This window comes from Brevundimonas sp. GW456-12-10-14-LB3 (assembly GCF_059424365.1).
On record NZ_JBWKZJ010000025.1, the window covers coordinates 1 to 43,712 of the forward strand.

A 43,712-nucleotide genomic window follows, 5' to 3' on the forward strand; every position below is an offset into this window, starting at 1 on the left:
TCTCTCCGCTGCGCTCCGAGCCACCTCCCCCAGAGGGGGAGGATCTCCAACACCCCCATTCCGCGAAGCGGTGGAGGGGGAAGGCCTGCGAATAAGCCCCGCCCCCTTGAGCCTTGCCTCAACCTCGCCCATCTAGCCGCGACAGACGGTCGCTGATGCGCCGAAGGGGACTGACGCATGACCGACAACGCGCCGCTGAGCCGGACCGCCCTGATCGAGGCCATGTCCAAGGGGATCAAGCCCAAGGACCAGTGGCGCATCGGCGCCGAGCACGAAAAGTTCGGCTTCGACAAGACCACCCTGGCCCGCCCCGCCTATGACGGCCCGAACGGCATCAAGGCCATGCTGGAGGGGCTGCAGCGCTTCGGCTGGACGCCGGTCGAGGAGAACGGTTTTCTGATCGGGCTGGAGCGCAAGAACGACGAGGGCTTCGTCGCCTCAGTCAGCCTGGAGCCCGGCGGGCAGTTCGAACTGTCGGGCGCCCCGCTCCTGACCATCCACGACATCTGCAACGAGACCGGCCAGCATCTGATGGAGGTCAAACAGGTGGCCGACCAGCTGGGCGTCGGCTTCCTGGGCGTCGGCTTCGACCCTCTGTGGACGCGCGAGCAGACGCCGGTCATGCCCAAGGGCCGCTATGACATCATGCGCGCCTATATGCCCAAGGTGGGGTCGCTGGGCCTGGACATGATGCTGCGCACCTGCACCATCCAGGCCAATCTGGACTTCGATTCCGAAGCCGACATGGTGCTGAAGTTCCGCACCTCCCTGGCGCTTCAGCCGATCGCCACCGCCCTGTTCGCCAACAGCCCCTTCACCGAAGGCCGGCCCAACGGCTTCCTGTCGGCCCGCGCCAATGTCTGGACCGACACCGACCCGGATCGAACGGGCATGCTGGGCTTCGTCTTCGAAGACGGCTTCGGTTTCGAGCGCTACGCCGACTATGCGCTGGACACCCCGATGTATTTCGCCAAGCGCGACGGTCGATACGTCGACGCCTCGGGCCAGTCGTTCCGCGATTTCCAGGCCGGCAAGCTGCCCGCCCTGCCCGGCGACTATCCGACCATCAAGGACTGGAACGACCACCTGACCACCCTCTTCCCCGAGGTGCGGCTGAAGGCCTATCTGGAGATGCGCGGCGCCGACGGCGGCCCGTGGAGCCGGATCTGCGCCCTGCCCGCCCTCTGGGCCGGCGTCCTGTACGACGCGCCGTCGCTGGCGGCCGCCTGGGACCTGGTCAAGGACTGGGACATCGCCGACCACGAGCGCCTGCGCCGCGACGTGACCCGCCTGGGCCTCAAGGCCGAGGTCGCGGGCCGCAGCGTGCGCGACATCGCCGTGGACCTGGTCAATATCGCCAAACAGGGCCTGAAGAACCGGGCGCGCTTCTCGGGCGGCATGGTGGACGAGCGCGGCTATCTGTCCGAATTGGAAGACATCGCCGACAGCGGGATCACCCCCGCCGAGCGGCTGCTGGACCTGTACCACGGCCCCTGGGGCGGCGATGTGAAGCGGATTTACGCCGATTTCGCCTACTGATGAAAAGGCGTCCTTAACCCGCAAGCTGTACGGCGTGTCCCATACGGGTAAGCCGAACAATGACCAGCCGCTCGATCGCAGACTCGCTCACGCCTGCCGCGCCCTTTGACGCCCCTCGCAGGGCGCCGGAGCTGGATCTCGACACCTTCTTCGACGTCTCGCTGGATCTGCTGGTGGTGCGCGACATCAACGGGCCCGTGCTCAAGGCCAGCGCCTCCTGGTTCACCGTGCTCGGCTATCGTCCCGAGGCGTTGGTGGGCCGCCTCCTGCCCAGCCTGATCCATCCCGACGACCAGGAGGCGACGCGCGAGGCCATGGCCGAGGTCGTCAGCCGTCGGCCGGGTGATCCCGTTCTGGGCCAGATCAACCGGTATCGCCACCGGGACGGCCGCTACGTCACCCTGGAATGGCGCGCCCAGCGGTTGGGGAACCGGATCTTCGGCGTCGCGCGCGACGTCACCCAGAAGGTCGCGGCTGAGCGCGCCCTGATGGAGGCCAAGGCCGCAGCGGAAGCCGCAAACCAGGCCAAATCCGACTTCCTGGCCAATATGAGCCATGAAATCCGCACGCCGCTGAACGGCGTCATCGGAATCGTCGACGCCCTGTCGAAGACCGACCTCAGCCCAGAACAGGCCGAGATGGTCGCCTTGATCGCGAGTTCGGGCGTGACGCTGGAGCGCCTGGTCTCGGACATTCTGGACGTATCCAAGATCGAGGCCGGCCAGCTGAACCTGGAGACCCGCCCCTTCGACCTGGACGAGGCGCTGGAGGCCGGCCTGGACGTGGCGCGGCTGCGGGCCGAGGCCAAGGGCCTGACCCTGGAGGTGCGGCGCGACGCCGACGCCCGCGGCGTCTTCGTCGGCGACAGTCTGCGAATCCGCCAGATTCTGGACAATCTCCTGTCCAATGCGGTCAAGTTCACTCAGCACGGCGGCGTCCAAGTCGACGTCCGGGTGTGCGAAGACTCCGACGGCCTGACCGTGCTGAGCCTGACGGTGCAGGATACGGGGGTGGGCTTTTCCTGCGACCACGCCGCGCGCCTGTTCGAGCGGTTCACTCAGGCCGACAGCACCGTCACCCGGCGCTTCGGCGGGACCGGTCTCGGTCTGTCGATCTGCCACGCCCTGACGGAGATGATGGGCGGCCGCATCAGAGCCGCCTCGACACCGGGCGTCGGCAGCCGGTTCACGGTCGAAATTCCGTTGCCGCGCGTCAGCAGCCTGGGTGATTACGATGTCCAGACACGCGGCCGGGCGACGCAGATCGCCGCGCCCCTGCCCGCGCTCCGCGTGCTTCTGGCCGAAGATCACCCCGTCAACCAGCGGGTCGTCCAGTTGATCCTGGGCGCGCACGACATGCAGATCGTCACGGTCGACAACGGGCTCCAGGCCCTTGAGGCCTTCCAGAGCCAGGACTTCGACCTGGTGCTGATGGACATGCAGATGCCGGAAATGGACGGCCTGACGGCGACACGCGCCATTCGCCGGGTGGAGGCGAGCCGCCGCAGGCGCACTCCCGTCATCATACTCAGCGCCAACGCCATGGACGACCACCGCCGTCAGGCCCTGGCGGCCGGCGCCGATCTGCACGTCTCCAAGCCCGTCACCGCCGCCGCCCTGCTGGGCGGCATTCAGGCCCTGACGGCCGCCCCTGCGACCGCCTCTGACGTCCGGGCGGGCTAAGGAGACAGATCGGACACATCGGACAGTTCGGACACCCTTTTTCGGCCGATCGTCCCTTTGGGGGGTGAGAATTGACAAAGTTTGCCAAAGGTCCATCCTCCAACGCGATAGGGAAGGATCGCCCATGGCCACGATGAACATCTCCCTGCCCGACCCGATGAAGGCCTGGGTCGAGGAACAGGCCCAATCGGGCCGCTACGCCAACGCCTCCGACGTCATCCGCGACCTTATCCGCCGAGAGCAGGTCAAAGCCGAAAAAATCGCGCACTGGCAAAGATTGATCGCAGAGGCCGACGCCTCTGGCGTTTCCGATCAGTCTCCGCGTGAAGTGATCGAGGAACTGCGCGCCCAGTTGCGCCGCGCCTCCTAATGCTTCGCCTGAGCCGCGAGGCGCGGGCGGATTTGCAGCAGGTCTATTTGCAAGGTCTGGAACTGTTTGGGAGCCGTCAGGCCGATGACTGTATCGAGGGCCTGTTCGCGAAACTGGATTTGCTTACGGACTTCCCCCGGCTCGGAGCCGCTCGGCCCGAGTTGAGCGCGGACGCTCACGTGATGCTCTACAAGAGCCATGCCGTCCCCTATCGGATCGACGATGCGGACGTATTTATCCGACGCATTCGGCACGCGCTTGAGGATTGGCAATCCGATGGCTCTGAGGTCGGATCGAACGACGAAGGCAGCGAACCATGACCCACCCCATCCACATCGGCGTCGGCGGCTGGACCTATGAGCCGTGGCGCGGCGTCTTCTATCCGGACGGGTTGGTTCAGAAGCGCGAGCTGGAATACGCCGCCTCGAAACTGACCTCGATCGAGATCAACGGCACCTACTATTCCACCTTCAAGCCCGACTCCTGGCGCAAGTGGCGCGACGAGACGCCCGAAGGCTTCGTCTTCTCGGTCAAGGCCAGCCGCTATTGCACCAATCGCAAGATCCTGTCCGACGGCGGCGAGAGCTTCGACCGGTTCCTGTCCCAGGGCCTGACCGAACTGGGCGACAGGCTGGGGCCGATCAACTGGCAGTTCATGGGGACCAAGAAGTTCGATCCTGAAGACTTCGAGGGTTTCTTGAAGCTGCTGCCGCCCGAGAAGGACGGGGTCCGCCTGCGCCACGCCCTGGAGGTGCGCAATCCGACCTTCGCCACCGAACAGTTCTATGACCTGGCCCGCAAATACGGCGTCGCCATCGTCTACGCCGTCGATGACGAAGAGCCGACCTGGCCCCAGATCGACGAGCCCACCGCCGACTTCTCCTATGCCCGGCTGATGTCCAGCCGCGAAGACGAACCGACCGGCATGACCGCCGACGAACTGTCCGCCGTCGCCGACCAGGTCCGCGCCTGGGCCGAGCGCGGCGAGGTCTTCGCCTATTTCATCTCGGGGGCCAAGGTGCGCAATCCGGCGGCGGCCATGGCTCTGATCGCCCAGCTCAAATAGGGCCGGCCTTGCGGGCGGCGCCGGCGGTGCGCATCTGTCAGCCACGCCCTAAAGCCTGAAGGACTCTCCATGCCGATCGCCACCCGCGCCTTCGCCGCGACCGCCGCCGACAAGCCCCTGGTCCCCTACAGCTTCGAGCGGCGCGATCCCGGGCCGGACGATGTGCTGATCGAGATCAAATACTGCGGCATCTGCCATTCGGACCTGCACATGGCCCGCAGCGAGACCGGACCCGCCTCCTATCCCCTGGTGCCGGGCCACGAGATCGCCGGCGTGGTCAAGGCCGTCGGCTCCAGCGTCGTCCGTTTCAAGGAAGGCGACCGCGTCGGCGTCGGCTGCATGGTCGACAGCTGCCGCGAATGTTCATCCTGCCGGGAGGGGCTTGAGCAATATTGCGTGCCCGGCTTCACCGGCACCTATGGGGCCAAGGACAGGAAGGGCGGCACGGCCGAGACCATCACCCAGGGCGGCTATTCCGACCATATCACGGTCGATCAGCACTTCGTCGTCACCATTCCCGACAGCCTGCCGCTGGACGTCGCCGCCCCCCTGCTGTGCGCCGGGGTGACGACCTATTCGCCGCTGAAGGAATGGAAGGTCGGACCGGGCTCCAAGGTGGCGGTCATCGGCCTGGGCGGACTGGGCCATATGGCGGTCAAGCTGGCCGCCGCCATGGGCGCCGAGGTCACCGTCCTGTCCACCTCCGACCGCAAGAAGGCCGATGCGGAGCGGATGGGCGCCAAACATTTCCTGATCAGCAGCGACAAGGCGGCGATGAAGGCGGCGGCCGAAAGCTTCGACCTGATCATCAACACCGTCTCGGCCACCCACGAGATCGCCGCCCACACCCAGCTTCTGGCCCGCGACGGCACCATGGTCATGCTGGGCCTGACCACCGAGGGCCTGCCGGTGTTCGCCGTGCCCCTGCTGTGGCGTCGGCGGCGGATCGCCGGCTCTCTGATCGGCGGCATGGCCGAGACCCAGGAGATGCTGAACTTCTGCGCCGAACACGGCATCGCCTGCGACATCGAGACCATCGCCCCGGACCAGATCAATGACGCCTATGAGCGGATGCTGAAGTCCGACGTCCGCTATCGGTTCGTCATCGACATGGAGAAGATGGCGGCCTGACGCGCCTGAACAGGCGCAAAGGCGCCGCAAGGGAAATGGGGCTTTGATCCGCAACCCCTGCGCGGCTACACCTTGAGCGACAGTCCGCAGCAGACGGACGCGAGGAAACAAGGACGGACGGATGGCGCGCGTAGCATTGGTGACCGGCGGAACCCGGGGCATAGGCAAGGCGATCGTTCAACGCCTCAGCGAGGACGGCATAAGGGTGGCCGCCGGCTATTCCGGCAATGACGAGGCGGCCCAGGCCACCGCCCGCGCCCTGGGCGTCATGGTGGTCAAGGGCAATGTCGGCAGTTTCGAGGACTGCGCCCGCGCCGTCAGCGAGGTCGAGGCCGAACTGGGTCCGATCGACATCCTGGTCAACAATGCCGGCATTACCCGCGACGGCTTCTTCCACAAGATGAGCCACGACCAGTGGTCCGACGTGATCCGGGTGAATATGGACAGCGTCTTCAACATGACGCGCCAGGTCATCAACGGCATGCGCGACCGGGGCCACGGCCGGATCGTCAACATCTCCTCGATCAACGGTCAGAAAGGTCAGATCGGCCAGACCAACTATTCCGCCGCCAAGGCCGGAATGATCGGCTTCACCAAGGCCCTGGCGCTGGAAAACGCCAGGAAGGGCGTGACCGTCAACTGCATCGCCCCCGGCTATATCGACACCGAAATGGTCGGCGCCATGGACCCCAAGGTTCTGGAATCGATCGTGTCGCAGATTCCCGTTGGCCGCCTGGGCAAGGGCGAGGAGATCGCCGACATGGTCTCCTGGCTGGTGGGCGAGCGTGCTGGATATGTCACAGGCTGCACCCTGTCGCTGAACGGCGGCCAATACCTGGTCGGGTGAACGGGCTTCGCCCAAAATCCGCCGCGTGACGGTTTCATCCATAGTCTCATGATGTTGACGGGATCGGCCTGGGCGAAAAAATCGCCGCGCGGGACTGCGACGGCGCTTGCCGCCGTCGTCGCCCTTGGCCTGTCCGTCGCCGCCCCGGCCGTCCTGCCGGCCGACTGCCACGCCCAGTCGCGCCGCAACCTGCCCCCGTCGGCCCGCTACGTCTCCGGCACGGGTCAAGCCTTCGTGCTGGATGTGACGGGCGCCCGGCCCCTGATGCGGTTCGAGCAGTCGACCGAGATCTGGGTGCTGCGTCCAACCGCCGCGCCGCGCGGCGACATCATCTATCGCAACGACAACGGCGATCAGATCCTGCGGGTCACGCCCGACGGCGGCATGACCCTCTACACCACCGCCGCGCCGCAAGGATCGCCGGTGTCGCGCAACGGCGAGGCCGCGCCCCTTCTGGCGCCCGGCCTGACCGCCGTTCAGCTGTGGAACTACATCGTCCGCCAGAGCGACCGCGCCAGCCGGGCTCTGGGGCGCCTGGTCGTGGTCGATGTCGATATCCAGCCGGGGTCCGAGGCGGTGGCCGCCGACGCCCTGTCCACCGCCGTGGACGCCATCGTCCGCATGGCCCGCTCGCCCAATCTACGGTCCGAAGCCAACCGCATCCGGCGGATCGAAATCGTCGATCAGGGCCGCACCAGCCAGACGGCCTTCAGCCGCGGCACCCTGCGGATCGTGATCGAGCCGCGCGCCGGCGTCGCGGGCCGCCCGTCCTCGGCGCGGATCGTGCGCCTGGTGGCGGACGACGTCCTCAGCCGCTGAAGCCGTCCTTGGCCGCCCGACGCGCGGCGAACTGCTCTGCGTCACCCGCCCGCAGGAAGGGGTTGAACCGCAGTTCCGTCTCGAGGGTCGTGGGCACGGTCGCCTCGCCCCGCGCCCGCGCCTCAAAGATCGCCTCGGCGTGGGCGGCCGTCTCGGGCCGGGGGTCCAGGCTCAGGGTGAAGCGCGCATTGGCGGCCGTATATTCATGGGCGCACAAGATCACCGTCTCCGGCGGCCAGGCCGCCAGGGTCTGAAGGCTGGCCCACATCTGTTCGGGCGTCCCCTCGAACAGGCGGCCGCAACCCAGGGCGAACAGGGTGTCGCCGACGAAGGCCGCCCCCGCCTCCACCGACCGATAGACGACGTGGCCCAGGGTGTGGCCCGGCGTACCCGTGACCTCGAACCGTGTCTCGCCCACCGCGATCGTGTCCCCATCGCCGACGACGCGGTCCAGCGGCGCCACGCGCGCCACCTCCTGCGGCCCCACGATCTCGCAGCCCGTCTCGGCCTTCAGCCTTTCGTTGCCTTCTGTGTGATCGGGATGCCAGTGGGTGTTCAGGATCAGGTCCAGCCGCCCCCAGCCCAGGCCGTCCAGCTCTTGCAGGATGCGCGCCGCGTCCGGCGTATCGACCGCCGCGACGGTTCCCGTCGCCCGATCGCGGATCAGAAAGCCGTAGTTGTCGCTGCGGCACGGGAACAGATGAACGTCCAGGGTCATGGCGACGTTCTAGCAGGACGGACCCCGGCGGCCTATGGTGGCGACATGCGGCGCAGCATCGACGAGCTTCGAACCTTCTACGGCGAGCCGACCGGCGCCCTGGCTCGTCGACTGCTGGCGCGTCGGCTGGAGGACGCCTGGGGCGAGGCGACAGGCTGCGACGTTCTGGGCCTGGGCTACGCCACCCCCTGGCTGGACGCCTTCATCGGGGCGCGACGGGTCGTGGCGGCCATGCCCGGCGGCCAGGGGGTCGAACACTGGCCCAGCGTCGGCCGCAACCGCAGCCTGCTGGTCGATGACCGCCGCCTGCCTTTCGCCGCCGGCGCCTTTGACCGCATCCTGCTGGTCCACGCCCTGGAAGAGGCCGACGACCCGACGGCCCTGCTGCTGGAGGCGGTGCGCGCCCTGGCCCCAACCGGCCGCATCATCCTGGCCGCCGCCGCGCGGGGCGGGCTCTGGTCCCGCGCTGAAAACACCCCCTTCGGCCACGGCCGGCCGTTCACGCGGGGCCAGCTGGAACGGCTGGTGCGCGAGGCGGGGCTGGAGCCGACGGCCTGGTCCCAGACCCTCTATGTCCCACCCTGGTCGCCCCTGCTGCCCCTGGCCGACGGTTTCGAACAGGTCGGCCGTCGGATCGCGCCGGGCGCGGCCGGTCTGATCCTGCTGGAGGCGTCGCGTCAGGCCTACGCCCGCATCCGCCCCAGCGGCAAGGCCCAGCGCGTCCCGGCCAAGGCGGCGCTTGCCCCCCAGCCCGCCGCCTCCGTCTCCCACGACGGGCCGCTCGGCTGATCGCTTCTGACGGGGAGTTGACGTCGTCCCATCTGGTCGCCGCCTGCGAACGGCCTTATGGCGAAGCCCCATGCATCGACTGATCCTCATGCGGCACGCCCAGGCCGAGCCGAACAGCCCGTCCGGCGGCGATGAAGCCCGCCCCCTGTCCGCCGTCGGACGCAACGAAGCCCTGCTGATGGGGCGGGCCCTGGCTGAGCGCGGGCTGAAGCCCGATCTGGCCCTGGTGTCCTCGGCGGTCCGCACCCGCCAGACCTGGGAGCAGATGCATGACGCCTTCGGCGATGTGGAGGTGCGCGACGAGCCGCGCCTGTACAACGCCCCTGCCGACGTCCTGCGCGGCTTCGTCGAGGCCAGCGAGGAAGAGGCCGGCTGTCTGCTGGTTCTGGCCCACAATCCGGGGGTCCATGCGCTGGCCGGCGACTATCTGTCGGAAAGCGCGGCCTCGCCCGCCATTCTCGATCGCCTGGCCGGGGGTTTTCCGACCGGGGCGGCGGCCCTGTTCACCGTCGATGCGGCCGGGCGCTGCACCTACGAAGGCTTTCTGACCCCGCGCACCCTGGGCGGGGCGGCATGACGTCCGTCGCCTACAAGATCCTGTCGTCGAACGACTGGCGCCGCATGGTGGCGGAAGGTCGCTACGAAGGCTCCGTCGTCGATCTGGCCGACGGCTACATCCATATGTCGACGGCCGATCAACTGGTCGAGACCGCGCGCCGCCACTACGCCGGTCAGGCCGATCTGATGCTGCTGACGATCGATCTGGCGCTGCTCGACGAAGCCCTGGTGTGGGAGCCGTCGCGCGGCGGCGCCCTGTTTCCCCATCTCTACGCCCCCCTGCCCGTCGCCGCCGTCACCGCCAGCCGCCCCTTCGCCGTAGCCGAGGACGGGGCCATGCGGTTCGAGGATGCGGCATGAACCTGTTCGACGGCTTGGCGGCCGGCCTGCGCCGTCTGGACCCGGAAACCGCGCACCGGCTGGCGATCCAGGGTCTGGCCCTGGCGCCCCTGCCCGCCGCCCCGGTCGATGATCCCATCCTGCACACGACAATCGCCGGCCTCGACCTGCCCAATCCGATCGGCCTGGCGGCGGGATTGGACAAGAACGGGGAGGCGCTGCGCGGCCTGTCGCGGCTTGGCTTCGGCTTTGTGGAATGCGGCTCGGTCACGCCCCGGCCCCAGGCCGGCAATCCCCGGCCGCGGCTGTTCCGACTGCAGGAAGACCAGGCGATCATCAATCGCATGGGCTTCAACAACGCCGGGCTCGACGCCTTCGCCGCCCGGCTTGAGCGACGCCCCCAGGGCGTCGTCGTCGGCGCCAATCTGGGCGCCAACAAGGATACGGAGGACAAGGCGGCCGACTATGTCGCCGGGCTTCAGCGCCTCGCGGGCCGGGCCGCCTATTTCACGGTCAATATCTCCTCGCCCAATACGCCCGGCCTGCGCGCCTTGCAGGGGCGGGACCAGCTGGACGATCTGCTGGGTCGGATCGAGGCGGCCCGGCCGACGGCCCGACCCGACCGCGCGCCGGTCTTCCTGAAGATCGCGCCGGACCTGGTCGCAGGCGAGATCGGCATGATCGTCGAGGCCGCCCTGGCCCATCGGATCGACGGGCTGATCGTCTCCAACACCACCCTGGAACGCCCCGAAACCCTAAGCTCGCCCCAGGCCGGAGAGAGCGGCGGCCTGTCGGGTCTTCCCTTGCGTCCCTTCGCCGAAAGGGCGCTGCGGGCGGCGGCCGAGGCGGCGCAAGGCCGTCTGCCGCTGATCGCCGTCGGCGGGATCGACAGCGGGGCCGAAGCCTATGCTCGCCTTCGCCTGGGGGCCTCGGCGGTGCAGATCTATTCCGCCCTGATCTATCAGGGACCGGGATTGGTCGGCGCGATCAAACGCGACCTGGCCGCCCGCCTGCGCGCCGACGGGTTTTCCACCGTTTCCGCCGCCGTGGGATCGGGCCGTTGACGGAGCGTTAGTTTCGATCTGCGCATCCTGTGGCCCGACGAACGAAGACCGTTCGCGCCGATGGGAAGCGGAATGCAACAGACGAACATGGTCCCAACGGCTGTGAGTGGCTGGACTGTGGCGTCTCGCTTCCGCGCCAAGCAGGCGGCGCAACGGCTGGCGACGGCGGCGGCGACCGCCCTGGTCGTGACGCCGATGCTGGGTTGGCGGCTCTCGCTGCTCTGGCTGCTGATCTACGGCCTGGCCCAGACGGTGGAATGGGCGGTCCTGCGCATGGCTTCACGCGCGCCCGACGCTCGCCTACGGAAAATCCCGACCTGCGCCGCGATCCTGATCAGCGCCGCGACCTTCGGCGGCCTGTCCATTCCCATGTGGCTGATGGGCGGCGCAATGGGCGGCCTGTGCGCGGCCCTGATGCTGCCGGCGCAGATGCTGTTTTCGATGATCAACGCGCCCCGATCCAAGATGCTTCTGGCTGCGACCCTTTCGCCGCCGATGCTGTATCTGCTGTCCACGCCGTTCTTCGCCGCCCATTTCGGGGCCGGCGTCTCGGTCATCATGACCGCCTCTGCGGCCGTGGTGATGTTCGTCATCTTCACCGTGCTCAGTTGGCAAATCATCAGCGAGACGGCCGAAAAGCGCCAGCGGGCGCGCGACGAGGCGGATCGGCTGCGGCGGCAGGCCGAACAGAATCTGGCGGCCCATACCGCCTTCCTGGCGGCGATCGGCCATGATCTGCGCACCCCGATCGGCGCCATCCTGACCGGCGCGGCCGAGCTTCAGGCGGCCGACGCCGCTTCTCGCGCCAACACCGCCCTGATCACCGACGCGGGCCTCATGATGAAGGCCCTGCTGGACGATCTTTTGGACCACACCCGCATCGGCGCCGGCCGGATGAAGGTCGAGGTGGTGGATTTCGATCTGCGCGCCATGCTGGCCCAGACCCTGCGTCTGTGGCGCGGACCGATCGAGGCCAAGGGCCTGACCTTGCGGGTCGAGGGCGCCGCCCAGATGCCGCGCGACGTCAAGGGCGATCCCATGCGGATCCGTCAGGTGCTGAACAATCTGATGTCCAATGCGGTCAAGTTCACCGCCGAGGGACAGATCACCCTGCGCCTTGAGGCCTGGCCGGAAGAGCCGTCCGGCTATGCCCTTCTGTTCGAAGTCGCCGATACGGGTCCGGGCCTGACCGCCGAGCAGATGGAGCGCCTCTTCAACCCCTTCGATCAGACGGCCGAAGGCGTCGGCGCACAGTTCGGCGGCTCGGGCCTGGGCCTGTCCATCAGCCGGGATCTGACCGAGTTGATGGGGGGACGGCTGACGGCGCGCAGCGCCCCCGGCCAGGGCGCGCGCTTCACCGTGTCTCTGTTCCTGCCGGCCGGCCGGGCGACGGAGCGAACGGCTCCAGCGGCCCGGGGGCTGACGGCCCGCCCCGACGCGCTGGCCCTGCCCCTTGCCGCTCCGCCTATTGCGCCCCCTGCCGAAGACGTCCCAGCGCCGGCCGCCGAGACGCCGCCCGTCGAGACGCCGGCCGCGCCGCCTCCGCCCGAAGAGGCCGACCGTCCGTTGAAGCTGCTGGTGGTCGATGACCACGACATCAACCGTCGCGCGGTTCAGCTGATCCTCGAGCCCCTGGGCTGCGACATCGTCACCGCCTCCGACGGGGTGATCGCCTTGCAACGCTGCGCCGAAGTCGTCTTCGACGTCATCTTCATGGACGTGCGCATGCCCGAGCTTGATGGGCGCGAGACCACCCGCCGGCTGCGCGCCGGCGACGGTCCGAACGCCCGAACACCCGTTGTGGCCGTGACGGCGGATTCCGCGCCGGAAGACATCGCCGCCTGCCAGGCCGCCGGCATGGCCTATTTCGTCTCCAAGCCCCTGACGCCGCCGGCCCTGTTCGCAGCGCTACAGCATGTGTTGGACGACGCGGCCCAGGACGCAGGCGCTGCAACGCCTCAGCCTTCGACCTCAGACGTCGACGCGGCCTGACCCTTGATCTCGGCGACCAGCCGAGCGGCGAAATCGGGTGTGCGCAGGTCACACTCCCATACGATCACCACCCGCCAGCCGTCGGCCGTCAGGGTCTCGGCCGATCGCGCGTCTCTGGCGCGGTTGCGGGCGATCTTGCCGCCCCAGTAGTCGGCGTTGGCCTTGGGCTTGCGCGATCCTCGCGGACAGTCATGGCCGTGCCAGAAGCAGCCGTGGACGAAGACGGCGACCCGCCGCCCCTTCATTGTCAGATCCGGCCGTCCCGCCAGCCGCTGGCCGCCTAGCCGATAGCCGATCCCGGCCGCGCGCAGCACCCTGCGCACGGCCAGTTCGGGCGAGGTGTCCCGCCCCTTGACGCGGCGCATCACCGCGCTGCGCTTCTCGGGGCTGAAGACGTCCGTCGTCATGCGTGTTGGGCCGCGCTCAAAATGCGAAGCGTCGGCGCGGCCCGATCCCGATCAGAGTTGGGCCAGCAGATGCTCGGCCGAGGAGACCTTGAACTCGCCGCCCTGTTCGACGTTCAGCTCGGTCACGACGCCGTCCTTGACCAGCATCGAATAGCGTTGCGACCGCTCGCCCAGGCCGAAGCCCGAGCCGTCGAGCACCAGGCCGAGCGCGCGGGTCAGTTCGCCGTTGCCGTCCGCCAGCATGACGATCGAGCCGTCTTCCACGCCCTGGCTCTCGGCCCAGGCCTTCATCACAAAGGCGTCGTTGACGGAGAGGCAGGCGACGACGTCGACGCCCTTGCCCTTGAAGGCGTCCAGATTGTCCTTGAAGCCCGGCAGGTGACGGGCCGAGCAGGTGGGGGTGAAGGCGCCGGGGACGGCGAACAGCGCCACGGTCTTGCCGGCGAAGACGTCGGCGGTGTTGACGGGCTTGGGGCCTTCCGCCGTGGCCTGGGCGAAGGTCGCCTCGGGAATGCGGTCGCCGATCTGGATGGTCATGGAATCTCTCCGCGCGGGTTGGCTTGGGTGCGCCTGCGACAGATAGCGGCCGACGCCGCCAAGACAAGCGCAGCGCGCTTGCGCCGGGCCCATTCAGCCCCGATTATGGAAACCATGACCGACGCCTCCTCCCTGACGGGCCGTCTTCTGGTCGCCATGCCCGGCATCGGCGATCCCCGGTTCGAACACGCCGTAATTCTGATCTGCGCCCATGGGCCGGACCACGCCATGGGTCTGAGGCTCGACCGGCCCGCCCAGGGAATCGATCTGAAGGCGGTGCTGGACAAGCTGGACGCGCCCGCGCCGGAACAGTCCGTAGGCCGTCCGGTTCTGATGGGCGGGCCGGTCGAGCGCGAACGCGGCTTCGTCCTGCACACCGACGACTGGAGCGTGGGGGACGACACCCTGCCCTTCGGCGACGGCCTGGCCATGACGGGGACGCGCGAGGCCCTGGCGGCGATGACGGATACGGTCATGGGACCGCGCCACGCCACCTTGCTGCTCGGCTACGCCGGCTGGGGCGAGGGGCAGTTGGAAGACGAACTGGCCGATAACGTCTGGCTGACCACGGAAGCGGACCTGGACCTGATCTTCGATAGCGATCACCAGACCAAATGGACCCGCGCCCTGGCGCGCATGGGCGTGGACGCCGGCCGGCTGTCAGCCCAGGGCGGGCGGGCCTGATCGCCGATCAGGCGTCCCCGTCCGCGTCCTCCTCCTCGTCCGGTTGCGCATCCTCGTTCAGCGCGCCGTTCAGAGGTGCGGCGATGCGCGCGGCCAGCAGGCTCAAGACCTTCAAGGCGATGTCCAGCTCTTCCTGAGAGAGGCCCTGGAACAGGATGTCGCGATCCCGCGCCGCCATGGCTTCGGACTGTTCAAGCGCCTGATAGCCCCGGGGCTCCAGCTTGATCGTATTGGCCCGGCCGTCGCCGGGTCGACGCTGTTTGGAAATCAGCCCGTCGGCCAGCAGACGCGCGACGCGACGTGACAGGGTCGGTTCCGAGATTTGAAGACTGGCGGCGAGCTCCGCCTGGGTCATGCCGTCGGGCGCGGTCTTCAGGACGCGAAGAGGAGCTCTTTGGGCGTTCGTATAGCCGGCGGATTTGAAGAGACGGGCGGCGCGCGCTGTAAAACGGCGCGCCACTAAAGCGGTCTTTTGGCTGATCAGAAGCTGCGTCAAGGACCTTTGGCTCACATTCTCTTCTTCTGACGCCCCGATACTCAACTGATCGAATTTACTTTCTACAACGGCATCTTGCATACGTAAGGACCACGCTGAACAGGCTGACGGAAAGGCCGCCGTCAATCACTAAGCATTTTCCAATGCCCTAGTCTGGAGAGCGGATACACGCAAGACTTTGTCTCCTTCGAGTTGAAAATTGAGATATAATCTCGCCAACACGCCTTAGCCATGCAACCGTTCTGCTCCACATTAAGGCGACAGCGTTTACATCTCCACCACAGTTACCTAAGTAAGAATGCATATTTTGCGACGCTGAATACTTGCGCGCACCACAATGACACCGGGCGCATTCTCCCCTAGCGTGTCGCCAGCGAAATCAGCAGCAGCAGAACCAAAACCAGACAAGCCCCCTGCCAGAACCGCACCGGATCGCGCTCAATCAGCGACAGGGGGCGGGGGGCCGGGGCGGCCGCCGCGCTGCCGGTCTCCAGCACGTGGATCAGTTCCTCGACGTCCTCGAACCGTTCGTCCGGATCGACGGCGACGGCGCGCAGGACGGCGGCCTCCAGCCAGGCGGGCATGTCCGGTCGGCGTCGCCCGGGCGGGGTCGGAGCGCGGTCGAAGCGCGGCGCGTCCGACGGATCCACCTCGCCCCAGGGATAGGCGCCGGTGAACAGCCGGTACAGGGTCACCCCCAGGGCGAACTGGTCGGTGGCGGCGCTCCCGCTTTCGCCGTCGTACATTTCGGGCGCCTTGAAACCGGCCGTGCCCGGCGCCTCGGCCTCGGCGAACTCCTCGGCCCGCTTCAGCCGGCCCACGCCCAGATCGACCAGCTTCAGCCCGCCGTTCGCCTCCAGGATCACATTGTCCGGCTTGATGTCGCGGTGGATCACCCCGGCCCGATGCAGGGCCGCCACCCCCCGCGCCAGCTTCAGGGCCACGCCGATCCCCTCGGCGATCTCGAACGGCCCGTCCTCGGCCAGGCGCGCATGCAGGGTCTGGCCCTGATAGAAGGGCTGGACGATATAGAGCCGGCTCTGGCGCCCCGCATCCAGCGTCAGCACCTTGCCGACGAAGGGGCTGTCGATCCGCCGGCCGATGAAGGCTTCGCGCAGGAAGGCGGTCCTCGCCCCCCGTTCCGACACCGCCGCCGGCTTGGGGAACTTCAGCACCACCCGTTCTTCGCCAGACCGCGCCAGGAACAGCCGCGTGTAGCGGCCGTCGGCGACCAACCGCTCCAGATGAAACCCGTCCACCGTCTCGCCCTGTTTCGGCGGCGGCAGGATGGCCAGGCCTTCGGCCTCGGCCGTGATCGCCTCCCAGTCGGGCGCCCCGACCCGGATGACGTCGAGGATCAGGACGGTGGCGTTGTCGCGCGCCCCCGCCTCGGCGACCTCGTCCAGAATGGCCTGGGCGTCGGCGTCGGGCGATCCGCGCCGTCCCAGCAGCCGCGCCAGGGCGGCCTCGTCCAGCACCCCGTGCACCCCGTCCGTGGTCAGCATCAGCCGATCGTGCGGCTGCAGCCCTACATTTCGCACGTCCAGCTTGACGTCCGCCTCGATGCCGACGGCGCGGTACAGCACATGGCTCAGCCCCTGCTGGGCCCGGGTGTGATCCTCGGTCAGCCGGGTCAGCACCCCGTCGCGGAAATGCCAGGCCCGGCTGTCCCCCACATGAAGCGCCACCGCCTCACGTCCCCGCAGGATCAGGGCGGTGAAGGTGGTCGCCGCCGCCTCCATCGCCGGATCGATCTTGCCCCGCGCATGAAGCCAGCGGTTGAAGCCCCTCAGCGCCTTGATCCCGTTGGCGGCGATGCCGTTCAGCGGGTTCTGATCCAGATAGCCGTCGATAAAGCTGCGCGTCGTCAGCTCGGCCGCCATCCGCCCGGCCTTCGATCCCGACACCCCGTCGGCGATGACCGCCACGACCCCATGCTCGCGCTGCTCGGCCGCCGTGCCCAGATGCACCCCGCCGAAATCCTGATTGTCCGCCTTGGGCCCCTGTGCGGTGGCGAAACCGGCGGCGATCTCCAGTCTGGCGTCGGTCATGCACCCCCCAGCCGTCATCCTCGCCCTTGTGGCGAGGATCCATACGCCCGGTGTCGCCGGGGCTTACCGTCATCGACGGAGTCAATGGATCCTAGGCACAAGGCCTGGGATGACGAAAAGTGAAATCTAAGCCGACCGCTGCTTCAGCGGCGCCGTGCCGTCCGCCAGGCTCTCGGCCAGATAGACCTCCGCCTCCTGGGCCGGCAGCGCCGGCGCATAGCCGAAGCCCTGGCCGTAGTGGCACTGGGCTTCCAGCAGCAGGGCGGCCAGTTCGGCGTTCTCGACCCCTTCGGCGACGACCTCCAGCGACAGGTCACGGCCCAGGTTGACGACCGACTTGACGATCTTGGCCGAGCCCTCGTCCTTGTTCATCGTCAGGACGAAATAGCGGTCGATCTTCAGCGTATCGAACGGCAGGCGCGCCAGGTACGACAGCGACGAGAAGCCGGTGCCGAAATCGTCCAGGGCCAGCGACGCCCCGACGTCCTTCAGCGACTGCAGCACCTCGGCGGCGCGGGCGGTGTCGCGCATGATGTCGCCCTCGGTGACTTCCAGCTTCAGGGCGCCGCGGGGCAGGCCCGCCTCCCTGATCACCCGCGCCACGTCCTCGCACAGATGCGGCCGTTCGATCTCGCCGACCGACAGGTTCACGCTGCAAAACAGCTTTCCGGCCAGGGGGTGGCGTTGAATCCATTCCGCCAGTTGCCGCGCCGACTGGGTCATCATCAGCAGACCCAGCTCGTTCATCATCCCCAGGTCGGCCGTCAGGCCCAGGAACTCGTCCGGCGGCACCAGGCCCCGCCGGGGATGACGCCAGCGCGCCAGGGCCTCAAAGCCCGCCACGGCGCCGGTCTTCAGGTTCACGATCGGCTGGAAGAAGGGGGTGATCTCGCCGCGCACGAAGGCGTTTCTCAGATCCGCCTCCAGCGCCAGTCGGCTCAGGGAATCGCTTTCCAGGGCCCGCCCATACGCGGCCGACCCGCCCCGCCCGGCCGCCTTGGCCGATTCCACCGCCAGCTCGACCCGGCGCAGCAGTTCTGAGGCGTCGGGCGCATCCGGCCCGCCCTCGACGATGACGGCTCCGATCGAGACGGTGGGATAGATGTCGAAACCGGCGACCCGCAGCGGCTGTTCCAGCGCCTCGCGCACCCGATAGCTGGTGTGAGAGGCGGTCTTGGGCACGATGATGGCGAACTCGTCCTCGCCGATCCGCGCCGCGGCGGCGTCCTTGGGGAAGGCGGCGGCGAGGCGCGAGCCCAGGGCCGACAGCACCAGATCCGTCCGCTCATGGCCCAGGGCCTCGTTCAGACGCCGCAGACGGTCCACGTCGCCGACGACCAATTCATATTCGCCCGCCTGGGTCAGCACCTCGCCGACGCGGGCGATGAAGGCGCGACGGTCCAGAAGGCCGGTCAGGGTGTCGCGGTCCGAACCGGTGAACTTGGCCTCCAGCGCGACGACGCCGGCGGCGCGAAGGCCGTCCTCAAGCCAGACCCCGCGCCACAGGCAGGTCTCGGCTCCGCGCATCCGCAGGCGCACCGCGATTTCGGTGCCCTCTTCCTGCGGTTTCAGCATCTTCTCGGCCAGCGACCGATCCTGCGGCAGGGTCGAGGCGACGAAGCCGGCGCCTGAACATTCCGGCGCCAGGGGGCCCAGGCCCAGGGCGCGGGTCGCGCCGGTGAAACGCAGCTGATCCTCGGCCGGCGTCCAGACCCACAGGGCCGTATCGGCCGCCGCCAGGGCCTCGATGGCGGCGGTGGCGTCCCAGGCCAGCGAGCGAGGTCGCGCGTTCACAGCAGTCGTTCCCTCAAGACGACCCCCGGCCGCCGCGATCAAACTCGTCCTCCACGAGGCCGAACAGCAGATGATCTGCCCAATCGCCGTTAATTTTCAAATAAGCGCGGGCCAGACCCTCGTGCCGAAAACCCGATTTCTCAAGAACGCGACGCGATCCGTGGTTGCTGGGCAGGCAGGCGGCCTCCAAACGGTGCAGTTTCAGCCGCTCGAAACTGTAGGCGACCACGGCGCGCACCGCCGCCGTTCCATGGCCGCGCCCGGCGAAGGGCTGACCGATCCAATAGCCCAGGGTGCCCGTCTCGGCCACGCCGCGCCGCACGTTCGACAGGGTCACGGCTCCGACTAGGGTCTTGCCGTCCTCGATGAAGATGAAGAAGGGCCAGGCGTTTCCCAGCTCCATTTCCCGCGCATAGATGGACAGCCGGCGTCGAAAGGCGCCCTTGCTCAGATCGTCCTCGGGCCAGGCCGGCTCCCACGGCTGGAGATAGTCGCGCGACCCGTCGCGCAACCGCGACCACGCCGCATAGTCCGCAGCGCGCGGGGGGCGCAGCAGCACGCCCTCGCCCCGGACCACCGGCCCGGCCACATCGCTCATCCAGTCCAGCAGCGCCATCGCCTCCAGCGTAAAGCATGAACGCGAGGGGTGAAACCCGGCCGCAGGCTTCCGGCGACGGAGATTCCGCCTTGGAGCCGTTGAACGGACAAAGCCGGCAAGGAGACCACCCATGGCCGCATCCGCCTTCGAGGCCGCCGTCGCCGTGACCCGGCTGGGCCTGGGCGCGCGTCCCGGCGAGATCGACCGCGTCGCCGCCGATCCCAGAGGTTGGGCGCTGGGTCAGATCCGGGCCGAAGGCGCGCCCCAACCCTCCGGCGCCGCCGTCTCGACCGCTGAACGGATGGAGGCCTTCCTGGCCTATCAGGCCAGCGGGACCGGCCGGCGCGAGGCGGCGGCGCCCCGCGGCGCGCCCGATCCGACGGCGCAGGCCGCGAGTCAGGCCCGGCAGGCGGCGCGGCGCGCCATAACCGAGGACACGGCCCGCGGCTTTCTGGATCGCGTTCGGCTGGGCCTGGAGACCGACCAGGGGTTCGCCGAGCGCTGGGCCCTGTTCTGGGCCAACGCCCTGACCGTCTCGGCCGCCAAATTCACCGCCGGCGCCTTCGTCGACACCTATGAGCGCGAAGCCATTCGCCCCCATGTCTTCGGCCGGTTCGAGGATCTGGTCCTCGCCGCCGAACAGCATCCGGCCATGCTTCTGTACCTTGATCAGGCCCGATCGGCCGGACCGGACAGCCGAGCCGGCGCGCGCCGCAGGCTGGGGCTGAACGAGAATCTGGCCCGCGAAATGCTGGAGCTGCACACGGTCGGCGCCGACGGCGGCTATGATCAGGCCGACGTCACCGAATTGGCCCGCGCCCTGACGGGATGGTCGATCCCCCGCCAGCAGGATCGGCAAAGGGCGGACGGCGGCGGCTTCGTCTTCCGCCCCGAGATTCACGAACCCGGCGTCCGAACGGTCATGGGCCGGACCTACGCCCAGACCGGCCGCCGACAGGGCGAGGCCATATTGCGGGATCTGGCGCGCCATCCGGCCACGGCCAAGCGGCTGTCGCGGCGGATCGCGGCCCATTTCGTCGCCGACGATCCGCCCCCGGCCCTGGTCGCTCGGCTCGAGGCCGCCTGGACCGGATCTCAAGGCGATCTGGCTGAGGTCGCCCGCGCCCTGATCGAAGCGCCCGAGACCTGGACGCCCCAGGCCGCCAAGATCAAGACGCCCTATGAGTTCGTCGTCTCGGCCGGACGGGCTCTGGATGAAGGCCCCCGACGCCCCGCGCTTCTGCGACAGGCGCTGGTCGACATGGGCCAGCCGCCCTTCGCGCCGCCGTCGCCCGAGGGCTGGCCCGACACGGCCGCCGACTGGGCCGGGCCCGACGCCCTGGTCAAGCGGTTGAACTGGGCGCGAACCGCCGCCGACGCCGCCGCCGTCACGGATGTGAACGCCGTCGCCCGCTCCGCCCTGGGCGCCCGACTGGGCGAACGGACTTGCTCGGCCGTCGCTCGGGCCGAGAGCCGGCCCGAGGCCCTGACCCTTCTTCTGATGTCGCCGGAGTTCCAGCGCCGATGACCCTCTCGCCCCTCCAGCGCCGCGCCTTTCTTGCCGGTTCCGCCGCCGGCCTCAGCCTGGCCTTCGCCGGCCGAACGGCGGCCCAGGCCAGGACGCCCGAGAACAAACTGATCGTGATCATCGCCCGGGGCGCCATGGACGGACTGTCCGTCACCGTCCCCTACGCCGACCCGAACTATGCGGCCCTGCGCGGCGGCCTGGCGGTGGCCCTGCCGGGATCGGCGGACGGGGCTTTAGCGCTGAGCGACGGCTTCGGCCTCCACCCCGCCCTCTCGACCCTGCACGCCCTCCATGGCCGCGGCCAGATGAGGTTCGCCCCCGCCGTGGCCCTGCCCGTGCGGGTCCGGTCGCATTTCGACGCCCAGGACGTTCTGGAGAACGGCGGCGAAGCCCTGCGCCGTCAGGACGACGGCTGGCTGAACCGCGCCATCGTCGCAGCGGGCGGCCAGAGGCTGAGAGGCCTGTCGATCGGCGCCCAGACGCCCCTGATCCTGCGCGGCGACGCCCCCGTCTCCGGCTGGGCGCCGGGGGGACGGGTGCGTGAGGACGACCGGATCGCCGGTCTGCTGCAAGACCTCTATGTCGAGGATCCGCTGTTGGGACAAAGCCTCGCGCGCGGCCTGGCGACTGAGGAACGCGCGGCCCTGGACGGCGACGGCGGGCGGGTGGGGCGCAATGACGCCCAGGCCCTGGGTCAGGCGGTGGCGCGGCTGATGACCGGAACCGAGGGGGCGAACGTCGTCGCCCTGTCGCTGGACGGATGGGACACCCACGCCGGCCAGAGGGCGCAGCTCCAGACCCGGCTGACCGGCTTGGACCGGCTGATCGCCGGGCTGGAGAACGGGCTGGGCGAGGACTGGCGGCGCACGGTCGTGGCGGTGGCCACCGAATTCGGCCGCACCGCCCGCGCCAACGGCACGGGGGGCACCGATCACGGCACGGCGTCTTCGCTGATCCTGGCGGGCGGCGCCGTTCGACCGGGCGGCCTGATCGGCGACTGGCCCGGCCTGGCCGACAACCGTCTGTTCGAGGGGCGCGACCTGGCGCCCACCCTGGACGTGCGCGCCGTGTTCAAGGGCGTGCTGCGCGATCACCTGGGCTTGGACCGCGCCCAGCTGGACACGCACGTCTTTCCCGACAGCGCTGCGGAGGCGCCGGCGGTCGACGGCCTGGCCTGATGTCAGGCCGCTTCTGTCAGGCCGCTTCGGGCGTCGTCTGTTTGCAGATGCGGTTCAGGTCCGCCCGGATCGAACTGCCCTGGAAGTGCGAAATGTCGGCGCTGGAATAGCCCTCGGCCGACAGGGCCTTGACCACATCGCCGGTGTTCAGACATTCGGGGGTGCGCGCAAGCTGATAGGCGCGCTCGACCACATGGGTGCGATTCATGACACAAGACCTTTCGTGAGCCGTAACAACGCCTTGGAAGCGCAGCTGTTCCGCCGCTCCGACGCCATAATTCGCCCCGACTTGCTTTTGTCGGAAAAGCCTGCGCTAATAAGCCTCGTCGATCTCTCTGCGTAACGCCCACTCTCCTTGCGAACGCATGAGTCCAGGCCGATCCCATTCAGACCCGACAGGCCGCAGGGACGTTCCCTCGGTCAACTTCTAACGGAGGTCTCAAAATGGCTACCGGCACTGTCAAATGGTTCAACCCGACCAAGGGTTACGGCTTCATCCAACCCGACGACGGCGGCAAGGACGTCTTCGTCCACATCTCGGCCGTCGAAGGCGCGGGCCTGCGCGGCCTGGATGAAAACCAGAAGGTTTCCTACGAGCTGGAACGCGACAAGCGTTCGGGCAAGGAATCCGCTGGCCAGCTGCAAACCATCGGCTGATTTCAGCTTCACAGCTGATTGGCGACGGCGGCTCCGCAAGGAGCCGCCGTTTTCAATTGGGGCGTCCACGCTCTTTTGACGTCATCCTGGAGAGACTATTTGGTCTTCTCGATCCACGCCGCAAAGGCGTCGAGGAACTCCTTCAGGAACTCCCGCGTCCCCTCGTTCTTCAGCCTCCTATCCTCCTCGTTCAGCAGGCCGGCGACATTGCCCACATAGGCTTCGGGTTGCTGCATGGTCGGCATGTTCAGGAAGACCAGGGGCTGGCGCAGGTGGTGGTTGGCGCCGAAGGCCCCGATGGCGCCGGGCGAGACGCTGACGATGGCGGCCGGCTTGCCCGCCCAGATGCTGTCGCCATAGGGGCGCGAGCCGACGTCCAGGGCGTTCTTCAGCGCCCCCGGGATCGAGCGATTATATTCCGGCGTCACGAACAGCACGGCCTGAACTTCCGCCATTTCCGCCCGGAACCGGGTCCAGGCGGCCGGCGGCGTCTCCGTCTCCAGATCGGGGTTATAGAGCGGCAGATCGCCGATCTCGACCGGCTCCACCTCCAGCTCGGGCGCGGCCATGGCCTTCATCTCCAGCCCGACGGCGCGCGAATAGGAGCCTTTGCGCAGGCTGCCGACGATCAAGGCGACGCGGACGGACATGGGGCGGCTCCGGATTGTGAGGGTCAAGCGTCAGCATAACCGATGACGACGCAGGATGTTCCCCTTAGGCCCTGAACAGCGCCGCCGCGAAGGCCTCGCCCGCCGGCGCCGCGGACTTCGGTCCCAGGACGGCGCTGGCCGCCTGACGTGCCTCCAACAGACGCGCTCCCGCCGCCCGCACGTCCGCCACCGTCTGGGCCTCCAGCTGTTCGGTCATGGACAGGCTGGAGCGGGGCGCGCCGAAAATCAGGGTCTGGGCGGCGTTGCGGCCGGCCCGGCTCATCGGGTTTTCGTCCGACATCCACAGACCCGCCTTCATCACCGCCTTGGCGCGCGACAGCTCCTTTTCGGTCGGCCCGGTTTCGGCCAGGGCCCGCACCTCGGCCGCGGCCACCTGGGCCAACTCTTTCGCCCGGTCCGCCGCTGCGCCCGCATAGATGCCCAGCACCCCGGCGTCCTCATAGGGCTCCTGATAGGCGTCGATGGCGTAGGCCAGGCCCCGCTCCTCGCGCGCGCTCTGGAACAGGCGCGAGGCCATGCCCCCGCCCAGGATTTCGCCGAACAGCCGCATGGCCGACAGGGCCGGATCGGTCGCCGACAGGGCCGGCAGCTGGAACACCAGATTGGCCTGTTCGATCTTGCGCGTCAGGGCCGCATGGCCGCCGACGAACAAGGCCGGCGCCGGCGCCTCGACCGGGGTCGCCACGGCCGCCCCGAACCAGCGCTCGGCCAGGGCCAGCAGTTCGCCCTCCTCCACCGCGCCCGAGACCGACACAACCATCCGGTCGGGCGAATACAGCCGCGCGCGCCAAATCTCGACGCTCGCCTTGTCCGCCGGCTTCAGACTGGCGACCGAGCCCAGGATCGGCCGACCCAACGGCTGGCCGGCGAAGGCCCGCGTCTGGGCCATCTCGAACACATGGTCGTCGGGCGTGTCGAAGGCCTCGGCGATCTCCTGGGCCACCACGTCCTTCTCGCGCTCGATCTCGGCCGGGTCCAGCGTGGGCCGGAACACCAGGTCCGACAGCACCTGCATGGCCAGCGGCAGCGACCCGTCCAGACCCCGCACCTCGAGACTGGTCCGCTCATAGCCGGTGGAGGCGTTGATCGTGCCGCCCTCGGCCTCGATCCGTTCGACGATCTCGCGGGCGGCCATGTCGCCGGCGCCCTTGAACACCAGATGCTCCAGCAGGTGGGACCAGCCGGAGCGATCCTCGGGCTCCCACCGCGCCCCGCCCTTGACGGTGACGACGACGGCGAGGGTCTTCAGGCCGGCCATGGGATCGCAGATGACGCGAACGCCGTTGGACAGGGTGTGCAGGGAAGCGGTCAGGAGATGTCCTTCTTATTCCGACGTCGGAGCAAGGCGACATAGAAGCCAAGGAGCGCGATCGCCAGTCCGAACCAGGTCAGGGCGTAGCCGAAATGATTGTTGGAAAAGGCCGCGGGCGGGGCGGAGGGCGTCAGGGCCGCAAACTCGGGATTGGTCTGGGTCACGGCGAACACCGCCTCGGGCCGCACCGACCCCTGAACCTTCAGAGCCTGGGCCATGGCGGCGGTGTCGCGCGCATAGAAGCGCCCGTTCGCCGGGGCCGGCGTCAGCCCGCCCGGCGGATCGAAGCGGCGGAACTCGCCGATCAGCACCAGGGGCAGGCTGGTCTCGATCACGCGCGGACGGGCCGACACCCCGTCGGCGACGAAGCCCCGGTCGATCAGCAGGCTGAAATCCGCTCCCGCCGGTTTGCACGCCGAGATCAGCCGCACCCCCGCCTGGCCCTCATGGATGGACTGAAGCTCGACATAGGGGGCGGTCGGCAGACCCGGACAGACGATCAGCGCCTTCCTGAACTCCAGGTCGCCGTCCGCCAGCACCTGATCCAGGGGCTCAGGCGGCTTGGCCGCCGCCGCCTCGGCCGCCGCGATCAGCCCCTCCTTCCACTTCAGCCGCTCGACCTGCCACAGACCCAGACCGATCAGCAGGACCAGGGCCGCAGCCGTCGCCAGCGTCAGTATCCAAGGAAACCGCCTCACGTCTGATTCCTGTATTGCAGGCCGATCATCAGCCCCCGGCCCGGCCGCATCAGGGCCAGCGACAGGACGACCACCAGCGGCAGCCAGACGACCAGATGCAGCAACATCGGCGGATGGTATTTGATCTCAACGACCAGGGCCGAGAAGCCGACCACGAAGCCGGCGATCTGCATGATGAAGCTGGCCGGGCCGTCGCCGGTCTGGATGGTCGAAAAGTCCAGGCCGCAGGTGTCGCATCCCGGCCGCACCTTCAGAAAGCCCGCAAACAGCCGCCCCTGACCACAGCGCGGGCAGCGCCCCTTCAGCCCCGCCCGCACGGCGGAAACGGCGACGGCGGGAGACGATGGCTCGCCCCCCGCCGCCGGGATCTTGTCCGTGGTGTCCGGGATCAACCGAAGACGACGTAGACGAAGGCGAACAGGAACAGCCAGACCACGTCCACGAAGTGCCAGTACCAGGCCGCCGCCTCGAAGCCGAAATGCTTCTGCGGGGTGAAGTCGCCGGCCAGCAGACGGATCAGGCAGACGGTCAGGAAGATGGTTCCCACCAGCACGTGGAATCCGTGGAAGCCCGTCGCCATGAAGAAGATCGAACCATAAAGGCCCGAGTTGACCGCTTCCTCGTTGAAGAACAGGTGCTCGTGCAGGATGTGGTTGTATTCGTAGGCCTGAACGCAGGTGAAGAAGACGCCCAGGATCACCGTCAGCACCAGGGCCAGCTTGGCGCCGCTGCGGTCGCCGACCTGGATCGCATGGTGGGCCCAGGTCACGGTGCAGCCGCTCAGCAGCAGGGTCACGGTGTTCAGCAGCGGCAGCTGCCACGGCGACAGAACCTCGACCCCCTTGGGCGGCCAGGTGGACCAGGCCTTGGCGGTGTCGGCCCAGGCGCCGACTTCCGGCGTCAGGGCGCGCGATTCGTGGAAAAGCGCCATGTCGAAGAACATCCAGAAGAAGGCGACGAAGAACATCACCTCCGACGCGATGAACAGGATCATGCCGTAGCGCAGGCCGATCGAAACGACCGGCGTGTGGTCCCCGCCCTTGGATTCCTTGATGACGTCCGACCACCAGCCGAACATGGACACCAGCACCCCCGCCAGGCCGGCGAAGAAGACGCTCGGCTTGCCCTCGGCCAGGAAGTTGGCGGCGATCGGACCGTTTTCGGCCGGGGCCAGCCCCTTCATCCAGATGACGGCGCCGATGAACATGATCGTCGCGGCGATCGAGGACACCAGCGGCCACGGACTGGGCGGTACGAGGTGATAGTCGTGATGCGGAGCGGCGTGCGCGTCGGCCATGCGTTTCATCTCTATCTTGGGCTGGCGATGAACTCGCCTTATCGGCCAGCTATAACCGCCGCTTTTGCAACACGCCAGTGGATCGGCGCCTTTCCGCCTTGATCCTGCACCGGACGGCCCTACTCCCGCGCCTCCAGGGCGGCGAACGCCTTGGCCGCGAACACCGACAGCGGCTGCGGCAGGGCGTCGAGCGCGAACCAGCCGATGTCCGACAGCTTGTCCGGCTCAGTCAGCCGGGGCTCGCCGGCGAAATCGCGCGTGACATAGATCAGCGACAGCCAGTGCTGCCCGTCCGTCGCGATGATTTCTTCGGTCCAGCACAGGAAGTCGACGGCGCCGATCGTCAGGCCGCTCTCCTCCTCCGCCTCACGCCGAGCGGCGTCTGCGGACCGTTCGCCCTGATCGACCTTGCCGCCCACGATGTTCCAATGCCACGCCTCGGGCGGCTTCAGCCGTTTGCACAGCAGCGCCCGCCCATCTGCCCGCAGAATCACCAGACCGCAGCCGACGCCGGGAAAGTCGACGCCGGGACGGGCCATCAGGCGTTCGGCCCCGTCGGCGCATCGACCGACGGATAGAAGGTGTAGCTCAGGGTGATTTCGCGCGCGCCCTTGGCCTCGCGGTCGGTGGCCAGTTCGGGCGCGATGAAATACTGGACCGGGAACTGGCGCGTCTCGCCCGCCGCCAGGGTCTGATCCTGGAAGCAGAAACATTGCAGCTTCTGGAAATAGGGGCCGGTGTATTCCGGCACGACATTGTATCCGGCCCGCACCTGAATCGGCCGATCCGAGGTGTTGGTGACGTCGAAATAGGCCAGGCCCGTGGCCCCGATCCGCACCCTCTGGGTCGTCTGTTCGGCGCGGAAGGTCATCGGCAGGCCGCCGCGCACATTGGTGTCGAACCGCACCAGCACCGTCTGGTCCAGAACCGTGTCCGGCGCCTTGTCCGCCCGCCGCACCGTGCCGTCGAAGCCCGTGACCTGACAGAACATCCGATAAAGCGGCACGGCGGCGAAGGCCGCGCCCGTCATCCCCATGACGCCCAGGACGCACAGGATGGCGATCAGATTCTGACGGCCCGGCTTCCTCATTGCGGCCCCGCCGTCGTCGCCGCCTCCAAGAGGGCGCGTTCGGCCGCCTGATTCTGCTGCAGACGCAGGACGGTGGTGGCGAAGACCAGGACGATGAAGGCCACCAGGGCCGCCGCGATCCAGACGTTGCGCCGTTTGCGGGCGCGCAATTCTTCAGGCGTCAGACGCATGGCTCAGACTCCCAGGCCGGCTATGGCCTCGACCAGGAAGGCCGAGAACAGGGCGACCAGATACAGGATCGAAAAGGCGAACAGATCCCGCGCCGGTTTGGCCTGGACCTTGACCTCATACAATGCGGCCTCGCGTCCCACCGTGTCGGCCTTGTCGGACTCGTCGCCGGCGCGCGACCGGTAAAGCCGCCAGGCCAGCCCCAGAAAGGCCAGGCCGCCGCCGACCGACACCACGGCGTAGATCAGCCCGCCCATGCCCACCAGGGCCGGCGCCACGGCCGAGGCGACGAAGATCAGCGAATAGATCAGGATCTGCAGCCGCGTGGACTTGGCCCCCCGCGCCACCGGCATCATCGGTATGCCCGCCTTGGCGTAGTCTCCGGCCGAATAGAGGGCCAGGGCCCAGGAGTGCGGCGGGGTCCACAGGAAGATGATCAGGAACAGCAGCCAGGCCTGCCACGGCGCCTCGCCCGTCGCCGCCGCCCAGCCGATCACCGGCGGAAAGGCGCCCGCCGCCCCGCCGATGACGATGTTCTGAGGCGTCCGCCGCTTCAGCAGCAGGGTGTAGAAGCCGGCGTAATAGACGATGGTCAGGGCCAGCAACCCCGCCGCGAACCAGTTGGCGTTCATCCCCAGCAGCATGACCGAAAACAGGCTCAGGATGACGCCATAGGCCATCGCATCATTTTTCCGAACGCGCCCCGCCGCCACCGGGCGGCCGCGCGTGCGGCGCATCAGGGCGTCGGTCTCGCCCTCCAGCGCCATGTTCAGCGAGCCGGCCGCGCCGGCGCCCACGGCGATGCACAGTATGGCGATGGCGGCGACCAGAGGGTTCATCGACCCCGGCGCCATGACCAGTCCGGTCGCGGCGGTGAAGACCACCACCGACATGACGCGCGGCTTCAGCAGCTGGAAGAAGTCTTCCGGCTGGGCGGTCGAAATCGCGGGACGGTCGTGAACGTCTTGGGTCATGGGTGCGGGGGTCATGGATGGGACCGAATAACACACCCCAAAGCAGAAGGCCGCCCCTTCCGTGGAAAGAGCGGCCCTCCGTTCGGGATCTCAGCCCGGGATCAGTGCTCGTCGCCCTTGACCACCGGCAGTTCGTTGAACTGGTGCTGCGGCGGCGGCGAGGACAGGGTCCACTCCAGGGTCGTGGCGCCTTCCCCCCAGGGATTGGCGACGCCGGGCCGGCGACGGATCGCGGCTTCCAGCAGCATGATCAGGAAGACCAGCACGCCGACGATGGTGATCGCATAGCCGATGGACGAGACCTGGTTCCACAGGGTGTAGGCGTCCGGATAGTCGATATAGCGACGCGGCATGGCCTGCAGGCCCAGGAAGTGCTGCGGGAAGAAGATCAGGTTCACGCCGACGAACATGATCCAGAAATGGGTCGCGCCGAGGAACTCGTTGTACTTCACCCCGAACATCTTCTCGAACCAGTAGTAGAAGCCCGCGAAGATAGCGAAGACGGCGCCCAGCGACAGCACATAGTGGAAGTGGGCCACGACGTAATAGGTGTCGTGCAGGCTGTAATCGATGCCGGCGTTCGACAGGACCACGCCCGTCACCCCGCCCACGGTGAACAGGAAGATGAAGCCGATGGCCCACAGCATGGGCGTCTTGAAGCTGATGGAGCCGCCCCACATGGTGGCGATCCAGCTGAAGATCTTCACCCCCGTCGGCACGGCGATGATCATGGTCGCGGCCACGAAATAGGCGCGCAGATTGATGCTCATCCCCACCGTGTACATGTGGTGGGCCCAGACGATGAAGCCGATGAAGCCGATGGCCACCATGGCGTAGGCCATGGCCAGGTATCCGAACACCGGCTTGCGGCTGAAGGTCGAGACGATGTGGCTGATGATGCCGAAGCCCGGCAGGATCAGGATGTACACTTCCGGGTGGCCGAAGAACCAGAACAGGTGCTGGTACATGATCGGGTCGCCGCCGCCGGCCGGGTCGAAGAAGTGGGTGCCGAAGTTGCGGTCGGTCAGCAGCATGGTGATGGCGCCGGCCAGCACCGGCAGCGACAGCAGCAGCAGGAAGGCGGTGATCAGCACCGACCAGGCGAACAGCGGCATCCGGTGCAGCGTCATGCCCGGCGCCCGCATGTTCAGGATCGTCGTGATGAAGTTGATCGCCCCCAGGATGGAGCTGGCGCCCGCCACGTGCAGGGCGAAGATGGCCAGATCAAACGCCGGGCCGACGTGGCCCGTGGTCGACAGGGGCGGATAGGCCGTCCAGCCCCCGCCGAAGCCCTTGCCCGGCCCGCCGTCGGTGAACATCGACAGGACCAGCAGGCACCAGGCCGCAACCAGCAGCCAGAAGGAGATGTTGTTCATGCGCGGGAAGGCCATGTCCGGCGCCCCGATCATGATGGGCACGAACCAGTTGCCGAAGCCGCCGATCATGGCGGGCATGACCATGAAGAAGATCATGATCAGGGCGTGGGCCGTGACGGTGACGTTGTAGCCGTGCTTGGACTGCTCCACGAGGCCCAGCAGCTGGATCGACGAGCCTTCCTTGAAGATCTGGATGCCCGGCTCGGCCAGTTCCCAGCGGATCAGGCCCGACAGGGCGCCCCCGACCACGCCCGCCATGATGGCGAACAGCAGGTACAGGGTGCCGATGTCCTTGTGGTTGGTGGACAGGAACCAGCGGGTGAAGAAGCCCATCTTGTGGTCGTCGTGCGGATGGGCGTCGTGCGCGTGAAGGGTGTCGCGGGTCGAGATGATTGCGTCAGCCATGAAACTGCTCGCCTCTTACTGGGCGGCCGGCGCGGCGGGAGCCGCGGCGGGAGCGGATTGAGCGGTCGGCGTCGTCGCCGTCTGGGCGGTGGGGATGTCGGTCTGGGCGCCGGCCTGGGGACCGGTGGTCGCCGTGCCGACCACGGGCGCGCCCGTGGTTCCCGCCTCGGCCTGGGCCGCCGTGCCGCCGGGGGCGGCCTCAGGCGTCTTCGGCGTCATCGACCCGCCCTTGGAGGCGACCCAGCGCGCGAACTCGGCCTGGGTCACGACATTGATCTGAATCGGCATGAAGGCGTGATCGACGCCGCACAGTTCCGAACACTGACCGTAGAAGACGCCGGTGCGCTCGGCCTTGAACCAGGTCTCATTGACCCGGCCCGGCACGGCGTCGGTCTTGAGGCCGAAGGCCGGCAGGGCCACGGAATGGATCACGTCCGAGGCGGTGATCAGCAGACGCACCGTCTTGCCGACCGGCACCACCATCGGCTCGTCCGCCGCCAGGCGATAGACGCTGTGCGACAGGCCGCGCTCGGCCAGCTCGCCCTCGGGCACCATGTTGGAGATATATTCGGAAACGCCCTGGTCGGGATATTCATAGGCCCAGTTCCACTGGTTGCCCGTCACCTTCACCGTCAGATCGGGCTCGGGCATGTCGTGATAGGCGAACAGCAGCCTGAACGAGAACAGGGAGATGAAGACCAGGATCACCACCGGCAGCACCGTCCAGATGATCTCGACCGTGGTGTTGTGGCTCCAGCGCGCGGGCGTGGCGTTGGCGCGCTTATTGTAGCGGAAGACGATCCAGGCCAGCAGAGCCAGAACCAACAGGGTGATGCCGGTGATCACGGGCATCAGCACGATGTTGTGGAACCAGATGGCGTCGTGCTTCAGCGGCGCGGCGGCCGGCTGAAGGTCGATCCCGCCCGGCGTCGGCTGACCCATCAGGTCCTGCGCCCACACCGGCGCCGCAGAGACCAGCGCCAGTCCGACAGCCGCCGTTGCAGAGGCGGCCGCCGCTCTGGTCCATCTCAGGGCTCGCGTCCCCATTCCCATACGAAGTCCCCATAATATCGTTTCGCAGCAGAGACTTGCGAATGGCTCGCAAATCTTCGCGCGGGCATGTTGGTCCGCCCGACACTTGGTTGAGTCCCTATCGGATCGCCCCTCGCTTGCCAAGCGATCCGCGCGCGCCTTCGCCGCAAACCCGCCGCGATTGGCGGCGGCGGGCTGCGGATTAAACCTTCGTCATGTTTAAACAGGTACCTTGCGTCACAAGGTACCTTGTCGTAATCAATCTCCATCAAAGGAGACGTCGAGGTGACAGAAACCATCGAGATACAGCTGAAGAAGGGGGTTCTGGGGCTTTGCGTCCTGGCGCTTCTGAACCGGGCGGACAGCTACGCCTATGAGATCGCCAGCCGCCTTTCCGACGCGATCGGCATGGGGGAAGGCACCATCTACCCCCTGATGCGGCGAATGCAGTCGGACGGCCAGGTCGAGACCTATCTGGTCGAATCCTCGTCCGGCCCGTCGCGCAAATACTATCGTTTGACCGAGGCCGGTCGCGCGGCCCTCGCCGCCCAGACCGCCGAATGGTCGGCCTTCACCACGGCCGTCGAAGCCGTCCTGGCCAGCGACGCGCCCCATATTCAAGAGCCGACGGCTCAACCGGAGGGAACGGAACAATGACGAGATCGGAATTCATCGTCCGTCTCAGAAACGGCCTGGTCGGCCTGCCGACCGCCACGGCGAACGACATCGTCGCCGACTATGAGACTCATTTCGCCGACGGCCTGGCCGCCGGCCGCACCGAGGCCGAGGTGGCCGCCGCCCTGGGCGATCCGGGCCGTCTGGCCCGCGAACTTAAGGCAGAGGCCGGGATCCAGCGCTGGCGCCAGGAGAAGAACCCCTCGGCCGCCGCCGCCGCCGTCTTCGCGGTCCTGGGCCTGGGCGCCGTCGACATCCTGATCCTGCTGCCCATTCTGATGGGGGTGGTCGGGACCATCTTCGGCTTCTTCATCGCCGCCATCGCCCTGTTCTTCTCCGGCGGCGCGATCATGGTGGCCGGACCCTTCGCCGGCTTCCCCGGCGGCCCCTTCGCCGCGATCCTGATGGGTCTGGGCCTGATGGCCGGGGCCGTCTTCATCGGCGCCCTTCTGACCATCGTCACCGTCTGGCTGGTCAACGGCCTCGTCTGGTTCGCCCGCCTCCACTACCGGCTGCTGAAGCCGGCGCTTGAACCCCAGTCCGAAACCGCCAACGCAGGAGCCGCGCAATGATCCGCACCCTGTTCATCATCGCCGGCGCCGCCCTGGTGCTGTGCATCGTCACCGTGGGGGGCGCCATCGCCCTGGGCGGCCATGATCTGCAACGCCACGGTTGGGCCTGGACGATCAAGGACCGCGACGGAGAAACCATCCGTTTCGAACGGGTCAAAAGCGGAGAGGTCGAAGGCCTCGGCCCCTTCACCACCCGCACCCTGGCCTGGACCGGCGGCGACACCCTGACCGTCGATTCCAGCATCGACGTCGAATACCGCCAGGGTCCTGAAAACACCGTGGTCGTCACCGGACCCAAGGCCCTGGCGGAGCGGGTCCGGCTGGACGGCGGTCGGCTGTCCCTGGGCGACGGCGACGAGCGGATCGTCTTCGGCTGGAGCAGCGGAAACTTCTCGGCCCGGTCGGAGCGTGACGAACTGCGGGTCGTCGTGACCGCGCCCAACGTCGTCCGCTTCGTCTCCAATGCGTCCGGCGATCTGGACATCAAGGCCTATGACCAGCCCACCCTGGCCCTGGACGTCTCCGGCTCCGCCGATGTGACCGCCGAAGGCCGCACCGACGCCCTCCGGCTGGAGATCGACGGGTCCGGCGACGCGGATCTCAGGGCCTTGGCGGCGCGCGACGCCACGGTGGACATCTCCGGCTCCGGCGACGCCAATGTCGCCCCGACCGGCGACGTCCAGGTGCGGATCGACGGCTCCGGCGACGTCACCCTGGCGGCCCGCCCGGCCAAGCTGACGACTGAACTCTCGGGCTCCGGCGACGTCTATCAGGATTGAGACCCTCCCCCGCTTGCGGGGGAGGTGGGCCGGCGTCCGCGCAGCGGACCAGGCTCGGAGGGGGAAGTGTCGCTCAGGAAGAAGACTTCCCCCATCGTCAGCCGTCTCGCTTCGCTCGACGCGCTGCTGCTTCCCCCGCAAGCGGGGGAAGGTCTTGTCGCCGACAGGCCGGCATCAGGGGCCATTCCGCCTTCACCCTGCCCTTCATTCCGGTTAAGCCTCGGTCATGACCTCCGCCCCTCTTCCCGACGCCGGCGCCAACTGGGTGGATCGCCATGCGCCGGAGCGGCTGAAGCCCTGGCTGAAGCTGGGCCGGTTCGACCGGCCCATCGGCATATGGCTGCTGCTCCTGCCCGGCTGGCAGGGGATCGCCCTGGCCCTGGCCCAGTATCGCCAGGCGCCCGGCCTCTATGACCTGTGGCTGTTCGTCGGCTTCGGGATCGGCGCCTGCTTGATGCGCGCCGCCGGCTGCGCCTTCAACGACATCGTCGATCGCGACTTCGACGCCCGGGTCGCCCGCACCGCCCTTCGCCCCATCCCCGCCGGCCTGATCAGTGTCAAACAGGCCTGGGCCTTCGTGATCGGCTGCAGCCTGATCAGCCTCATGATCCTGCTGACCCTGCCCAAGGTCGCCATCCTGCTGGGCGTCGGCTCCTGCGCCCTGGTCGCCGCCTATCCCTTCATGAAGCGGATCACCTGGTGGCCCCAGGCCTGGCTGGGCCTGACCTTCAACTGGGGCGCCTTGATGGGGTTCGCCTCCGCCCTGCCCCTGGCGGCGGCCGCCCTTCTGCTGCCGGCCGACATCGCCGGCGAGTTCCGCCCCTTCCTCTGGTCGCCGCCCAGCGACAGCGGCCACGCCGTCGCCCTGGTCTGGCAGGCCTATGTCCCCGCCGTCCTCCTCTACCTCGGCGGCGTCTTCTGGACCCTGGGCTACGACACCGTCTACGCCCTTCAGGACATCGAGGACGACGCCATGGTCGGGGTCAAATCCTCGGCCCGCCGGCTGGCCTCGGCGGTGCGCCCCGGCGTCGCCGTCTTCTACGGGATCAGCCTGGTTCTGGCCGCCCTGGCCGGTCTTTCCGCCGGTCTCGGCCCGCTGTTCTGGCTGGGCCTGGCCCTCTACGCCGCCCATCTGGCCCGCCAAGTGGTCCGGCTGGACCGCACCGACGGCGCCCTGGCGCTGACACTGTTCAAGTCCAACCGCGAGGCGGGCTTCATCCTGCTGGCCGCCCTCGCCCTCGGATCTCTCGGCCAAAACCTGATCGGCCTGTGAAGGAGCCCCCCATGACCTCCACCGTTCGTCTGCTGCTGCTGTCCGCCGCCGTCGCCGCAACCGTCGCCGCCTGCCAGAGGCGCGAAGACAAGGCCGAGACGGCCCCGCCCGCCCCGATCGCCGCCGCCCCGGTCGATCCGGCCGCCGCCGGGGCGCCGATGAGCTTCGACTCCAAGACCCAGTACGCCACGGTCAAACTGACTCTGCCGGACGCGCTCAAGTCCAAGCCCGACCTGCACGCCCCCCTCTACGCCGCCGCGGTGCGGGACCTGCGCCAGTTCTCCGAAGGCGCCCAGGCCGACCTGTCCGAGGCGGGCGGCGGACCGAACCCCTATGAAAAGACCATCGCCTTCGACCCCGGCGCCGAGACCGGCAAGCTGTTCAGCCTGGTCCGCACCGATTTCGAATACACCGGCGGCGCCCATCCCAACACCAGCTTCTCGGCCGTCCTGTGGGACAAGGCGATGAAGAAGCGGCTGGGCTTCGCAGACCTGTTCCGACCCGGCGCTGACCTGTCGGGCCTGAACAAGGCCCTGTGCGACGCCGCCAACGCCGCCAAACAGGCTCGTTCGCCGGGATCGGAGACCGCCACCCCGGACGGTAAGATGTGGACCTGCCCCAAGGCCGTCTCCACCCCCTTCGTCCTGGCGCCCAGCACCACTCCGGGCAAGGCGGGCGGCGTCGTCTTCCTGATCGGCGCCTATCAGATCGGCCCCTATTCGGACGGTCCCTATCGGATCGCCGTGCCCCAGTCGGTCTTCCGGTCCCTGCTCAACCCGGCCTATGCCGACGAATTCGCCGGCGCGCCGGTCAAGGCCGGGGACGTCACGCCCAAGGCGGGCTGATCCCCTCGCTCGGCGGGATCAGTCCGCCAGGAACTGATCGACCCGTTGGGCGAACCTCTGCGGCTGATCGGCCATGATGAAGTGGCGGCTGTCGTCCACCCGGATCAGTTTGACGCCGGGCAGGGTCGCATATTCCCGGCCCCACAGGGCGTCGGCCATGGCCGCAGGCGCCCCGCCGTTCGCGTCGGCGGCGTAGAGCACCGTGACCGGCGTCGTCATGGCCGCCAGTCCGGGGCGGACGTCGGTCGTCATCACCTCATGAATGGCCGTGGCCAGGGCGCGGCGGTCCGAGGCCAGGGTCCAGTCGACCATGGCCGTCCGCGTCGCCGGATCGCGCGCCAGGCCGATCGCCCCCTGTTCTTGGGCCGCCCGCATCGCCGCCTCGTCCTGGCTCAGCATGGCCTGGGCCGCCTGGTCGGCGAAGGGCCGGGCCGTCTCGGGCGTCACCTGCGGGCCGAACAGGGCCGCAAAGAAGGGCAGATTGTCCACCGCCATCACCCGCCCCACGGCCTCGGGATGACGCTGAGCCAGCATCAGGGCCGACAGTCCGCCCATCGAATGGCCGATGACCGCCGGCTTTTGCAGACCGGCGGTCTGGACATAGGCCGCCAGGGCCTCGACCGCCGGCTCCAGCAGCGGCCCGTCGCCGTGGGTCCAGGGCTGACCGGCGAAGCCCGCCAGCTGGACCAGATGGACCCGGTGGGTCGCCTTCAGCCGATCGGCCGTGGCCCGCCACACCTCTCGCGAACAACCATAGCCGGGGATCAGGATCACGTCGGGTCCGCGTCCGACCACCTCGACCGACAGCCGGTCCGAAGCGAAGGCGGGAGCGACGGCCCCCGGCGTCTCGGCCAAGGCGGCGGTCACGCCGATCATCAGCGAGGGCGTGCAGACGGCCAGTCCGAACAGGGCGGCGCGCAGGCGCGGGCGCGCCTTGAAGAAGGCGTTGTACATCGGATGTCTCCTGTCTTGAGGTTTTGAAGTCGGGTCCGCCGCCGTCAGGCGTGCGGGTTCTCAAAGATGTCTTCGACCGGACGGCCGAAGGTGGCGGCGATGCGATAGGCCAGGTCCAGCGATGGATCGTGCCGTTCGGTCTCCAGCGCGATCACCGCCTGTCGCGATACGCCCAGGGCCTGGCCCAACTGTTCCTGGGTCCAGCCGCGCTCGACGCGCAGCAGTTTCAGCCGGTTCTTCATCGGCTGGTCCGGATGAAGGGGGCGGTCAGGCCGTACATGCCCCAGAACAGCGGCACGATCAGCCAGGTCTGCATATGGGGCGCCCCGGCGAAGCTCTCGCCGAAGCCCCAGAAGGTGGCGACCGCCATGGCCAGCCCCGAGGCGACGATGAACTGTTTGGCCGTAACCCCCCGCACGAACTCGTCGCTTTCGCGCATCAGGGACAGGACGGCCCAGATCTGGCCGATCACCGGCGCCGACACGACCGCCGCCAAGGCCCAGGCCGCCGGCTTGCCCATCACCTCGTCAAAGGCGTCGGTCGTCATCATGGATACGCAGATCGCCACATAGGGGATGGTGAAGGCCATGATGCGAATGACGTATCGCCTATGCGCCGGTGTGGTGGATTTTCCGAAACTCATCATATCCCGCTCTCCTCTTGTAAGGCGAACCTGACATCGACTTTATGTAATGTCAACCTGACTTTTTGTCATTATCGCCTTACATGCCCCGTCCGGTTTCGAAAGCCCCGCATTTGCGCTAGGATCGGCCCATGCCCGCCGCCCCGCGCATCGCCCCCTCGGCCCTGTTCGCCCCTGACGACTGGCGGCCGTTCCAGACCCGGTCGGCCTGGGTCGGGCCGCTGCTGGTCGCCCATTGCTGGGGGGTCATCGCCCTGGCGGTCGGGGCGGGGGTCCTGATCCCCTGGCTGATCCCGATCTGCGTCATGATCATCGGCACGCGCCAGCTGGGCCTGGCCATATTGATGCATGAGGCGGCCCACGGCGGCCTGTCCAAGGATCTGCGTCTGAACGACCTTCTGGGCCAATGGCTGTGCGCCGTGCCGATCGGGGCGGACCTTGGCGCCTATCGCCCCTATCATCTGAACCACCACCGCTTCGCCCAGCAGCCGGAAGACCCCGACCTGATGCTGTCGGCGCCCTTTCCCGTCTCCCCCGCCTCGCTCCGCCGCAAGATGATCCGCGATCTGACCGGCCAGACCTTCTTCAAACAGAGGATCGTCCTGCCCCTCGCCCTGGCGGCCCGGTCAAAGAGCGCAAAGGGCGAAGCGGCCGCCGATCCCGCGCATGAGTATGACGCGGTGGTGACCGGCCGTTCGGTCCTGCCCTTCCTGGTCTTCAATACGATCCTGCTGGCCGGCTTCATCGCCGCAGGCATATGGTGGGCCTTCTTCGCCCTGTGGCTGCTGCCGATGGCGACCTGGTTTCCGCTGGTGACGCGGCTCCGGAACATCGCCGAACACGCCTGCGTCGAAGGATCCGACGCCGACCCCTTCCGCGCGGCCCGCACCACTCGCGCCGCCTGGTGGGAGCGCGCCTTCATCGCCCCCTATTGGGTCAACTTCCATGCGGAGCATCATCTGTTCATGCACGTCCCCTGCTGGAAGCTGCCGGCGCTTCACCGGGCCGTTCGCGCCCGGCCCCAGGCGGCGGGCATGGAGGTGGCGCCGGGCTATGTCGAGGTTCTGAAGACGGCGACCCGCCGCCCGTGACCGTCATCGCCGATCCCGCCGCCTTCATCCGGACCAACACCCGGCTGCAGCCCGTCCCCCATGCGCCCGAGATCACCCTGTGGCTGGCGGACGAAGTCACCCCCATCTGGAGGCTGACGGAGGAAGAGCTGGGCGAACTAGCCCTGCCCCCGCCCTTCTGGGCCTTCGCCTGGGCGGGCGGTCAGGCGCTGGCCCGCTACCTTCTGGACCATCCGCAGGAGGTGGCCGGCAAGCAGGTGCTGGACTTCGCCGCCGGTTCGGGTCTGGTCGGTGTTGCCGCCATGCGGGCAGGCGCCGCCTGCGCCCTCTGCGCCGATATCGACCCCTTCTGTGAAGCCGCGGTCGCCGCCAACGCCCAGGCGAACGGCGTGGCCCTGGACTTCGTGGGCCACGACCTGCTGAACGCGCCGCCGCCGCCCGTCGACGTCATCTGCGCGGGCGACATCTGCTATGAAAAGCCGATGACCGAGGCCGTCCTGGCCTGGCTGGGTCAGGCGCGGGCGGCGGGGACGCGGGTTCTGATCGGCGATCCGGGCCGGACCTATTTTCCGCGTTCGGGCCTGGACTTCCTGGCCGAATACCGCGTGCCCACGACCCGCGAGCTGGAGGATCAGGAGATCAAGCGCGCCGCGGTCTGGGCCCTGCCCTGAAGGGCGGCGGGAGCGATCGCCGCTCCCGCCGATCCGGTCAGTGGGCGACCGGCTGAACCCCTTGGATCTTCTCGGCCTGTTCGCGATGCCGGCCCTCGGCGAATTCCTCGATCATCTTGGCGTTGAAGGCGGGGATGTCGTCGGGATTGCGGCTGGTCACCAGACCCTGATCCACCACCACCGGCTCGTCCACCACATCGGCGCCGGCGTTTCTCAGATCGGTGCGAATGCTGTTGAAGGCCGTCATCGTCCGGCCCTCGACCACCCCCGCCTCGATCAGCAGCCAGGGCGCATGGCAGATGGCCGCCACCGGCTTTCCGGCGTCGAAGAAGGCCCGGACGAACTTGACCGCATCCTCATTCGCCCGCAGCTGGTCGGGATTCGCCACGCCGCCCGGCAGCATCAGGGCCGAATAGGCCGAGGCGTCCACCCCCGCCACCGCCTTGTCCGCCGTCACCTTGTCGCCCGGCGTCAGATGGTTGAAGCCCTGGAAGTCGCCGGCCTTCAGCGACACGATCTCGACCGCCGCCCCGGCCTCTTTCAGCGCCTTCATCGGCTCGGTCAGTTCGACCAGTTCGACGCCGTCGGTCGCCAGAATGGCGACGGTCTTGCCAGAGAGAGTCTGGGCCATGGGATAACTCCTGATTTGAGGTGGGTTCGCCCTGTTCAACCCCGTGGGTCGACAGGGGTTGCGGCCGCGCTTGGCGAGACGCGATCACACCCCATCTGTCCCCGATGAGACGCGCCCAGCCCCTCCTTCTCCTCGCCGCCGTCCTCGGCCCCAGCGCGGTCCAGGCCCAGGTCGCGCCCTATCCCTATTCCTATCCTCAGCCCGGCTTCCCCTATCCGGGCGGCGCCCCTGCCGCGATCGCCGATCAGCACCGCTACGAGAACGAGCGGATCCGTCTTCAGGCCCAGGCCAACGCCGCCCTGGCCCGCCGTCTCGACGCCGAGGCGGCCCAGCGACGCCTGACGCTGGAAGCGGCGCGCCAAGCGACGGCGGCGCCGGCCCCCTCCGTCCACGATCTCCGCCCGGTCGCCCCGCCGCTCCCCCCGTCGACGTCTCCGCCGCCCACGGCTTCGGAACCCCGACGCAGCCTCAGCGAAATCGACGCCTGGCTGGACCGCCCGCGCTGACGCATCCCTTCCCTTCCGTTCGCGTTCTGGCCTAGCTTCAGGCGGAACGGGCGGAGGGAACTCATGCGGTGGCAGGGCGGCAGGACGGGCGGCGGCGGGATCGAGGACCGTCGGGGCCTCGGAGGCGGCGCGCTCGCCGGGGGCGGTCTCGGCGTCGGCGTGCTCGCCGTCATCGGCTATCTGGTCTTCGGCATAGATCCTTCGACCACGACCCAGCTGGCCAGCCGGTTCGGCGGGGTCGGCGCGGAACAACAGGGGCAGGCCGGCACGCCTGAAGATCAGGCCGGACGCTTCGTCGATGTGGTCGGAGGCAATATCAACGACGTCTGGGCGCAGAAGCTGAACGGGTATGAACGCCCGCGCGTCGTCATCTACGAACAGGGCACTTCGACCGGCTGCGGCTACGGCCAGTCGGCCATGGGCCCCTTCTATTGTCCGACCGACCGCACCGTCTATCTGGACCTGGGCTTCTGGCAGGAGATGGAGACCCAGCTGGGCGCCTCGGGCGCCGACTTCGCCCGCGCCTATGTCATCGCCCATGAGTTCGGCCACCACGTCCAGACCCTGACCGGAACCTCCGACCAGGTGCGTCAGGCCCAGCAGCGCGCTAGGGGCGAGGCCGAGGCCAACCGCTATTCGGTCGCGCTGGAGCTTCAGGCCGACTGCTACGCCGGGGTCTGGGCCCGAAACGCCGCCGCCGTGTCGAACAACCAGGTGGCGCTGGAGCCCGGCGACATCGAAGAGGGGATGAAGACGGCCCAGGCCATCGGCGACGATACGCTGCAACGCCGGGCGGGCGGGCGCGTCTCGCCCGAAAGCTTCACCCACGGCTCCTCGGCCCAGCGGGTCGAATGGCTCCAGCGCGGCTATCAGTCCGGCGACCCCGCCGCCTGCGACACCTTCAGCGGCGCCTGAGCCGCCCAGCCTTCAGACTTCAGTACGGACCTCCCATGCATCCTCGCGCCGGCCAGACCGCTCTCGCCGAAGACCTGATCGACCTGGACGCCCTGCTGGGCGCCTATGAGAGCGTCGTTCCCGACATGGGCGATCCCGGCCAGAGGGTGGTCTTCGGCACCTCGGGCCATCGCGGCTCCAGCCTGGACGGCGCCTTCAACCAGACCCACATCCTGGCCATCGCGCAGTCGATCGCCGACTATCGCGCCGCCCAGGGGATCGACGGCCCCCTGTTCGTCGGCCGCGACACCCACGCCCTGTCCGAGCCCGCCTTCCGCACCACGATCCAGGTTCTGGTCGCCAACGGGGTGGAGGTGCTGATCGATTCCGGCGACGGCTTCACCCCGACCCCGGCCGTGTCCCACGCCATACTGACCCATAATCGGGCCGGGCGGCGTCAGGCTGACGGCGTCCTGATCACCCCGTCGCACAATCCGCCGCGCGACGGCGGTCTGAAGTACAATCCCCCCTCGGGCGGCCCGGCCGGAAGCGAGGCGACCGCCGCCATCGCCGCCCGCGCCAATCAGCTGATCGAAGGCGGCCTGTCCGGGGTCAAACGCCTGCCCTTCGACCAGGCCCAGGCGGCGGCCGGCCGGTTCGACTTCATGACCGCCTATGTCGACGACCTCGACAGTGTCCTGGATCTGGACGCGATCCGCGATGCGGGGGTCCGGATCGGTGCCGATCCCCTGGGCGGGGCGGCGGTCGCCTATTGGGGCCGGATCGCCGAACGCTGGGACCTGGACCTGACCGTGGTCAATGCGGCCGTCGATCCGCGCTGGGCCTTCATGCCCCTGGACGCCGACGGCAAGATCCGCATGGACTGCTCCTCCCCCTCGGCCATGGCGGGTCTGATCGGCATGATGCAGGGCGGCTCGGCCTATGACGTCGCCTTCGGCAATGACGCCGACGCCGACCGGCACGGGATCGTCACCTCGGGCGGCGGCCTGATGAACCCCAACCACTTCCTGGCCGCCGCCATCGCCTATCTGTTCGCCCATCGGCCCGGCTGGGGTCCGCAGGTGGCGGTGGGCAAGACCCTGGTCTCCTCCTCCATGATCGACCGCGTCGTCGCGGGCCTGGGGCGCCGCCTGCTGGAAACGCCCGTCGGCTTCAAACATTTCGTGCCCGGCCTGCTGGACGGGACCGTCGGCTTCGGCGGAGAGGAATCGGCCGGCGCCTCCTTCCTGCGCCGCGACGGAACGGTCTGGTCCACCGACAAGGACGGCCTGATTCTCTGCCTCCTGGCGGCCGAGATTCAGGCCCGCACCGGCGCCGGCGCCGACCGCCTCTACGCCGATCTGACCGACCGCTACGGCGCCCCCGCCTACGCCCGGATCGACGCCCCCGCCGACAGGGCGCAAAAGGCGCGGCTGGCGGCCCTCAGCCCCTCGGACGTGACCGCCACCACCCTGGCCGGTCAGCCCATCGCCGACATCCTGACCCAGGCCCCCGGCAACGGCGAAGCGATCGGGGGTCTGAAGGTCGTGACCGCCGACGCCTGGTTCGCCGCCCGTCCGTCGGGCACCGAGGACGTCTATAAGATCTACGCCGAATCCTTCCTCGGCCCCGACCATCTGGCCCAGGTCCAGACCGAGGCCAAGGCGGTGGTGGCGGCGGCGCTCTCCTGATCGGCGTCACCGCCCGACGGTGATCTCCATCGGTCGCGAGACGAACAGGCCCGGTCCGCCCAGGTCCAGCACCAGCCGGCGATCCTCAAAGGCCGCCATGCCGACCAGGGCGTCGGGGAAGCCCGGCACGGCCACATTGTCGTAAACCGCCACCTCGGCCCGGCGATACAGGGCGTCGCCGATGGTCAGGGTGCGCACGACCACCGTCTCGGCCCCCACCACCCCGCCCAGGACGATGCTCTGGCCGGCCGTGCGGGGGCGCCCGTCCAGAAGGCCCGCCGCCTGGGCCGTTTCGCGCGTCACCGCCAGCACGGCCGAGGCGCCGGTGTCCACCACCGCCCCGACCGTCGCCCCCTCGACCGTGATGGTCGTCTCCAGCGCCCGTCCGGCGCGCCGCACCGTGATCGGCGCCAGATCCCGGCCCGGCGTCCAGCCGTCTCTGGCCAGGAACCGCATCCGCCGCTCGCCCGTGTCCAGCTCCAGCACCACCTGGCTCAGCACGTCCTGGCCGATGATCAGGGGCGCGCCCAGACCCTGTTCGCCGGCCAGCGGCCCCAGGTTCAGTATGGCGGTTCTCAGCCCGTCCAGCCTGAGGCCGCCGATCCGGACGTCCAGGGTCGCGGCCCGCCCCATCTGGGCCC

Annotated in this window: 51 protein-coding genes; 27 read left to right on the forward strand and 24 right to left on the reverse strand. The window is 68.4% G+C overall.

Annotated elements, in window-relative coordinates:
• Positions 1 to 177 precede the first annotated feature (177 nt).
• The 8 genes from AC07XS_RS10825 (at position 178) to AC07XS_RS10860 (ending at position 7,454) form a co-directional block, all read left to right on the forward strand.
• Entirely contained in the window at positions 178 to 1,539 is a 1,362-nt protein-coding gene (locus AC07XS_RS10825; protein ID WP_152950905.1) for a glutamate--cysteine ligase, read from the forward strand.
• A 59-nt stretch (positions 1,540 to 1,598) separates the two neighbouring features.
• On the forward strand, positions 1,599 to 3,221 hold the full coding sequence (locus AC07XS_RS10830) for an ATP-binding protein (RefSeq protein ID WP_182714400.1): 1,623 nt from the start codon (positions 1,599 to 1,601) through the stop codon (positions 3,219 to 3,221).
• Positions 3,222 to 3,345: 124 nt separating this feature from the next.
• Positions 3,346 to 3,591, forward strand: a complete 246-nt coding sequence (locus AC07XS_RS10835) for a type II toxin-antitoxin system ParD family antitoxin (protein WP_054766571.1) — start codon at positions 3,346 to 3,348, stop codon at positions 3,589 to 3,591.
• Positions 3,591 to 3,911 (forward strand): type II toxin-antitoxin system RelE/ParE family toxin, encoded by a 321-nt coding sequence (locus AC07XS_RS10840; RefSeq protein ID WP_182714401.1) that lies wholly within the window; start codon positions 3,591 to 3,593, stop codon positions 3,909 to 3,911. Before AC07XS_RS10835 ends, AC07XS_RS10840 begins: the two co-directional genes overlap by 1 nt.
• Entirely contained in the window at positions 3,908 to 4,657 is a 750-nt protein-coding gene (locus tag AC07XS_RS10845; protein WP_182714402.1) for a DUF72 domain-containing protein, read from the forward strand. The genes AC07XS_RS10840 and AC07XS_RS10845 overlap by 4 nt, the downstream gene beginning before the upstream one ends.
• Positions 4,658 to 4,726: 69 nt before the next feature.
• Positions 4,727 to 5,788 carry an NAD(P)-dependent alcohol dehydrogenase gene (locus AC07XS_RS10850; protein ID WP_182714403.1) on the forward strand — a complete coding sequence of 354 codons (1,062 nt, stop codon included), beginning with the start codon at positions 4,727 to 4,729 and terminating at the stop codon, positions 5,786 to 5,788.
• Positions 5,789 to 5,909: 121 nt separating this feature from the next.
• Positions 5,910 to 6,635: an acetoacetyl-CoA reductase gene (gene phbB, locus AC07XS_RS10855; protein ID WP_054766575.1), complete on the forward strand. Its 726-nt coding sequence runs from the start codon at positions 5,910 to 5,912 to the stop codon at positions 6,633 to 6,635.
• A gap of 48 nt (positions 6,636 to 6,683) precedes the next feature.
• Positions 6,684 to 7,454 (forward strand): DUF4908 domain-containing protein, encoded by a 771-nt coding sequence (locus AC07XS_RS10860; protein ID WP_054766576.1) that lies wholly within the window; start codon positions 6,684 to 6,686, stop codon positions 7,452 to 7,454.
• Here AC07XS_RS10860 and gloB read toward each other — a convergent pair.
• The gene (gene gloB / locus AC07XS_RS10865; RefSeq protein ID WP_182714404.1) at positions 7,444 to 8,172 is read right to left on the reverse strand and encodes a hydroxyacylglutathione hydrolase; all 729 of its coding nucleotides are present in this window, start codon (positions 8,170 to 8,172) and stop codon (positions 7,444 to 7,446) included. The two genes, AC07XS_RS10860 and gloB, sit on opposite strands and share 11 nt — an antisense overlap.
• Before the next feature lie 45 nt (positions 8,173 to 8,217).
• Between gloB and AC07XS_RS10870 the strand changes: the two genes are divergently transcribed.
• The 5 genes from AC07XS_RS10870 (at position 8,218) to AC07XS_RS10890 (ending at position 12,914) form a co-directional block, all read left to right on the forward strand.
• Entirely contained in the window at positions 8,218 to 8,961 is a 744-nt protein-coding gene (locus AC07XS_RS10870; protein WP_054766578.1) for a class I SAM-dependent methyltransferase, read from the forward strand.
• A 70-nt stretch (positions 8,962 to 9,031) separates the two neighbouring features.
• On the forward strand, positions 9,032 to 9,538 hold the full coding sequence (locus AC07XS_RS10875) for a SixA phosphatase family protein (RefSeq protein WP_054766579.1): 507 nt from the start codon (positions 9,032 to 9,034) through the stop codon (positions 9,536 to 9,538).
• Positions 9,535 to 9,879 (forward strand): DUF952 domain-containing protein, encoded by a 345-nt coding sequence (locus AC07XS_RS10880; RefSeq protein ID WP_182714405.1) that lies wholly within the window; start codon positions 9,535 to 9,537, stop codon positions 9,877 to 9,879. The genes AC07XS_RS10875 and AC07XS_RS10880 overlap by 4 nt, the downstream gene beginning before the upstream one ends.
• Entirely contained in the window at positions 9,876 to 10,922 is a 1,047-nt protein-coding gene (locus AC07XS_RS10885) for a quinone-dependent dihydroorotate dehydrogenase (protein WP_182714406.1), read from the forward strand. Before AC07XS_RS10880 ends, AC07XS_RS10885 begins: the two co-directional genes overlap by 4 nt.
• A gap of 72 nt (positions 10,923 to 10,994) precedes the next feature.
• Entirely contained in the window at positions 10,995 to 12,914 is a 1,920-nt protein-coding gene (locus tag AC07XS_RS10890; RefSeq protein ID WP_152950914.1) for an ATP-binding protein, read from the forward strand.
• On the opposite strand, the gene AC07XS_RS10895 is transcribed toward AC07XS_RS10890, so the two are convergent.
• Together AC07XS_RS10895 and AC07XS_RS10900 are read right to left on the reverse strand one after the other, a co-directional pair.
• Positions 12,881 to 13,321, reverse strand: coding sequence for a very short patch repair endonuclease (locus AC07XS_RS10895; protein WP_182714407.1), 441 nt, complete (start codon positions 13,319 to 13,321; stop codon positions 12,881 to 12,883). The two genes, AC07XS_RS10890 and AC07XS_RS10895, sit on opposite strands and share 34 nt — an antisense overlap.
• 51 nt (positions 13,322 to 13,372) lie before the next feature.
• Positions 13,373 to 13,858, reverse strand: a complete 486-nt coding sequence (locus tag AC07XS_RS10900) for a peroxiredoxin (RefSeq protein WP_054766584.1) — start codon at positions 13,856 to 13,858, stop codon at positions 13,373 to 13,375.
• A gap of 114 nt (positions 13,859 to 13,972) precedes the next feature.
• Here AC07XS_RS10900 and AC07XS_RS10905 point away from each other — a divergent pair, with 114 nt between their 5' ends.
• Positions 13,973 to 14,542, forward strand: a complete 570-nt coding sequence (locus tag AC07XS_RS10905; RefSeq protein WP_152950915.1) for a YqgE/AlgH family protein — start codon at positions 13,973 to 13,975, stop codon at positions 14,540 to 14,542.
• Positions 14,543 to 14,549: 7 nt separating this feature from the next.
• Here the strand turns inward: AC07XS_RS10905 and AC07XS_RS10910 are convergent, their stop codons facing one another.
• The 4 genes from AC07XS_RS10910 to AC07XS_RS10925 form a co-directional block, all read right to left on the reverse strand.
• Positions 14,550 to 15,002 carry a MarR family winged helix-turn-helix transcriptional regulator gene (locus tag AC07XS_RS10910; RefSeq protein ID WP_054766585.1) on the reverse strand — a complete coding sequence of 151 codons (453 nt, stop codon included), beginning with the start codon at positions 15,000 to 15,002 and terminating at the stop codon, positions 14,550 to 14,552.
• Between the two features lie 395 nt (positions 15,003 to 15,397).
• A complete protein-coding gene (locus AC07XS_RS10915; RefSeq protein WP_182714408.1) occupies positions 15,398 to 17,089 on the reverse strand; it encodes a protein kinase domain-containing protein in 1,692 nt (563 codons plus the stop codon).
• Between the two features lie 126 nt (positions 17,090 to 17,215).
• On the reverse strand, positions 17,216 to 18,883 hold the full coding sequence (locus AC07XS_RS10920) for a bifunctional diguanylate cyclase/phosphodiesterase (protein ID WP_182714409.1): 1,668 nt from the start codon (positions 18,881 to 18,883) through the stop codon (positions 17,216 to 17,218).
• A 13-nt stretch (positions 18,884 to 18,896) separates the two neighbouring features.
• A complete protein-coding gene (locus tag AC07XS_RS10925; protein WP_182714410.1) occupies positions 18,897 to 19,499 on the reverse strand; it encodes a GNAT family N-acetyltransferase in 603 nt (200 codons plus the stop codon).
• A gap of 112 nt (positions 19,500 to 19,611) precedes the next feature.
• Between AC07XS_RS10925 and AC07XS_RS10930 the strand changes: the two genes are divergently transcribed.
• Together AC07XS_RS10930 and AC07XS_RS10935 are read left to right on the forward strand one after the other, a co-directional pair.
• Complete coding sequence (locus AC07XS_RS10930; RefSeq protein ID WP_494732670.1) at positions 19,612 to 21,009, forward strand: DUF1800 domain-containing protein; 1,398 nt, start codon at positions 19,612 to 19,614, stop codon at positions 21,007 to 21,009.
• Positions 21,006 to 22,187 carry a DUF1501 domain-containing protein gene (locus AC07XS_RS10935; protein WP_182714412.1) on the forward strand — a complete coding sequence of 394 codons (1,182 nt, stop codon included), beginning with the start codon at positions 21,006 to 21,008 and terminating at the stop codon, positions 22,185 to 22,187. The genes AC07XS_RS10930 and AC07XS_RS10935 overlap by 4 nt, the downstream gene beginning before the upstream one ends.
• A 16-nt stretch (positions 22,188 to 22,203) precedes the next feature.
• On the opposite strand, the gene AC07XS_RS10940 is transcribed toward AC07XS_RS10935, so the two are convergent.
• A complete protein-coding gene (locus AC07XS_RS10940) occupies positions 22,204 to 22,395 on the reverse strand; it encodes a hypothetical protein (protein WP_007443424.1) in 192 nt (63 codons plus the stop codon).
• Between the two features lie 236 nt (positions 22,396 to 22,631).
• On the opposite strand from AC07XS_RS10940, the gene AC07XS_RS10945 reads away from it, so the two are divergent.
• Positions 22,632 to 22,844, forward strand: a complete 213-nt coding sequence (locus tag AC07XS_RS10945) for a cold-shock protein (RefSeq protein ID WP_008260410.1) — start codon at positions 22,632 to 22,634, stop codon at positions 22,842 to 22,844.
• Positions 22,845 to 22,939: 95 nt separating this feature from the next.
• Here AC07XS_RS10945 and AC07XS_RS10950 read toward each other — a convergent pair whose 3' ends face one another.
• From AC07XS_RS10950 to coxB, 11 genes are all read right to left on the reverse strand, one after another.
• On the reverse strand, positions 22,940 to 23,494 hold the full coding sequence (locus AC07XS_RS10950; protein WP_182714413.1) for an NADPH-dependent FMN reductase: 555 nt from the start codon (positions 23,492 to 23,494) through the stop codon (positions 22,940 to 22,942).
• Between the two features lie 64 nt (positions 23,495 to 23,558).
• Positions 23,559 to 24,773 carry a M16 family metallopeptidase gene (locus tag AC07XS_RS10955; RefSeq protein ID WP_182714414.1) on the reverse strand — a complete coding sequence of 405 codons (1,215 nt, stop codon included), beginning with the start codon at positions 24,771 to 24,773 and terminating at the stop codon, positions 23,559 to 23,561.
• 50 nt (positions 24,774 to 24,823) lie between these two features.
• Positions 24,824 to 25,525 carry an SURF1 family protein gene (locus AC07XS_RS10960; protein ID WP_182714415.1) on the reverse strand — a complete coding sequence of 234 codons (702 nt, stop codon included), beginning with the start codon at positions 25,523 to 25,525 and terminating at the stop codon, positions 24,824 to 24,826.
• Entirely contained in the window at positions 25,522 to 25,917 is a 396-nt protein-coding gene (locus tag AC07XS_RS10965; RefSeq protein ID WP_182714416.1) for a DUF983 domain-containing protein, read from the reverse strand. Before AC07XS_RS10965 ends, AC07XS_RS10960 begins: the two co-directional genes overlap by 4 nt.
• Complete coding sequence (locus tag AC07XS_RS10970) at positions 25,914 to 26,822, reverse strand: cytochrome c oxidase subunit 3 (protein WP_182714417.1); 909 nt, start codon at positions 26,820 to 26,822, stop codon at positions 25,914 to 25,916. Before AC07XS_RS10970 ends, AC07XS_RS10965 begins: the two co-directional genes overlap by 4 nt.
• A 119-nt stretch (positions 26,823 to 26,941) precedes the next feature.
• Positions 26,942 to 27,361, reverse strand: coding sequence for an NUDIX domain-containing protein (locus AC07XS_RS10975; protein ID WP_182714418.1), 420 nt, complete (start codon positions 27,359 to 27,361; stop codon positions 26,942 to 26,944).
• Positions 27,361 to 27,912 carry a cytochrome c oxidase assembly protein gene (locus AC07XS_RS10980; protein ID WP_182714419.1) on the reverse strand — a complete coding sequence of 184 codons (552 nt, stop codon included), beginning with the start codon at positions 27,910 to 27,912 and terminating at the stop codon, positions 27,361 to 27,363. Before AC07XS_RS10980 ends, AC07XS_RS10975 begins: the two co-directional genes overlap by 1 nt.
• A complete protein-coding gene (locus AC07XS_RS10985; protein WP_182714420.1) occupies positions 27,909 to 28,082 on the reverse strand; it encodes a cytochrome c oxidase system small membrane protein in 174 nt (57 codons plus the stop codon). Before AC07XS_RS10985 ends, AC07XS_RS10980 begins: the two co-directional genes overlap by 4 nt.
• 3 nt (positions 28,083 to 28,085) lie before the next feature.
• Positions 28,086 to 29,069, reverse strand: a complete 984-nt coding sequence (cyoE, locus tag AC07XS_RS10990) for a heme o synthase (RefSeq protein WP_182714421.1) — start codon at positions 29,067 to 29,069, stop codon at positions 28,086 to 28,088.
• Positions 29,070 to 29,155: 86 nt separating this feature from the next.
• Entirely contained in the window at positions 29,156 to 30,823 is a 1,668-nt protein-coding gene (ctaD, locus tag AC07XS_RS10995; RefSeq protein WP_182714433.1) for a cytochrome c oxidase subunit I, read from the reverse strand.
• A 27-nt stretch (positions 30,824 to 30,850) separates the two neighbouring features.
• On the reverse strand, positions 30,851 to 31,882 hold the full coding sequence (gene coxB, locus AC07XS_RS11000) for a cytochrome c oxidase subunit II (protein ID WP_152950930.1): 1,032 nt from the start codon (positions 31,880 to 31,882) through the stop codon (positions 30,851 to 30,853).
• A 270-nt stretch (positions 31,883 to 32,152) separates the two neighbouring features.
• On the opposite strand from coxB, the gene AC07XS_RS11005 reads away from it, so the two are divergent.
• From AC07XS_RS11005 to AC07XS_RS11025, 5 genes are all read left to right on the forward strand, one after another.
• Complete coding sequence (locus AC07XS_RS11005; protein WP_054766602.1) at positions 32,153 to 32,524, forward strand: PadR family transcriptional regulator; 372 nt, start codon at positions 32,153 to 32,155, stop codon at positions 32,522 to 32,524.
• Positions 32,521 to 33,114 (forward strand): DUF1700 domain-containing protein, encoded by a 594-nt coding sequence (locus tag AC07XS_RS11010; protein WP_054766603.1) that lies wholly within the window; start codon positions 32,521 to 32,523, stop codon positions 33,112 to 33,114. The genes AC07XS_RS11005 and AC07XS_RS11010 overlap by 4 nt, the downstream gene beginning before the upstream one ends.
• Positions 33,111 to 33,893: a head GIN domain-containing protein gene (locus tag AC07XS_RS11015; protein ID WP_182714422.1), complete on the forward strand. Its 783-nt coding sequence runs from the start codon at positions 33,111 to 33,113 to the stop codon at positions 33,891 to 33,893. The genes AC07XS_RS11010 and AC07XS_RS11015 overlap by 4 nt, the downstream gene beginning before the upstream one ends.
• A gap of 226 nt (positions 33,894 to 34,119) precedes the next feature.
• Entirely contained in the window at positions 34,120 to 35,166 is a 1,047-nt protein-coding gene (locus tag AC07XS_RS11020) for a UbiA family prenyltransferase (RefSeq protein WP_182714423.1), read from the forward strand.
• Positions 35,167 to 35,177: 11 nt separating this feature from the next.
• Positions 35,178 to 36,011, forward strand: a complete 834-nt coding sequence (locus AC07XS_RS11025) for a DUF3298 and DUF4163 domain-containing protein (protein ID WP_182714424.1) — start codon at positions 35,178 to 35,180, stop codon at positions 36,009 to 36,011.
• Between the two features lie 18 nt (positions 36,012 to 36,029).
• Here AC07XS_RS11025 and AC07XS_RS11030 read toward each other — a convergent pair whose 3' ends face one another.
• The 3 genes from AC07XS_RS11030 to AC07XS_RS11040 are packed head-to-tail and all read right to left on the reverse strand — an operon-like array spanning position 36,030 to position 37,611.
• Positions 36,030 to 36,965, reverse strand: coding sequence for an alpha/beta fold hydrolase (locus tag AC07XS_RS11030; protein ID WP_182714425.1), 936 nt, complete (start codon positions 36,963 to 36,965; stop codon positions 36,030 to 36,032).
• 44 nt (positions 36,966 to 37,009) lie between these two features.
• Positions 37,010 to 37,207 (reverse strand): helix-turn-helix transcriptional regulator, encoded by a 198-nt coding sequence (locus AC07XS_RS11035; protein WP_054766608.1) that lies wholly within the window; start codon positions 37,205 to 37,207, stop codon positions 37,010 to 37,012.
• Positions 37,204 to 37,611, reverse strand: coding sequence for a hypothetical protein (locus AC07XS_RS11040; protein WP_054766609.1), 408 nt, complete (start codon positions 37,609 to 37,611; stop codon positions 37,204 to 37,206). The genes AC07XS_RS11035 and AC07XS_RS11040 overlap by 4 nt, the downstream gene beginning before the upstream one ends.
• 128 nt (positions 37,612 to 37,739) lie before the next feature.
• Between AC07XS_RS11040 and AC07XS_RS11045 the strand changes: the two genes are divergently transcribed.
• Together AC07XS_RS11045 and AC07XS_RS11050 are read left to right on the forward strand one after the other, a co-directional pair.
• Complete coding sequence (locus AC07XS_RS11045) at positions 37,740 to 38,699, forward strand: fatty acid desaturase family protein (protein ID WP_182714426.1); 960 nt, start codon at positions 37,740 to 37,742, stop codon at positions 38,697 to 38,699.
• Positions 38,696 to 39,349: a 50S ribosomal protein L11 methyltransferase gene (locus AC07XS_RS11050; protein WP_182714427.1), complete on the forward strand. Its 654-nt coding sequence runs from the start codon at positions 38,696 to 38,698 to the stop codon at positions 39,347 to 39,349. The genes AC07XS_RS11045 and AC07XS_RS11050 overlap by 4 nt, the downstream gene beginning before the upstream one ends.
• Positions 39,350 to 39,386: 37 nt before the next feature.
• Here the strand turns inward: AC07XS_RS11050 and AC07XS_RS11055 are convergent, their stop codons facing one another.
• On the reverse strand, positions 39,387 to 39,980 hold the full coding sequence (locus tag AC07XS_RS11055) for a type 1 glutamine amidotransferase domain-containing protein (protein ID WP_182714428.1): 594 nt from the start codon (positions 39,978 to 39,980) through the stop codon (positions 39,387 to 39,389).
• Positions 39,981 to 40,084: 104 nt separating this feature from the next.
• Between AC07XS_RS11055 and AC07XS_RS11060 the strand changes: the two genes are divergently transcribed.
• The 3 genes from AC07XS_RS11060 to pgm all read left to right on the forward strand — a co-directional run bounded on the left by AC07XS_RS11060 (position 40,085) and on the right by pgm (position 43,071).
• Positions 40,085 to 40,486, forward strand: a complete 402-nt coding sequence (locus AC07XS_RS11060) for a hypothetical protein (protein WP_182714429.1) — start codon at positions 40,085 to 40,087, stop codon at positions 40,484 to 40,486.
• Between the two features lie 63 nt (positions 40,487 to 40,549).
• Positions 40,550 to 41,401, forward strand: coding sequence for a KPN_02809 family neutral zinc metallopeptidase (gene ypfJ / locus AC07XS_RS11065; protein WP_182714430.1), 852 nt, complete (start codon positions 40,550 to 40,552; stop codon positions 41,399 to 41,401).
• A gap of 35 nt (positions 41,402 to 41,436) precedes the next feature.
• Positions 41,437 to 43,071 (forward strand): phosphoglucomutase (alpha-D-glucose-1,6-bisphosphate-dependent), encoded by a 1,635-nt coding sequence (pgm, locus tag AC07XS_RS11070; protein WP_182714431.1) that lies wholly within the window; start codon positions 41,437 to 41,439, stop codon positions 43,069 to 43,071.
• A gap of 6 nt (positions 43,072 to 43,077) precedes the next feature.
• On the opposite strand, the gene AC07XS_RS11075 is transcribed toward pgm, so the two are convergent.
• On the reverse strand, positions 43,078 to 43,712 hold a 635-nt coding region (locus AC07XS_RS11075; RefSeq protein WP_182714432.1), incomplete at its 5' end, for a retropepsin-like aspartic protease.

What these genes read in the sequence shown, in the direction of transcription:
- AC07XS_RS10825 (WP_152950905.1), top strand. Translation starts at nt 178, where the DNA reads ATGACCGACAACGCGCCGCTGAGCCGGACCGCCCTGATCGAGGCCATG.
- AC07XS_RS10830 (WP_182714400.1), top strand. Translation starts at nt 1,599, where the DNA reads ATGACCAGCCGCTCGATCGCAGACTCGCTCACGCCTGCCGCGCCCTTT.
- AC07XS_RS10835 (WP_054766571.1), top strand. Translation starts at nt 3,346, where the DNA reads ATGGCCACGATGAACATCTCCCTGCCCGACCCGATGAAGGCCTGGGTC.
- AC07XS_RS10840 (WP_182714401.1), top strand. Translation starts at nt 3,591, where the DNA reads ATGCTTCGCCTGAGCCGCGAGGCGCGGGCGGATTTGCAGCAGGTCTAT.
- AC07XS_RS10845 (WP_182714402.1), top strand. Translation starts at nt 3,908, where the DNA reads ATGACCCACCCCATCCACATCGGCGTCGGCGGCTGGACCTATGAGCCG.
- AC07XS_RS10850 (WP_182714403.1), top strand. Translation starts at nt 4,727, where the DNA reads ATGCCGATCGCCACCCGCGCCTTCGCCGCGACCGCCGCCGACAAGCCC.
- phbB (WP_054766575.1), top strand. Translation starts at nt 5,910, where the DNA reads ATGGCGCGCGTAGCATTGGTGACCGGCGGAACCCGGGGCATAGGCAAG.
- AC07XS_RS10860 (WP_054766576.1), top strand. Translation starts at nt 6,684, where the DNA reads ATGATGTTGACGGGATCGGCCTGGGCGAAAAAATCGCCGCGCGGGACT.
- gloB (WP_182714404.1), bottom strand. Translation starts at nt 8,172, where the DNA reads ATGACCCTGGACGTTCATCTGTTCCCGTGCCGCAGCGACAACTACGGC.
- AC07XS_RS10870 (WP_054766578.1), top strand. Translation starts at nt 8,218, where the DNA reads ATGCGGCGCAGCATCGACGAGCTTCGAACCTTCTACGGCGAGCCGACC.
- AC07XS_RS10875 (WP_054766579.1), top strand. Translation starts at nt 9,032, where the DNA reads ATGCATCGACTGATCCTCATGCGGCACGCCCAGGCCGAGCCGAACAGC.
- AC07XS_RS10880 (WP_182714405.1), top strand. Translation starts at nt 9,535, where the DNA reads ATGACGTCCGTCGCCTACAAGATCCTGTCGTCGAACGACTGGCGCCGC.
- AC07XS_RS10885 (WP_182714406.1), top strand. Translation starts at nt 9,876, where the DNA reads ATGAACCTGTTCGACGGCTTGGCGGCCGGCCTGCGCCGTCTGGACCCG.
- AC07XS_RS10890 (WP_152950914.1), top strand. Translation starts at nt 10,995, where the DNA reads ATGCAACAGACGAACATGGTCCCAACGGCTGTGAGTGGCTGGACTGTG.
- AC07XS_RS10895 (WP_182714407.1), bottom strand. Translation starts at nt 13,321, where the DNA reads ATGACGACGGACGTCTTCAGCCCCGAGAAGCGCAGCGCGGTGATGCGC.
- AC07XS_RS10900 (WP_054766584.1), bottom strand. Translation starts at nt 13,858, where the DNA reads ATGACCATCCAGATCGGCGACCGCATTCCCGAGGCGACCTTCGCCCAG.
- AC07XS_RS10905 (WP_152950915.1), top strand. Translation starts at nt 13,973, where the DNA reads ATGACCGACGCCTCCTCCCTGACGGGCCGTCTTCTGGTCGCCATGCCC.
- AC07XS_RS10915 (WP_182714408.1), bottom strand. Translation starts at nt 17,089, where the DNA reads ATGACCGACGCCAGACTGGAGATCGCCGCCGGTTTCGCCACCGCACAG.
- AC07XS_RS10925 (WP_182714410.1), bottom strand. Translation starts at nt 19,499, where the DNA reads ATGGCGCTGCTGGACTGGATGAGCGATGTGGCCGGGCCGGTGGTCCGG.
- AC07XS_RS10930 (WP_494732670.1), top strand. Translation starts at nt 19,612, where the DNA reads ATGGCCGCATCCGCCTTCGAGGCCGCCGTCGCCGTGACCCGGCTGGGC.
- AC07XS_RS10935 (WP_182714412.1), top strand. Translation starts at nt 21,006, where the DNA reads ATGACCCTCTCGCCCCTCCAGCGCCGCGCCTTTCTTGCCGGTTCCGCC.
- AC07XS_RS10940 (WP_007443424.1), bottom strand. Translation starts at nt 22,395, where the DNA reads ATGAATCGCACCCATGTGGTCGAGCGCGCCTATCAGCTTGCGCGCACC.
- AC07XS_RS10945 (WP_008260410.1), top strand. Translation starts at nt 22,632, where the DNA reads ATGGCTACCGGCACTGTCAAATGGTTCAACCCGACCAAGGGTTACGGC.
- AC07XS_RS10950 (WP_182714413.1), bottom strand. Translation starts at nt 23,494, where the DNA reads ATGTCCGTCCGCGTCGCCTTGATCGTCGGCAGCCTGCGCAAAGGCTCC.
- AC07XS_RS10955 (WP_182714414.1), bottom strand. Translation starts at nt 24,773, where the DNA reads ATGGCCGGCCTGAAGACCCTCGCCGTCGTCGTCACCGTCAAGGGCGGG.
- AC07XS_RS10970 (WP_182714417.1), bottom strand. Translation starts at nt 26,822, where the DNA reads ATGGCCGACGCGCACGCCGCTCCGCATCACGACTATCACCTCGTACCG.
- AC07XS_RS10975 (WP_182714418.1), bottom strand. Translation starts at nt 27,361, where the DNA reads ATGGCCCGTCCCGGCGTCGACTTTCCCGGCGTCGGCTGCGGTCTGGTG.
- AC07XS_RS10980 (WP_182714419.1), bottom strand. Translation starts at nt 27,912, where the DNA reads ATGAGGAAGCCGGGCCGTCAGAATCTGATCGCCATCCTGTGCGTCCTG.
- AC07XS_RS10985 (WP_182714420.1), bottom strand. Translation starts at nt 28,082, where the DNA reads ATGCGTCTGACGCCTGAAGAATTGCGCGCCCGCAAACGGCGCAACGTC.
- cyoE (WP_182714421.1), bottom strand. Translation starts at nt 29,069, where the DNA reads ATGACCCCCGCACCCATGACCCAAGACGTTCACGACCGTCCCGCGATT.
- coxB (WP_152950930.1), bottom strand. Translation starts at nt 31,882, where the DNA reads ATGGGGACGCGAGCCCTGAGATGGACCAGAGCGGCGGCCGCCTCTGCA.
- AC07XS_RS11010 (WP_054766603.1), top strand. Translation starts at nt 32,521, where the DNA reads ATGACGAGATCGGAATTCATCGTCCGTCTCAGAAACGGCCTGGTCGGC.
- AC07XS_RS11015 (WP_182714422.1), top strand. Translation starts at nt 33,111, where the DNA reads ATGATCCGCACCCTGTTCATCATCGCCGGCGCCGCCCTGGTGCTGTGC.
- AC07XS_RS11020 (WP_182714423.1), top strand. Translation starts at nt 34,120, where the DNA reads ATGACCTCCGCCCCTCTTCCCGACGCCGGCGCCAACTGGGTGGATCGC.
- AC07XS_RS11025 (WP_182714424.1), top strand. Translation starts at nt 35,178, where the DNA reads ATGACCTCCACCGTTCGTCTGCTGCTGCTGTCCGCCGCCGTCGCCGCA.
- AC07XS_RS11030 (WP_182714425.1), bottom strand. Translation starts at nt 36,965, where the DNA reads ATGTACAACGCCTTCTTCAAGGCGCGCCCGCGCCTGCGCGCCGCCCTG.
- AC07XS_RS11035 (WP_054766608.1), bottom strand. Translation starts at nt 37,207, where the DNA reads ATGAAGAACCGGCTGAAACTGCTGCGCGTCGAGCGCGGCTGGACCCAG.
- AC07XS_RS11040 (WP_054766609.1), bottom strand. Translation starts at nt 37,611, where the DNA reads ATGATGAGTTTCGGAAAATCCACCACACCGGCGCATAGGCGATACGTC.
- AC07XS_RS11045 (WP_182714426.1), top strand. Translation starts at nt 37,740, where the DNA reads ATGCCCGCCGCCCCGCGCATCGCCCCCTCGGCCCTGTTCGCCCCTGAC.
- AC07XS_RS11055 (WP_182714428.1), bottom strand. Translation starts at nt 39,980, where the DNA reads ATGGCCCAGACTCTCTCTGGCAAGACCGTCGCCATTCTGGCGACCGAC.
- AC07XS_RS11060 (WP_182714429.1), top strand. Translation starts at nt 40,085, where the DNA reads ATGAGACGCGCCCAGCCCCTCCTTCTCCTCGCCGCCGTCCTCGGCCCC.
- ypfJ (WP_182714430.1), top strand. Translation starts at nt 40,550, where the DNA reads ATGCGGTGGCAGGGCGGCAGGACGGGCGGCGGCGGGATCGAGGACCGT.
- pgm (WP_182714431.1), top strand. Translation starts at nt 41,437, where the DNA reads ATGCATCCTCGCGCCGGCCAGACCGCTCTCGCCGAAGACCTGATCGAC.